Annotated in this window: 58 protein-coding genes, 1 rRNA gene and 1 riboswitch (1 of these 60 running past the window's edge); of the genes, 2 read left to right on the top strand and 57 right to left on the bottom strand. The window is 52.7% G+C overall.

Translation table 11 applies throughout. The features are described 5' to 3' along the window. From folK to RJP21_RS28885, 45 genes are all read right to left on the bottom strand, one after another. Window positions 1–172 carry the start of a 2-amino-4-hydroxy-6-hydroxymethyldihydropteridine diphosphokinase gene (folK, locus tag RJP21_RS29105; protein WP_310862319.1) on the bottom strand. 377 nt of this gene lie to the left of the window's left edge, so the window shows 172 of its 549 coding nt (coding positions 1–172); its start codon is at window positions 170–172; its stop codon lies off the left edge, out of view. Between the two features lie 67 nt (window positions 173–239). Then, window positions 240–602: a dihydroneopterin aldolase gene (gene folB / locus RJP21_RS29100; RefSeq protein WP_160045464.1), complete on the bottom strand. Its 363-nt coding sequence runs from the start codon at window positions 600–602 to the stop codon at window positions 240–242. 25 nt (window positions 603–627) lie between these two features. Further along, entirely contained in the window at window positions 628–1,488 is an 861-nt protein-coding gene (gene folP, locus RJP21_RS29095) for a dihydropteroate synthase (RefSeq protein ID WP_310862318.1), read from the bottom strand. Continuing rightward, complete coding sequence (locus RJP21_RS29090) at window positions 1,469–2,377, bottom strand: aminotransferase class IV (RefSeq protein ID WP_310862317.1); 909 nt, start codon at window positions 2,375–2,377, stop codon at window positions 1,469–1,471. Before RJP21_RS29090 ends, folP begins: the two co-directional genes overlap by 20 nt. Continuing rightward, window positions 2,374–2,955: an aminodeoxychorismate/anthranilate synthase component II gene (gene pabA / locus RJP21_RS29085; protein WP_310862316.1), complete on the bottom strand. Its 582-nt coding sequence runs from the start codon at window positions 2,953–2,955 to the stop codon at window positions 2,374–2,376. Before pabA ends, RJP21_RS29090 begins: the two co-directional genes overlap by 4 nt. Further along, window positions 2,952–4,541, bottom strand: coding sequence for an anthranilate synthase component I family protein (locus tag RJP21_RS29080; RefSeq protein ID WP_310862315.1), 1,590 nt, complete (start codon window positions 4,539–4,541; stop codon window positions 2,952–2,954). Before RJP21_RS29080 ends, pabA begins: the two co-directional genes overlap by 4 nt. Window positions 4,542–4,828: 287 nt before the next feature. After that, a complete protein-coding gene (gene cysK, locus RJP21_RS29075) occupies window positions 4,829–5,767 on the bottom strand; it encodes a cysteine synthase A (RefSeq protein WP_160045459.1) in 939 nt (312 codons plus the stop codon). Between the two features lie 275 nt (window positions 5,768–6,042). Continuing rightward, complete coding sequence (locus RJP21_RS29070) at window positions 6,043–7,005, bottom strand: peptidyl-prolyl cis-trans isomerase (RefSeq protein WP_310862314.1); 963 nt, start codon at window positions 7,003–7,005, stop codon at window positions 6,043–6,045. Window positions 7,006–7,021: 16 nt separating this feature from the next. Continuing rightward, window positions 7,022–7,906, bottom strand: coding sequence for an Hsp33 family molecular chaperone HslO (hslO, locus tag RJP21_RS29065; RefSeq protein WP_310862313.1), 885 nt, complete (start codon window positions 7,904–7,906; stop codon window positions 7,022–7,024). 143 nt (window positions 7,907–8,049) lie between these two features. Beyond that, a complete protein-coding gene (locus RJP21_RS29060; RefSeq protein WP_310862312.1) occupies window positions 8,050–8,817 on the bottom strand; it encodes a type III pantothenate kinase in 768 nt (255 codons plus the stop codon). Between the two features lie 16 nt (window positions 8,818–8,833). Then, window positions 8,834–9,694 (bottom strand): carboxylating nicotinate-nucleotide diphosphorylase, encoded by an 861-nt coding sequence (nadC, locus tag RJP21_RS29055; RefSeq protein WP_310862311.1) that lies wholly within the window; start codon window positions 9,692–9,694, stop codon window positions 8,834–8,836. Next, window positions 9,684–11,300, bottom strand: a complete 1,617-nt coding sequence (gene nadB / locus RJP21_RS29050) for an L-aspartate oxidase (protein ID WP_310862310.1) — start codon at window positions 11,298–11,300, stop codon at window positions 9,684–9,686. The genes nadC and nadB overlap by 11 nt, the downstream gene beginning before the upstream one ends. 39 nt (window positions 11,301–11,339) lie before the next feature. Then, window positions 11,340–12,278 (bottom strand): quinolinate synthase NadA, encoded by a 939-nt coding sequence (nadA, locus tag RJP21_RS29045; RefSeq protein WP_160045453.1) that lies wholly within the window; start codon window positions 12,276–12,278, stop codon window positions 11,340–11,342. 331 nt (window positions 12,279–12,609) lie between these two features. Continuing rightward, complete coding sequence (gene ftsH / locus RJP21_RS29040) at window positions 12,610–14,688, bottom strand: ATP-dependent zinc metalloprotease FtsH (RefSeq protein WP_310862309.1); 2,079 nt, start codon at window positions 14,686–14,688, stop codon at window positions 12,610–12,612. Window positions 14,689–14,806: 118 nt separating this feature from the next. Then, window positions 14,807–15,346, bottom strand: a complete 540-nt coding sequence (hpt, locus tag RJP21_RS29035; RefSeq protein WP_160045451.1) for a hypoxanthine phosphoribosyltransferase — start codon at window positions 15,344–15,346, stop codon at window positions 14,807–14,809. A gap of 47 nt (window positions 15,347–15,393) precedes the next feature. Beyond that, a complete protein-coding gene (tilS, locus tag RJP21_RS29030; protein ID WP_310862308.1) occupies window positions 15,394–16,845 on the bottom strand; it encodes a tRNA lysidine(34) synthetase TilS in 1,452 nt (483 codons plus the stop codon). A 42-nt stretch (window positions 16,846–16,887) separates the two neighbouring features. Then, complete coding sequence (locus RJP21_RS29025; RefSeq protein WP_310862307.1) at window positions 16,888–17,847, bottom strand: serine/threonine protein kinase; 960 nt, start codon at window positions 17,845–17,847, stop codon at window positions 16,888–16,890. Further along, window positions 17,831–18,571 (bottom strand): vWA domain-containing protein, encoded by a 741-nt coding sequence (locus RJP21_RS29020; protein WP_310862306.1) that lies wholly within the window; start codon window positions 18,569–18,571, stop codon window positions 17,831–17,833. The genes RJP21_RS29025 and RJP21_RS29020 overlap by 17 nt, the downstream gene beginning before the upstream one ends. A gap of 112 nt (window positions 18,572–18,683) precedes the next feature. After that, window positions 18,684–21,188 (bottom strand): stage II sporulation protein E, encoded by a 2,505-nt coding sequence (gene spoIIE / locus RJP21_RS29015; RefSeq protein WP_310862305.1) that lies wholly within the window; start codon window positions 21,186–21,188, stop codon window positions 18,684–18,686. A 417-nt stretch (window positions 21,189–21,605) separates the two neighbouring features. Further along, window positions 21,606–22,091 carry a S1 domain-containing RNA-binding protein gene (locus RJP21_RS29010; protein WP_036712758.1) on the bottom strand — a complete coding sequence of 162 codons (486 nt, stop codon included), beginning with the start codon at window positions 22,089–22,091 and terminating at the stop codon, window positions 21,606–21,608. Between the two features lie 126 nt (window positions 22,092–22,217). Beyond that, the gene (locus RJP21_RS29005; protein WP_160045446.1) at window positions 22,218–22,580 is read right to left on the bottom strand and encodes an FtsB family cell division protein; all 363 of its coding nucleotides are present in this window, start codon (window positions 22,578–22,580) and stop codon (window positions 22,218–22,220) included. A gap of 58 nt (window positions 22,581–22,638) precedes the next feature. Then, entirely contained in the window at window positions 22,639–23,223 is a 585-nt protein-coding gene (gene yabQ / locus RJP21_RS29000) for a spore cortex biosynthesis protein YabQ (protein WP_310862304.1), read from the bottom strand. Next, window positions 23,220–23,501, bottom strand: coding sequence for a sporulation protein YabP (yabP, locus tag RJP21_RS28995; RefSeq protein ID WP_160045444.1), 282 nt, complete (start codon window positions 23,499–23,501; stop codon window positions 23,220–23,222). The genes yabQ and yabP overlap by 4 nt, the downstream gene beginning before the upstream one ends. 158 nt (window positions 23,502–23,659) lie before the next feature. Next, the gene (locus RJP21_RS28990; protein ID WP_160045443.1) at window positions 23,660–23,938 is read right to left on the bottom strand and encodes an RNA-binding S4 domain-containing protein; all 279 of its coding nucleotides are present in this window, start codon (window positions 23,936–23,938) and stop codon (window positions 23,660–23,662) included. A gap of 1 nt (window position 23,939) precedes the next feature. After that, complete coding sequence (locus RJP21_RS28985) at window positions 23,940–24,212, bottom strand: HU family DNA-binding protein (protein ID WP_160045442.1); 273 nt, start codon at window positions 24,210–24,212, stop codon at window positions 23,940–23,942. Between the two features lie 277 nt (window positions 24,213–24,489). After that, complete coding sequence (gene yabN, locus RJP21_RS28980) at window positions 24,490–25,980, bottom strand: bifunctional methyltransferase/pyrophosphohydrolase YabN (protein WP_310862303.1); 1,491 nt, start codon at window positions 25,978–25,980, stop codon at window positions 24,490–24,492. Between the two features lie 96 nt (window positions 25,981–26,076). Further along, window positions 26,077–27,723 (bottom strand): putative polysaccharide biosynthesis protein, encoded by a 1,647-nt coding sequence (locus tag RJP21_RS28975; RefSeq protein ID WP_310862302.1) that lies wholly within the window; start codon window positions 27,721–27,723, stop codon window positions 26,077–26,079. A 136-nt stretch (window positions 27,724–27,859) separates the two neighbouring features. Further along, window positions 27,860–28,402 (bottom strand): stage V sporulation protein T, encoded by a 543-nt coding sequence (gene spoVT, locus RJP21_RS28970; RefSeq protein ID WP_310862301.1) that lies wholly within the window; start codon window positions 28,400–28,402, stop codon window positions 27,860–27,862. 237 nt (window positions 28,403–28,639) lie between these two features. Beyond that, window positions 28,640–29,749, bottom strand: a complete 1,110-nt coding sequence (locus RJP21_RS28965) for a peptidylprolyl isomerase (RefSeq protein WP_310862300.1) — start codon at window positions 29,747–29,749, stop codon at window positions 28,640–28,642. After that, window positions 29,736–33,260, bottom strand: coding sequence for a transcription-repair coupling factor (gene mfd, locus RJP21_RS28960; protein ID WP_310862299.1), 3,525 nt, complete (start codon window positions 33,258–33,260; stop codon window positions 29,736–29,738). The genes RJP21_RS28965 and mfd overlap by 14 nt, the downstream gene beginning before the upstream one ends. Window positions 33,261–33,430: 170 nt before the next feature. After that, on the bottom strand, window positions 33,431–33,661 hold the full coding sequence (fin, locus tag RJP21_RS28955) for an anti-sigma-F factor Fin (protein ID WP_160045436.1): 231 nt from the start codon (window positions 33,659–33,661) through the stop codon (window positions 33,431–33,433). An 88-nt stretch (window positions 33,662–33,749) separates the two neighbouring features. After that, the gene (gene pth, locus RJP21_RS28950) at window positions 33,750–34,310 is read right to left on the bottom strand and encodes an aminoacyl-tRNA hydrolase (RefSeq protein ID WP_160045435.1); all 561 of its coding nucleotides are present in this window, start codon (window positions 34,308–34,310) and stop codon (window positions 33,750–33,752) included. Between the two features lie 94 nt (window positions 34,311–34,404). Then, the gene (locus RJP21_RS28945; RefSeq protein WP_160045434.1) at window positions 34,405–35,358 is read right to left on the bottom strand and encodes a ribose-phosphate diphosphokinase; all 954 of its coding nucleotides are present in this window, start codon (window positions 35,356–35,358) and stop codon (window positions 34,405–34,407) included. A gap of 129 nt (window positions 35,359–35,487) precedes the next feature. Continuing rightward, a complete protein-coding gene (glmU, locus tag RJP21_RS28940; RefSeq protein WP_397386302.1) occupies window positions 35,488–36,870 on the bottom strand; it encodes a bifunctional UDP-N-acetylglucosamine diphosphorylase/glucosamine-1-phosphate N-acetyltransferase GlmU in 1,383 nt (460 codons plus the stop codon). A gap of 120 nt (window positions 36,871–36,990) precedes the next feature. Continuing rightward, complete coding sequence (gene spoVG, locus RJP21_RS28935) at window positions 36,991–37,275, bottom strand: septation regulator SpoVG (RefSeq protein WP_036712730.1); 285 nt, start codon at window positions 37,273–37,275, stop codon at window positions 36,991–36,993. Between the two features lie 192 nt (window positions 37,276–37,467). Beyond that, window positions 37,468–38,298 carry a pur operon repressor gene (purR, locus tag RJP21_RS28930; protein WP_310862297.1) on the bottom strand — a complete coding sequence of 277 codons (831 nt, stop codon included), beginning with the start codon at window positions 38,296–38,298 and terminating at the stop codon, window positions 37,468–37,470. Between the two features lie 206 nt (window positions 38,299–38,504). Continuing rightward, window positions 38,505–39,359, bottom strand: a complete 855-nt coding sequence (ispE, locus tag RJP21_RS28925) for a 4-(cytidine 5'-diphospho)-2-C-methyl-D-erythritol kinase (RefSeq protein WP_310862296.1) — start codon at window positions 39,357–39,359, stop codon at window positions 38,505–38,507. 149 nt (window positions 39,360–39,508) lie between these two features. Next, the gene (locus RJP21_RS28920) at window positions 39,509–39,688 is read right to left on the bottom strand and encodes a small, acid-soluble spore protein, alpha/beta type (RefSeq protein ID WP_160045430.1); all 180 of its coding nucleotides are present in this window, start codon (window positions 39,686–39,688) and stop codon (window positions 39,509–39,511) included. A gap of 201 nt (window positions 39,689–39,889) precedes the next feature. Further along, a complete protein-coding gene (gene veg, locus RJP21_RS28915) occupies window positions 39,890–40,150 on the bottom strand; it encodes a biofilm formation stimulator Veg (RefSeq protein WP_160045429.1) in 261 nt (86 codons plus the stop codon). A gap of 231 nt (window positions 40,151–40,381) precedes the next feature. Next, window positions 40,382–41,278 (bottom strand): sporulation peptidase YabG, encoded by an 897-nt coding sequence (yabG, locus tag RJP21_RS28910; RefSeq protein ID WP_310862295.1) that lies wholly within the window; start codon window positions 41,276–41,278, stop codon window positions 40,382–40,384. A 119-nt stretch (window positions 41,279–41,397) separates the two neighbouring features. Then, window positions 41,398–42,285, bottom strand: coding sequence for a 16S rRNA (adenine(1518)-N(6)/adenine(1519)-N(6))-dimethyltransferase RsmA (gene rsmA / locus RJP21_RS28905; RefSeq protein WP_160045427.1), 888 nt, complete (start codon window positions 42,283–42,285; stop codon window positions 41,398–41,400). Window position 42,286: 1 nt separating this feature from the next. Further along, window positions 42,287–42,835, bottom strand: coding sequence for a ribonuclease M5 (gene rnmV / locus RJP21_RS28900; protein ID WP_310862294.1), 549 nt, complete (start codon window positions 42,833–42,835; stop codon window positions 42,287–42,289). Window positions 42,836–42,990: 155 nt separating this feature from the next. Further along, window positions 42,991–44,184, bottom strand: a complete 1,194-nt coding sequence (locus RJP21_RS28895) for a resuscitation-promoting factor (protein ID WP_310862293.1) — start codon at window positions 44,182–44,184, stop codon at window positions 42,991–42,993. Between the two features lie 270 nt (window positions 44,185–44,454). Continuing rightward, a riboswitch (cyclic di-AMP (ydaO/yuaA leader) is annotated at window positions 44,455–44,677 on the bottom strand. Between the two features lie 214 nt (window positions 44,678–44,891). Next, complete coding sequence (locus RJP21_RS28890; protein ID WP_310862292.1) at window positions 44,892–45,662, bottom strand: TatD family hydrolase; 771 nt, start codon at window positions 45,660–45,662, stop codon at window positions 44,892–44,894. 68 nt (window positions 45,663–45,730) lie between these two features. Next, window positions 45,731–47,011, bottom strand: a complete 1,281-nt coding sequence (locus tag RJP21_RS28885) for an HD domain-containing protein (protein ID WP_310862291.1) — start codon at window positions 47,009–47,011, stop codon at window positions 45,731–45,733. A gap of 313 nt (window positions 47,012–47,324) precedes the next feature. Here RJP21_RS28885 and RJP21_RS28880 point away from each other — a divergent pair, with 313 nt between their 5' ends. Next, the gene (locus RJP21_RS28880; RefSeq protein ID WP_036712714.1) at window positions 47,325–47,579 is read left to right on the top strand and encodes an AbrB/MazE/SpoVT family DNA-binding domain-containing protein; all 255 of its coding nucleotides are present in this window, start codon (window positions 47,325–47,327) and stop codon (window positions 47,577–47,579) included. A 205-nt stretch (window positions 47,580–47,784) separates the two neighbouring features. On the opposite strand, the gene rsmI is transcribed toward RJP21_RS28880, so the two are convergent. From rsmI to RJP21_RS28830, 10 genes are all read right to left on the bottom strand, one after another. Continuing rightward, window positions 47,785–48,666, bottom strand: coding sequence for a 16S rRNA (cytidine(1402)-2'-O)-methyltransferase (rsmI, locus tag RJP21_RS28875; RefSeq protein WP_310862290.1), 882 nt, complete (start codon window positions 48,664–48,666; stop codon window positions 47,785–47,787). Continuing rightward, window positions 48,663–49,427 carry a tRNA1(Val) (adenine(37)-N6)-methyltransferase gene (locus tag RJP21_RS28870; protein ID WP_310862289.1) on the bottom strand — a complete coding sequence of 255 codons (765 nt, stop codon included), beginning with the start codon at window positions 49,425–49,427 and terminating at the stop codon, window positions 48,663–48,665. The genes rsmI and RJP21_RS28870 overlap by 4 nt, the downstream gene beginning before the upstream one ends. A 93-nt stretch (window positions 49,428–49,520) precedes the next feature. Beyond that, complete coding sequence (gene yabA / locus RJP21_RS28865; protein WP_160045420.1) at window positions 49,521–49,883, bottom strand: DNA replication initiation control protein YabA; 363 nt, start codon at window positions 49,881–49,883, stop codon at window positions 49,521–49,523. Between the two features lie 28 nt (window positions 49,884–49,911). Next, window positions 49,912–50,712: a PSP1 domain-containing protein gene (locus tag RJP21_RS28860; protein ID WP_160045419.1), complete on the bottom strand. Its 801-nt coding sequence runs from the start codon at window positions 50,710–50,712 to the stop codon at window positions 49,912–49,914. 47 nt (window positions 50,713–50,759) lie between these two features. Then, on the bottom strand, window positions 50,760–51,734 hold the full coding sequence (gene holB, locus RJP21_RS28855) for a DNA polymerase III subunit delta' (protein ID WP_160045418.1): 975 nt from the start codon (window positions 51,732–51,734) through the stop codon (window positions 50,760–50,762). 201 nt (window positions 51,735–51,935) lie between these two features. After that, on the bottom strand, window positions 51,936–52,379 hold the full coding sequence (locus RJP21_RS28850) for a YaaR family protein (protein WP_160045417.1): 444 nt from the start codon (window positions 52,377–52,379) through the stop codon (window positions 51,936–51,938). A gap of 255 nt (window positions 52,380–52,634) precedes the next feature. Continuing rightward, window positions 52,635–52,964, bottom strand: a complete 330-nt coding sequence (locus RJP21_RS28845) for a cyclic-di-AMP receptor (RefSeq protein ID WP_036712689.1) — start codon at window positions 52,962–52,964, stop codon at window positions 52,635–52,637. A gap of 105 nt (window positions 52,965–53,069) precedes the next feature. Then, entirely contained in the window at window positions 53,070–53,714 is a 645-nt protein-coding gene (tmk, locus tag RJP21_RS28840) for a dTMP kinase (RefSeq protein WP_160045416.1), read from the bottom strand. A 174-nt stretch (window positions 53,715–53,888) separates the two neighbouring features. After that, window positions 53,889–55,496, bottom strand: coding sequence for an aminotransferase class I/II-fold pyridoxal phosphate-dependent enzyme (locus tag RJP21_RS28835; protein WP_310862325.1), 1,608 nt, complete (start codon window positions 55,494–55,496; stop codon window positions 53,889–53,891). A 297-nt stretch (window positions 55,497–55,793) separates the two neighbouring features. Beyond that, window positions 55,794–55,982 (bottom strand): sigma factor G inhibitor Gin, encoded by a 189-nt coding sequence (locus tag RJP21_RS28830; RefSeq protein WP_310862288.1) that lies wholly within the window; start codon window positions 55,980–55,982, stop codon window positions 55,794–55,796. A 469-nt stretch (window positions 55,983–56,451) separates the two neighbouring features. Here RJP21_RS28830 and RJP21_RS28825 point away from each other — a divergent pair, with 469 nt between their 5' ends. Then, window positions 56,452–56,718 carry a hypothetical protein gene (locus RJP21_RS28825; RefSeq protein WP_310862287.1) on the top strand — a complete coding sequence of 89 codons (267 nt, stop codon included), beginning with the start codon at window positions 56,452–56,454 and terminating at the stop codon, window positions 56,716–56,718. A 99-nt stretch (window positions 56,719–56,817) separates the two neighbouring features. Here the strand turns inward: RJP21_RS28825 and RJP21_RS28820 are convergent, their stop codons facing one another. Further along, window positions 56,818–57,282, bottom strand: a complete 465-nt coding sequence (locus tag RJP21_RS28820) for a hypothetical protein (protein ID WP_310862286.1) — start codon at window positions 57,280–57,282, stop codon at window positions 56,818–56,820. Window positions 57,283–57,589: 307 nt separating this feature from the next. Continuing rightward, window positions 57,590–57,671, bottom strand: a 5S ribosomal RNA gene (rrf, locus tag RJP21_RS28815); the annotation flags it as partial.

The raw sequence follows: 57,671 nt of genomic DNA, 5'->3' as shown, positions 1-57,671 counted from the left end.
CCACATACCCGACAGGCTCGGTCTCATATAAATTGGAGCATTCGAGGACGGTTACGTCCGGCGATCGGTCGAGACGCCGCACCGCTTCCATTAACGTCTCTTCCCGGTCCCCTAAATTGGCCCCTAAAGCAATATAAGCCTCTGATGGCTCAGAGGTGGATTGTGCGTACATGGCGGATTCTCGCTTTCTTGTTTTGGGATATTAGCGGAAACGAAAGGTGTCAAACGTCCAACCTCCGCTAATTCCTCGTTCTGTAAAGCTCCACGGTGACGCCCTGAAAATGGATGTCAAAGGGAGGGTGCGGTTTGGTCACTTTAACCGTCAATGCATCGATACTAGTATAAGTGTCCAATAACAAGGATGCAACACGTTCGCCGAGCGCTTCAATGAGGCGGAAAGACTCGGTCTCAACGACTTTTTTCACGATTTCGTGCACTTCGGCATAATTTACCGTTTTGCTCAAATCGTCGTTTTTCCCTGCTTCCCGCAAATCGAGCTCCAGCTCCAAATCGATATAAAAACGTTGGCCCAGCTTGCGCTCTTCCTCGAACACGCCGTGGTACCCGTAATATTCCATCCGATGCAGCTTCATTTTATCCATAGATCGGTCGAACCTCCGTTTTATGTTATTTTACCCTTATCGTATCCGGCGAGGCATACAGCATCGCGTCGCACATATCTACGGTCCGCTTGATTGGTTTGATGTCGTGGACACGCACGATTTGGCAGCCTTGGGCGATGCCGAACGCGACTGTGGCGGCCGTGCCTTCCACGATATCGTCGACCGGGAGATCGAGCACCGTACGGATGAATTTTTTGCGGGAAGTAGCCAGCAGCACCGGATATCCGATCTTCACCAGTCTGTCGAGCTGCGTCATAATCCGCAAATTTTCCGGCAGGTTTTTCGCAAAACCGACACCCGGGTCCAAGATGATCCTCTCTCCCGCAACACCGGCTTTCAGCGCCAATTCGACGCTTTCCTCCAGATCCCGCACGACGTCGGCCGCAAAATCGCCGTAATTCATATCTTTCCTGTTATGCATCAATATCACCGGGCAGCCGAGTTCCGCCGCCGCTTGCAGCATGTCGGGATCCTTTTTGCCCCCCCAAATGTCGTTCATGATATGGGCTCCCGCCTTGATGGCCTCCCGAGCTACCTCTGCCTTATACGTGTCCACTGAAATCGGGATGTGGGGAGCGGCGCGGTGCAAGGCTTCAATGACCGGAATGATCCGGCGCAGCTCCTCTTCCGCAGGCACCGGCTCGTAACCCGGGCGCGTCGACTCGCCGCCGATGTCGATCAAATCCGCACCGTCCTCCACCATCTGAAGGGCGTGCCGAACCGCCTGCTCGGGATCGACATAGCGGCCTCCATCGGAAAAAGAATCGGGGGTCACGTTCAAAATGCCCATAATTTTCGTGGATGCACCAAGCTCAAGCACCGCTTCGCCCATCCGATATGTCCGTTCATAGATTGTCGTTTTCATGATAACCTCCCGTTCGCTGCCGGTACAACCGCAGCAGTGTATCCGTTACCGGTCCGATTCTGCCGCCGCTAATGACGAGGGCCGTGCCGGTATGATCGATCAGTGAAGTGACGGGCACCAGCTCCTGAATGGAGGTGGTCAGCCAAATTTCGTCCGCTTGCATCAACTCTTCCCAAGTATAAAAACCTTCCTCATAGCGGATCCCTGCAGCAGACGCAAGCTCCAGCACCAAACCGCGCGTAATGCCGGGCAGCAGGCCGCAGGCCGTATCGGGCGTGTAGAGAACGCTGCTTTTCACGAAAAAAAGATTGCTGACGATCCCCTCCGAAAGGTAACCGTCGGCGCTCAGCATCAAGCCTTCGGCATGCAGGCGAACCGCTTCGGGGTCGGAGGAAAGCTCCCTTTTCGCCAAAATGTTGTTCATGTAATGCAGCGATTTCAAACGGACCGGACCTTCCGGCGTATTGCGGCGGGTATTCAGCAGCTTAAGCGCCTTGCCATGGGTATACAGCCTCTCCGGCGGCTCAGGCAGCGGTTTGGCCATCAACACGGTATTCGGACGGCTATACATCCCCGCCGGCAGGCCGAGCACGTCTTCTCCCGCACTCACCGTATAACGGATATAAGCCTCCTTCAGACCGTTGGCCTGCATGAGTTCGCCGATCCAATCCCGCAGCTGCCGGGTATCCGGAAGGACGGAAACGTCAATGCCCAGCGTTTTGCAGCCCTCCGTCAGCCGGTCCAAATGCCTTTCCAATAAAAACGGCTTTCCGCTATAAGTCCGGAACGTTTCAAACAACCCCATGCCGTATAAAAAGCCGTGATCCATTACGGAGACCACGGCAGCAGAAGCATCCATACTTTGACCGTTTAGCAGAATCCGATTCATACGCCCGTCGTTGCCGTCCGCTTCAAGAAATTGCGGAGCATCTGATGTCCATGGTCGGTAATGATCGACTCGGGATGAAATTGGACGCCTTCGATCGGGTATTCCTTGTGGCGCAGCCCCATAATTTCTCCCTCTTCCGTCTCCGCCGTAATTTCCAGGCAGTCGGGCAGGGTGCTGCGTTCCACCAGCAGGGAATGATACCGCGTCGCCGTAAACGGGGACGGCAGTCCCTCGAAAACGGACGTTCCTTGATGCAAAATAGGAGACGTTTTGCCGTGCATCAGCCGCTCGGCGCGGACGACCCGGCCTCCAAACGCCTGTCCGATCGCCTGATGCCCGAGGCACACGCCGAAAATCGGAATCTTTCCTTTAAAATGCTCAATGGCCTCGAGGCTGATTCCCGCTTCGTTCGGAGTGCAAGGCCCCGGCGAAATCAAAATATGATCGGGAGCAAGCGCTTCGATTCCCGGGATGTCGATTTCGTCATTGCGGTATACTTTAACCTCTTCCCCCAGCTCCCCGAGATATTGAACCAGGTTGTACGTAAAAGAGTCATAATTGTCGATCACCAGAATCATGCTCTCATCTCCTTTTCACGCCGGGCCGGTCCCTCAGCCGCTTCCTTTTCGCTCAAAAGGACGGCCTTGACGACGGCTTTGGCTTTATTATGGCACTCGCGGTATTCGCGGTAAGGCTCGGAGTCGATCACGACGCCCGCACCGGTCTGGATCATGCCGATCCCGTCCGAAACGACCAGCGTTCTTATGATAATATTTAATTCCAAATTTCCATTATAGTCAATCCAGCCCATCGAACCTGTGTAAGGCCCTCGTCTAACCGGCTCCAGTTCTTCGATAATCTCCATCGTGCGCACCTTCGGCGCTCCGGTAATCGTTCCGCCCGGGAACAACGCGGCGATGACGTCGAAAGCATCCTTGTCCTGGGCTAGCCGCCCCTCTACCTGGGATACCAGATGCATGACGTGGGAGTAATGCTCGACGGTCAATAGTTCCGGTACTTGTACCGTACCGTAAGCAGCAACCTTGCCGATATCGTTGCGCTCAAGGTCGACCAGCATGACATGCTCCGCGCGCTCCTTTTCGCTGCCAAGCAGCTCCGCAGCCATTGCCTCGTCTTCGGCCTTCGTACGCCCGCGGCGGCGCGTGCCGGCAATCGGACGGGCGCTGATGGTGTCCCCCTGGCGCTTCACCAGCAGCTCCGGCGACGCGCTCGCAAGGCTGAATCCGGGAGAACGAAGCAGACCCATATACGGGGAGGGATTCAGCAGCCTCAACCATTCATAGATCCGCTCCGGTTCGGATTGCAGCTCCTGTTCCTGCCTAAGCGACAAGTTAACCTGAAACACGTCGCCCTGCCGGATATAATCTTGAATCGCCGATACCGCCTGTTCAAAAGCTTCCTGCGTAAAGGCGCTTTTCATCCCGGGCCATTCGCCGGAATCGAGCTCCGGGGGAGCCTCAGCCATCCGCCTTTGCCGATGCAGCTTCTCTTCCTCAAGTTCCGCCCGTGCCTGCGCCGTAAACCGATCCCAACGGTCAAACATCGCTTGGGCCTTTTCTTTGGCCGCTCCATAAGCCGCTTTCAGGTCGGTTTCTTTCGTTATCGTCATATGGACCGCGCAGGCCAGCTTTTGCTCCTCATGGTCGTAAATCCAAATTTCATCGAACAACATCCAAAGATAGTCCGGGATGTCCGGCTGATCCGCCGCGATTTGCGGCAGCGTTTCAATGAACCGGACGACATCGTAACCCAGAAAACCGACGCATCCTCCAAGGAACGGCGGCAAATCGGCCGCAATGCCCGCCCTTTCCGCCGGCGTCGGGGCTTGGTACGGCTCCATCCAGCGTTTGATGACTTCAAGCGGAGAACCTGCCGTATAAGCGGTGCCGCCTTTCAGAAGATCCGTTATTCGCGCCTGCCCGCCTTTTCCCTGCAAGACCGATACAGGCTTCAACCCCAAGTAAGTGTACCGTCCATCCTTGCCGCTTTCGAGGACGAAGGAATACGGAGATGCCTGCTTCCAGGCATGCGACCAGGAGGCGGGCAATCCGCCTTCGTTTGCCTGGAATGACGTTTCCAGTACAAATGGAAGGATCGTGCAGCCCTGTCCGGCCCACCTTTTCCAATGTTCGATTGTCATCATACTTTCCCCGTACATCGCTTCATCCCTTTCGCTGCAAAGCTTGCTATTGGTTGTCAGTATACTTGCCCGCTTCCTTTTTGAAAAGGCCTTTTCCCGTGTTTTTGTTGGAAAACGAGGCGTTTCTTAAGAAAAAAGTCTATCGACGTACTTTCATAGAAGACAGACCGCGCTTAAAGGTAGTTTTGGGGTTGCAATATCAGGAAGTAATAGCTCTGTAGTTTATACTTTCTGCTATCATCAAAAAACCCTGCCGCCGTTTGAACGGCAGCAGGGCTGATAGCTCCCAATTAACCTTCGAAATTGTAAAGCGGGGTGCTGAGGTAACGTTCGCCGTTGCTTGGAATGATCACGACGATCCGTTTTCCTTTACCGAGTTCCTTGGCAACCTTCAGAGCGGCAGAGACCGCGGCGCCGGAAGAAATGCCGGCAAGAACGCCTTCTTCTTTCGCCACGCGGCGCGCCGTTTCAAAGGCTTCTTCGTTCTCGACATGGATGATTTCATCATAGATTTCACGGTTCAAAATATCCGGAATGAAGTTCGCGCCAAGGCCTTGGATCTTGTGCGGACCCGGCTTGCCGCCGGCCAAAATTGGAGAAGCCGCAGGCTCGACCGCCACGATTTTGATGTCAGGGAAACGTTGCTTCAGCACTTCGCCGGCCCCGGAGATCGTTCCGCCCGTACCGATGCCCGCAACAAAAGCGTCCAGCGTGCCGCCGATCGATTCGATCGCTTCGACGATTTCCGGACCCGTCGTTTCGCGGTGGATTTTTACGTTGGCCGGGTTTTTGAACTGCTCAGCCATGAAATAACCGGGGTTTTCCCTTACGATTTCTTCGGCTTTTTTAACGGCGCCGTTCATGCCTTCCGCTCCCGGGGTCAACACCAGCTCGGCTCCGTATGCGCGAAGCAGGTTGCGGCGTTCCAAGCTCATCGTTTCCGGCATGACGATTACCGCTTTGTATCCTTTAGCCGCAGCGACCATGGCCAGGCCGATTCCGGTGTTGCCGCTTGTTGCTTCCACGATCGTGCCGCCCGGTTTCAGCGTGCCGTCTTTCTCGGCTTCCTCGACGATGCTGATGGCGATCCGGTCCTTCACGCTTGCGCCGGGGTTCTGGTACTCGAGTTTCAGGTAAATTTCCGCGCTGTCTTCCGGAACCAGACGGTTCAAACGAACAAGCGGGGTGCTGCCGATCAATTCAGTAACATTGTTCACGACTTTAGCCATAGTAAAAATCCTCCCTTTTGAACGGTAAAATTCATTTTAAAATGTATGCGGATTCAGTTCGTGCGTCTGGCTGTAAAAACCGATTTTATATCCGAGTAAATAAGTAGGTATTTAGTACCTTTATCTTAACAACCTTCCATTCGAATGTCAATATGAACCACGGGAAGCCGCCGTCATTCCCCTAAATAATCTTGAGGAAAAAACTTCGGCGCAAAAAAACAAACCCCGCTATATGGAATCCTCGGTCCATACGGCAAAGGTTTGAATAACATGCCTTATTTTCCCCCTTTTTCCGGGGTTTTATCCGTAACGACGTTTGCTCCGTATTTGTCGCGCAGCTGCGCCTCCAGCTGTGTCAACGGAACGGCCTCGTTCAGTGCAAGCTGCTTGCGGACGTTGGCGCGGATCTCCTCGTTCGTTTGCTTTTCGCCCTTTTGGATGTCAATGACTTGGATAACCGCATATCCTTCGTCCTCCAGCTGGATCGGACCGGCGATATCCCCAGCCTGAAGATCCTTGGCGGTGTCGAGCACCTCTGCCGAAACGAACGGATCGTCTTCTTGGATCCATCCGAGCCTCCCGCCCTGCTGACGGGTAAATTCGTCAAGGGTCAGTTCTTCCGCCAGCTTGCCGAAATCCTCGCCTTGTTCCAACCGGTCCAGCGTCCGATTAGCTTCTTTGCGGGTTTTGAGTTTGATCCAGGCGAGCTCGTATTGCTTTTTAGGCTCAAACTCCTCTTGGTGCTGATCGATATAACGGTCTACTTCCTCGTCGCTGATATCGATATTGACGATGGCGATTTTCTCAAGCTTCAGCTGGTAAGCCGCCTCCTCACGCACGTCGGCCGGGGACAATCCCAGCTGGGCGTACATCGACTGATAATAAGCATCCACCGACTCGTACCCGGCTGCGTCCGCTTTGACCCTTTCCGCGATCTCCTCCGGCGTGACCCGGATTTGCAGCCTGTCGGCTTCCGCATTTACCGCCTTCTCATTCAGCATCTGCAGCAGCATCTCGTGTCCATGCGTCCGCTTCAACTCTTCTATCCACTCGTCCTCCGTGATGAACTGCCCGTCGAATAGAGCAACGGCCTTCGCGCCGTTATGCTCTTCTTCCGGTTCGTGCGCCGCTTCGGCCGGCTTCAATCCGCGGATGACGATCAGGCTCCCCATAACCAACACGCCCGCTGCCAAAATGATGACTGCGGCCCATAGCGCCTTCTCTTGTCTGGTCATCATCCCATGGTCCCGCGCCTTAACGAATTGCTTGGTCCAAAATTTGCTGCAATTCTTCTTTATTAAAGCTGTATGCTTCGTTGCAGAAATGGCATACCACTTCCGCCTTGCCGTCTTCCTCGATCAACTGCTCCAGCTCGTCTTTCCCGAGGCTTACCAGCGTTTGTTCGACCCGTTCCCGCGAGCATTGGCATTGAAACCGGATATCCATATGTTCCATGACTTCAATGTCAGGCAGCAGCCAGCGAAGCATCTCCTCCAGCTCCAGGCCTTGATCCAGCAGAGCCGTGACCGGAGGCATCGCTCCGACGGCCTGCTCGATCGCCGTAATTTCGTCGTCGCTAAGCCCAGGCAGAAGCTGAACGATGAATCCGCCGGCCACGATGACGGAGTTGTCCGGAGCGACAAGCACGCCAAGCCCGACAGCCGACGGCGTTTGTTCCGATACGGCGAAATAATACGTAAAATCCTCACCAAGCTCTCCCGATATGATCGGTACGCTGCCGCGGTAAGGCTCCTTCAGGCCCAAATCTTTCGTTACGTGCAAAAAACCCTCGCGGCCGACCGCTCCGGCAACATCGAGTTTGCCCTTGCTGTTGCTCGGCAGATGGGTATGCGGTTCGTCCACGTAACCTCTGACTTCGCCTTTTGCGTTGGCATCGACGACGATTTGGCCGAGGGGGCCGTCGCCTTTTACCTGGATCGTCAGCCTCTCATCGCCTTTGAGCATCGCTCCCATCATGGCGCCTGCCGTCAGCGTCCGCCCCATTGCGGCCGTAGCCGTCGGCCATGCGTCGTGTCTCCGGCGCAGCTCCTCGACGAGCGCCGTCGTTCGAACGGCGAAAGCCCGAACGCGCCCGCCCATTGCGGTGCCTCGGATGAGGCCGTCTTGTTTATTTTCCATGTCGTTCATAAACTCCTTGCTTTGGATTTGAAAATGTTGCGATCCTGCGATTTGAACTTCAAACCGGCCAAAAAGCCGCTGCTTCGTTTATCGTTCCCAAAACACGATGTTCATCCCTAGATCCTAGATAGCGATGATGAACTTCATTTGTTGCGCTCGTAAATAATCCGCAGTCCTTCTAGCGTCAGCATCGGGTTGACCTCATCGATCGCTTCCGATTCGCTGGCAATCAGCTCCGCAAGTCCGCCGGTGGCGACGACTTTGAGCGATGGGGCCCGCATTTCCTCCTTCATCCGCTTGACGATTCCGTCCACCTGGCCGGCATAGCCGTAAATGATCCCGGCCTGCATCGCATGCACGGTGTTGCGGCCGATGACCTTTTTCGGCTTTTCCAGCTCGATGCGCGGAAGCTTGGACGCCCTTTCGACCAACGCTTCGGTCGATATGCCGATTCCCGGCACGATTGCGCCGCCGAGATAGTCGCCTTTTTGGTCCACGCAGTCAAACGTCGTCGCCGTGCCAAAATCGACCACGACGAGCGACCCTTTGTAAAGCTCGACCGCCGCCACCGCGTTGACGATCCGGTCCGCGCCGACCTCTCGCGGGTTCTCGTTGCGCAAATTCAGCCCGGTTTTAATGCCGGGGCCGACCATCAGCGGATGTTTATGAATATATTTGCGGCACATCTGGTCTATGGTATGAACCATCGGCGGAACGACCGAGGACATGATGACCCCTTCAATGTCCGAAACGGCGATGCCGGACATATGGAACAAATTGTGAAACCATACCCCATATTCGTCCGACGTGGATTGGCGGATCGTGCTTAAGCGAAAATGGTGAAGAAGCTCGCGTCCTTTGTAGATGCCGAGCACAATGTTGGTATTCCCGATGTCGATGACAAGGATCATAGGGACGATCCCTCCTTTATTTTACGGCATTGAGATCCAGACTGATGTCAAGACTCTCAAAGGAATAGGTTAACCGCCCCACGGATATGACGTCAACCCCGCACTCGGCAATTTCTTTGACGGTTTGCAGCGAAACGTTGCCGGAAGCTTCCACGCGGACATGCGGCGCCTTCGTTTTGATCCGTCTGACCGCTTCTTTCATCATCTCATGATCCATGTTGTCCAGCATGATGATGTCCGCGCCGGCTTCCAGCGCCTCCGCTACTTGTTCCAGAGACTCCGTTTCCACCTCGATGGTCATCGTATGAGGTATATGGGCGCGTGCCCGCTCGACCGCCCTGCGGATTCCGCCCGCTCCCTTAATGTGGTTGTCCTTAATCATGACGGCGTCGTATAACCCGAAACGGTGATTGGCACCGCCGCCGACCCGGACGGCGTATTTCTCAAGCATGCGGTGTCCCGGAGTCGTTTTGCGGGTATCGACGAGCCGGGCAGGCAAACCTTCCAGCCGATCCACGAACATGCGGGTCCGGGTAGCGATGCCCGACAATCGCTGCAAGAGGTTGAGGGCCAGCCGTTCCCCCGTCAAAATATGATGCGTGCTTCCTTCCACGACCGCCAGCACGGTTCCCTTCGTTACACGGTCTCCGTCTTTTACGTGAGGCGTGAACGCCAGACCGGGGTCCACGACTTGGAATACCAGTTCCGCAACGGGAATGCCCGCTACGACCCCATCCTCCTTTGCGTGAATGATGCCCTTCGATTCATGTCCCGACGGGATGGTTGTCATGGTCGTGATATCGCCTGAGCCGACATCCTCCTTCAGCCACAAGCGGATCGATTCCACCAAGCCCTCGTTATATCCATTAAACATCATCGCTGAATTCCTCCATCATTTCTTCTTCACGGTGCTGAAGCAGATGCTTGCGCCACTCCGCATCATCCCTTTGGGGATAATCCTCTCTATAATGGGCGCCGCGGCTTTCCTTCCGTTTTAGCGCGGCAAGGGTCACCAGCATGCAGCTCGTCAGCATGTTCGCAAATTCGAACTCTTCCTTCTTCGTCAGTTCCGACTCAAAAATCGGCAGCTGCCGCTGAAGCTCCTCCAGCCCTTTTCGAAGCATCGGTTCGCTGCGGCGCAGCCCGGCATATCGAACCATTACTTTCTGTAGTTTCAACCGCCGCTCGATAATCGCCTGCTTGGGGGCGCCTGTCCGGCCCTCCAACTGATGGGTCAGATCGACGGAACCTGCGAGAGGCGCCAACTCCCGGATCCGGTTTACAATCCGTCTGCCGAACACAATCGCCTCGGACAGCGAATTGCTTGCCAAACGATTCGCCCCATGCACGCCGGTCGAGGACACTTCGCCGCAGGCAAACAACCTTGCGACGCTGCTTTCCCCGTTCAGGTCCGTTTTCACTCCACCCATCATATAATGCGCAGCCGGAGCGACGGGAATCCAATCCGTTGCCATGTCCAGGCCGTAATTCAGGCAAGTTTCGTAAATGGTCGGAAAACGGTGCTGGATGACATCCTGCGGCTCATGCGTAATGTCCAGATACACAAACGTCGATTTCGTTTCTTCCATTTCGCTGACGATCGCCCGAGCCACGATATCCCGGGGCGCCAACTCGAGCAGCTGATGGTATTTGTCCATGAACCGATCGCCCTTGATATTCCGCAGCACGGCTCCTTCGCCCCGAACCGCTTCCGATATGAGGAAACGCGGAGCGCCGGGATAACACAACGCCGTCGGGTGGAACTGAATGAATTCCATGTCGCGGATTCGCGCCCCAGCCCGGTAAGCGATGGCAATGCCGTCTGCTGTTGCCACTTCCGGGTTCGTCGTATATCGGTAAAGCTGCCCGGCCCCTCCGGTACACAATATGGTCGCCGACGCCTTCACATACACCCTTTGCCCGTCGGGACGCTGTACGAGAGCCCCTACGCATTCGTTCCCAACCGTAATGACGTCGACCACAAAATGATGCTCCCACACTTGAACACGCTCATGAACGCATACCTGCGCGGCCAGCGCCCTGACGATCTCGAAGCCGGTCGCATCCCCGTTCGCGTGCAAAATGCGGCGCCGGCTGTGGGCGCCTTCCTGCGTCAAGGCAAGCTCCCCGTTTTCAACGTCAAAACTGGTGCCCAGGCGAATCAGCTCCTGAACGCCTTCGGGCCCTTCATTCACAAGCGCGTCGACCGCGGCGGAAGAGCATAATCCCGCCCCGGCCATCAGCGTATCTTCCCGGTGGTATGCCGGTGAGTCGTCCTCTGAAGTCACGGCGGCGATGCCGCCTTGGGCATAGCGGGTGTTGCTCTCCAGAAGCGCGTTTTTCGTAATCATGATGACGTTAAGGTCCTTTCCCGCCTCAATCGCCGTATAGAGACCCGCAATCCCGGACCCAATGACGATGACATCCGTTTCCAAGCAGGGCAACGACTGCAGGTCAAAATCAACCAAAAACTGAGGAATCATTGCATCATTCACCTGTCTTAAGAGAAAGAGTAGCGCATGCTACTGTACTTGTAACATGCGCTCTAAAGAAATTCGGGCCCGGTCTGCGACAGCCGGCGGCACGTAAATTTGCGGCTTCATGGTTTCCAGACACTTCACCAATTTTTTGAGATTGTTTACTTTCATGTTCGGGCATACCAAATATTTGGATGCGAAATGGAAGGTTTTATCCGGACTGTCCTTGCGGAGCTGATATCCCGTTCCGTCTTCCGTACCAACGATAAATTCCTGACAGTCCGACTTTTTGCAGTAATCGATGATGGCTGTCGTGCTGCCTACAAAATCGCCCATCGCCACGACTTCCGGGCGGCATTCCGGGTGTACGACAAACTGGGCGTTCGGATGTTTGGCTTTCATCTCCACAACATCCTTCACGGTCAACATATCATGCGTGTTGCAGTATCCTTCCCAAATGATCATCTTTTTGTCGGTATGCTGCTGCACGTAATGGCCGAGGTTTTTATCCGGCACCCAGATGATCTCGTCGCAATCCAGCGACTGAATGACTTTTACGGCATTGGATGAGGTACAACAAATGTCCGTTTCCGCTTTCACGTCGGCGGAGGAGTTGATATATGTAACGACTTTGGCATTCGGATGCTGCGCTTTCAGCTTGCGGAGTCCGTCCACGTTCACCATGTCGGCCATTGGGCAACCCGCGCGTTCGTCCGGAATCAAAACCGTCTTGTTCGGAGCCAAAATTTTGGCGCTTTCCCCCATAAAATGCACGCCGCAAAATACGATCGTCTCCGCATCGGTTTGCGCGGCTTTTTGGGCAAGCAAAAAGGAATCGCCTCGGAAGTCGGCTACCTCCTGAATTTCGTCTCTTTGATAATAATGGGCAAGAATGATTGCGTTTCTTTCCTTTTTGAGTTGCATCAGCTTCTCGGTCAATTCCCGTTTTTGCTCCTCTTTATGCTGCAGCGCAAGAGCTTCCACCAGAAACCCACTCCTTTAATAATGTCATCACATCATTATAATATTGTGAAAATTCTCTCAAAGTTAGGTGTCTAAGCCTCGAGGTTTTTCAGTTATCAACTAATGTACACAAGGTTTCACGGACTGTCAATTGGGCGGCATGTTCGCAACGGGCAGGGCCATATTCGAAAAAATTCCTTATGCGGTGCATGTTTGATGCGCCCCTTCACCGTAAAAAAGCTTGTTTAGTCCATTAAAAAATTTTTAAGTGCCGCAAAAAACAAAAACCCGAAAGACGACGATCATCGTCTTTCGGGTTATTATTTTTGCGATAGTCGGTCAAACGTCCGGTTTATGCTTGGGTTCCGGGAGGCGTCCCCCCGTTGCCTGTATTCGGATCGTCCGCCGGAGGGTTGGTCGGATCGTTCGGAATGTCCGAAGGGCTCTCCGGAACATCGTTCGGAATCTCATTCGTCGGCAAGTTGGCGTTGTCCTCTTTGCCTTGGATGCGGACGCGAACGTCACCGATCGAGTCGATCACGGGTGCTCCGCCTTCGGAAGAACCTCCGTTTTCGTCTTCGCGCGGTCCGTCTTCGGACAGATATCCTTGTTCGATCAGTTCTTTGATTTGCTCAAGCTCCAGCGTTTCTTTCTCAAGCAGCGTATTCGCGATGAGATGAACCTCTTTGGAGTGCTTGATCAGCAGATCCTTACAACGCTGATAACATTCGTTGGTCATGCGCTGCATTTCCTGATCGATTTCGTAAGCGATGGAATCACTGTAATTTTGCTCATGGCCGAGATCACGGCCAAGGAATACCTGGCCTTGCGACGAGCCGAACTGGAGCGGCCCAAGCTTTTCGCTCATGCCGTATTCCATGATCATGCTGCGCACGATGCCTGTCGCTTGCTGGAAGTCGCTGTATGCGCCGGTTCCGATTTCTCCGATGAAGAGTTCCTCGGACACGCGGCCCCCGAGGAGACCCGTAACCTTATCCAGCAGTTCCTGTTTCGTGACGAGCATGCGATCTTCCTTCGGCATCATGATGACGTATCCGCCGGCACGGCCGCGAGGAATGATCGTTACTTTATGCACCATATCGGCATTCTCGAGGAAATAGCCGACGATCGTGTGACCCGCTTCGTGATAAGCGACGATCCGCTTCTCGCGGTCGCTGATCACGCGGCTGCGTTTCTCCGTGCCGACGATGACGCGGTCGATCGCTTCGTCCACCTCGCGCATGGAGATATCCTTCCGATTGCGGCGTGCCGCAAGCAGGGCAGCCTCGTTCATCAGGTTCTCCAGCTCGGCGCCGGTAAAGCCCGTGGTGCGTTTTGCTACAACATCAAGCTTAACGTCTTTCGTGAGCGGCTTGTTGCGCGCATGCACTTTCAGTACTGCTTCACGACCCTTCACATCCGGACGGTCTACCGTGATTTGACGGTCGAAACGTCCCGGACGCAGAAGCGCCGGGTCGAGAATATCGGCGCGGTTGGTTGCCGCAACGATGATGATGCCTTCATTGCCGCCGAAACCGTCCATCTCTACGAGCAATTGGTTCAGCGTCTGTTCGCGCTCGTCATGGCCACCGCCAAGACCGGCGCCGCGCTGGCGGCCAACCGCATCGATTTCGTCGATAAATATAATACATGGCGCATTTTTCTTCGCGTTCTCGAACAAATCGCGCACGCGGGATGCACCGACACCCACGAACATTTCCACGAAGTCGGAACCGGAAATGCTGAAGAACGGCACGCCTGCTTCGCCGGCTACCGCGCGGGCGAGGAGCGTTTTACCTGTACCCGGAGGACCTACGAGCAGCACCCCTTTCGGAATGCGCGCTCCGACGGCGGCAAATTTGCGCGGATCCTTCAGGAATTCCACAACTTCAACGAGTTCCTGTTTCTCTTCGTCGGCCCCGGCCACATCTTCGAACGTGACCCTCTTCTTCTCTTCATTATATAAGCGAGCACGGCTTTTGCCGAAGTTCATCACTTTGCCGCCGCCGCCCTGCGCCTGATTGAACAGGAAGAAGAAGAGAATGAACATGATAACCAAAGGAATCATGGAGGAGAGCAGCGTCAGCCAAATGCTTTCGCCTTCCATCTTCTTCTGGGTATATTGCATGCCGGTCTTGTCGCTGGCGTCAACCAGCTCTTGAATCGCGGCATCTGTAGCCGGAATGTAGGTCGAGAAGCTGTCGGATTTAGCCCCGTCCGGTCTATGATTATATTTACCGGTTACGAGATAGGCGTAACCGTCAAATTGAACCGTGATATCCTTCACATTGCCAGCCTTAATCTCTTGCCGAAATTCATCGTATCTAGGATTGTGAGCAGATTCACCGCTGCTGCTTACGAACTGGACAATGCCCACCACAACTAAAAAAAGAATCAAATAAAAACCAGAATTCCGGATGAACCGATTCATCCCCTACCTCCTCTCAAAACACTTTAATTATTTTACCATAGCCTGTCTGACCATCTCAACAGAGGTGGTATTCGCATGAACCGTCAGTAAAAAACGTCCATGGGCTGGAGTATCACCATTAGTGGGAATAGACTTCCGGTTTCAAGATCCCGATGTAGGGCAGGTTCCGGTAACGTTCGGCGTAATCCAAGCCGTATCCGACAACAAAGGCGTCCGGCAGTGAGAAGCCTGTATAATCAGCTTCCAGGTTTACGGTACGCCGCGCCGGCTTGTCAAACAGCGTGACAACGCACGTCGACTTGGCATTGCGGCTCTTGAGAAGCTCGATCAAATGGCTGAGTGTGAGACCGCTGTCGATAATATCTTCGACAATCAGGACGTCGCGTCCTTCCACCGACGCATCCAAATCTTTGATGATTTTGACGACGCCGGATGATTTGGTCTGTGTGCCGTAGCTGGATACGGCCATGAAGTCGAGCTCAAGAGGTACTGTCATATTTTTAACCAAATCGGCCATGAAAATAAACGCGCCTTTCAGTACGCAAATGACCAAAGGATTGCGCCCTTCATAAACCTTGCTGAGCTGTGCTCCGAGTTCCTTTATTTTCTTCTGGATTTCCTCTTCGGTGATCAGAACTTCTTGAATATCGTTTTGCAACTGAGCGAACCTCCTACGTTTATACTATGAAAGTCTTACTATGACCATTACAGTTGCTCCACTGCCTCTGCATCCTCCAGACGCATATGCAGGACGGACACCGTTTGCGCCCCGACCGCCGCGTGCGCGGACCGCCGGACTCCCGGTATCCAGATAATGTTGCCTGAACCATCGACCAATACAGGAATGCGGGAGCGAGCGGATGGAGGTATCTTCGCGTCAATGAAAATATCTTTTACCTTTTTGCTTCCGTTTAATCCCATGACCTTCATGGTATCTCCAGGCAGTCTTGAGCGGATTGTTAATGGATATTTCAATTGGCCGGCATCGAACACCGCTTCGGCGCAGGTTCCGGCCGCATTCGAAAAATAAGAGTCGTTCGGCGACTGAACCTTCATTTTCATCTTTTTGCCAATCTCAGGAATAAAAAGTTCCGGAACAGCAGTTTGAAGCTCGTATGTATAGCTCTTGGACTGCTCTTGCGGCCTGTGCATAAACCATATCATATCGTATTCGCGTATGCAGGCCAAACCGCCTCCAATGTCAAGGCTCCAGGTCGTGCTTTTATTCTGAACAATTGGCTCGCGAATCAATTCGATTTTGTGAAAATCGGTGATTTCAGAGCCTGCCGACAGATAATTTAATATTAGTTTAATCAACCTTCGTTGTAAAGCGACATGTAAGGCCAAAAAGGAAGGCGCTTCAAAATAGAGCCTTCCATTCTTATGCCGCACCATATTGCGATATGCATGATCGGCAGCCAGCTCCATGAAATCGTCTTCTCCGCCTGCGATCTCGGCAAGCTGAACCAGCGATTGCCTGATCTGACCATTATATTGCCCCAAAAACGGCAGTACATCCAGCCGGATCGCATTTCGCCGGTATACGTTCGAAAGATTGGAGCTGTCGACCGCATAGGCCAAGCCTTCCTGCTCACACACGCTGACGAGGTCCGTTTTGTATATACGTAAAAAAGGACGGATGAGTTCCACATTTTTTTCGCGCCTTTTTATTTTCATGCCCGTAAGGCCGGTAAGCCCGCTTCCCCGAAGCAAATGCATAAGCACCGTCTCGGCTTGATCGTCGGCGTGATGCCCCAGCGCGATGGATGCCGCGCCATAACGCCGCGCCGTTTCATGCAAAAAGGCGTACCTTTTTTCGCGCGCCGCCTCCTCGAATCCTTTTCCGCTTTCCTTCATATAGGAAGGAACGTCGATCCTCGCGGACTCGAAAGGGATGCCGAGGCCTTCAGCCATCCGGCGGACAAGCTCCTCCTCCCCGTCGGAGTCCGCCCTCAAACCGTGGTGCACGTGGGCGCAGACCAGCTGGAGCGGAACATGCAGCCGGGAAATCCGGTTCAGCACATGCAAAAGAGCCACAGAGTCCGGTCCGCCGGATACTGCGACTACGATCGTGTCATTGGATTTCCATAATCCATGCTCTCCCGCCATACGGAGGACATGTCCTGCCAGCGTATTCAAGTTCGTCCTGCTTTCCATCCAAGATCCCCTCTTCTGCGGCTCGCTTTATGTATATAACATTCAGGATAAAAAAGCCCATAAACAGGCCACGCATGCAATCGTAAAGGAAAGGGCGAACGCGTTGATAAGCCATCGCGGCGTTTTGCCCGGCTGCTTGCCGGCAAGCGCAGGCGTATAAACCGTCTCCTTCCACAGCTTCAGCGCCTCGTGCGAGCCTGCGAATTCCCCGCGAATCGCCCGCCCCAGCCAATCGGCATAGGATTTGAGCGCCGGGCTTCGCTGCACGAGCTGGAGCAGCTGGACAGGACTCCGGGTTTGCGGCAGATGCTGGGTGGCCACCGCCTTTAGTTCCTCTTGATTGAGAAGCTGAATGATCAAAACGGCAAAGGAAAACAGGTCATACCCTTCGTCGCTTGTTCGCGAACCGGCATTCCAGTATCCCCTGTCATACCATTCCGTAAATTGCTTGACGCTCCGGCCGATGGAGCTTACCCCGCCGTAATCGATCAGCTCCACGTGTCCGACGTCGGATACCATGACGTTTTCGGGCTTCAAATCGCCGAATATGAATCCGGAGCGATGCAGCCCGTTCAGCTTTTCGAGCAGGCGCAGCCCCGTGAGGCCGATCCATTCCTTCCCGCGCCTGCGAATGAAATGGTGAAGGGAACTGCCCCGGACATAACGCATGACATAAAACGGAATATCCCCGTCCCCGCTTTTAAAATCGTCCACCTCAAGCAAATAGGGCATGCGCGGGCCGCCTTTGGACGATCCCGATCCCAGTCCCGACGCTTTGCGCTTCGACTGCAAAGACATCAGCACGTTGATTTCGGACTGCAGGTCCATCGTGTCGAATCCCATTTTCAGGGCGTACGGATCGCGGGAGCCTTCTTTCTGCACAAGATAAACGATTCCGTTGGCTCCCTTCCCCAGCACGCGCCGGATGATAAAGCGGCCTCTGCGCCATTTTCCCGTAACGACCGTACCGGCCGGATACACCGGTCTAGACGACGTAGTCACCGAGCATCCCTTCTCCTTCATCGGCATTTCCCCGCCATGTTTGATGTTCATCTAGTGTACCATAACGGAAGAAATCAATCACCTTCATGATGGCCGGTCCCGTCGGCGTCGCTCCTTTCATCTGAATGCGCTGAAAAAGGGATCGCAGCGCGCTGGCGTCTTTCGTCCAGCCGCTGTCCATGACGGCGTCCTCGCCGCCCCGGCGCCCCGGGAAGTGGAACACCGCGAGTTCGCTTATGCCTTCGCGCGCTTGAAGGCTGAGCATCAAATCGCGGATCGCGTCTTCCACCGCTCCGAGTTTTGGTTTCATGCTGGCGCTGGCGTCGATCAGAAGCGCAACCTGCAGCGGCGCCGTCTCCGTCATTTCGTCCACGACCTGAACGACCTGCGAACGCTGCGACGGCGGCAAATCCTCCAAGGAGCCGTCTCCCAAGATTTGTTTCAACTCCTTATTGACGGCTTGCTGAATGGTCTGAACCACCGTTTTCCTTGTCATCATCTGCATCGTTTGGGCGAGTTGCCTCGTCCCTACGATCCGGCTAACCCCTCCTCCCGCTTTGGCGATTTCGGCGATTTCCAAACTTCCAAGCTCGCCGATCGTACCGTAATCCACCACCCCCGCAACGTTTACCGTAATGCCTTCCTGAAACGCATGGGCTGCCGCCAGCACCGGGCTTGTTCCTACATTCGAGCATCCGTCCGTAATCAAAAGAATCTGTTTCACGAGCATCTTCCTCCCAAAAATGGACTCTATCTGCTTTCTAGCATTTCCATTTTTGAGAGATTCCAAACGCGATAACGCCCCCTTCCCCCATTTCCCGGGCAATGCGTCCAACTCAGCTCACGGTCCGCGGCCGCTCCATCCGCGCAAGTCCGGGCACGTACAGCGTCGCCCACTCCGGTTGATAGTGCTCCACCCTGCCCACGACGACGGTCATGTCGTCATGAATGATGTTTTGCTGGTACCGGATCACTTTTTCGAGCAAAATGTCGGCGATCTGCTGTGGATCCTCGCTGTCGATCTCCTGGATCATCCGTTTCATCCAGAGCTCCTTGTTTACCGCATGTCCCGGAGCATCGAAGATGCCGTCCGTCATCATAATGACGATATCGCCTGCCTGCAGCTTCAAAGTGACGAGGTCCACCTCGATATCCTGAATGATGCCGATCGGCAAATTGCTGGCGGATACCGGGATGACTTCAAGCCCCCGTTTGATAAAGCTTGGGGTGGACGCGATTTTCATGAACGTCGTTTCGGCCGTATACTGATCGATCAAAGCCATATCGACGGTGGCATACACTTCGTCCGGGGAACGGAGCATGAGGATGGAGTTGACCGATTTAATGGCCAGCTTCTCGTCCATTCCGCTCTGCAGCAGCTGTTCCAATATCGACAGGGCGGTGCTGCTTTCCTGTTTCGCGCGTTCGCCGTTGCCCATGCCGTCGCTGAGCGCGACCGCAAACGTGCCGTTGCCAAGCTCCATCATGCTGAAGCTGTCTCCGGACAGCAGGTCTCCCCCCTTGGCCGCTCCGGCGACGCCCGTCGTGATCTCGAACGTTTTGGCGGAACCGAACAGCACTGTGGCGAGCCCGTCCTTCGGAGATACGGACGACTCGTGCAACACGGCGATATGCTCGTCCAAAATGTTCGAGAGCAGCGGCGCGACGATTTTGCGGCATTCGTCGTACCCGCGCGTAAATGCATGCACGATTTCGATCTCCACATGTCCGGGATCCAGGCTTATAATCTCGATGCCTTGGATAGAGAGCCCCAGCTGTTCGAGCGCTTCGCGGATTTGCTCCTCCTGCCGGTACATCGCTTGTCCCTCCCGCTGAATTTCGCGCGCAAGATCCTCCATAACCTGGGATACGCCCGACAACTGCTCGGCGACGAGTTGACGGCTGTCGTATATTTGCCGCTTCCACTGCATATCATGCTGATAAAGGCTGTATTGCTGCTTCATTTCTTGAAGCACGTCGCCCGTTCTGCCGCACATTCGCATCCATTCCTTCGGAATTTGCTGATCGGTGATCTCCGGATTTTCCTCAACGGCCGACATGACGTCGGTCATATATTTATAGGTTTGATAGAATTTGGCGTCCCAGCAGTGGCTGCGTTTGATGCAGGAGGAGCATACGCCCTCGGTCACCGCATCCATAAAATGGTCGACTTCGCCGGACCTTTTGCTGATCTCCTCCGTCCCGGCCACCTGGCCGAAGCTTTGGGAGAGCTGCCGGAAAACGCGGGAAAACTGCGTAACCCGCTCCGCGGTCAAGTCGCGCACCCTTTTGGCATATTCATGCTGCGATTTGCTGTGGTCGTTTGTCCCGGGCACATATTTGGAAATCATTGAGATGACTGACTTTGGCGTCAGCAAAAACAGTGCAATCGCCGCACACGACTCCCATGTCGATGTCATCACGTCCGCCGGCCCGCTGAAATAAATCGATAATATGGACGATCCCAAAAGCATGCCCAGCATCACGGCGCCTTTTTTGCCTTCCCGCAGCATGCCAGCCAGCATGCCGGAAAAAGCGAGCAGGCTCATCTGATAGATGGCCGATATGTCGGCCAAACTGAGAATCAACCCCGTTACGACGCCGACGGAGGCCCCAAGCGGCGCGCCGCCGACAAGCGCGAACACCAGTATTAAATACCTGGACAGCACATGCTCTACCGACAAGGAATAAACCGTCCACCCAACAGCCCCGGTCATAACAGAAGCAAGCAGTATGATCAGGCACAATATTTCTTCACTCTTGAGCTGATAATTCTTTTTACGGTATGTGAATATCGGAATCGCCTGGATGAATACGAGAGTAAGCACGAAGCTGAGGACCGCGTCCAGCGAGCACATCATAAAGGAATACCAAGTAAAGGACGAACCCATAACAATTGCAAACAGCTTCACGACAAAAGAAGAAACAAAAACCATGAGAGGCGCGTAAGATACCTCGGCATGTTCGAAAGCGTTCAAGCCCCGATAAATCAGATAAAAGATAAGGAGTTCAGCGGCGATCATGAGCGAAGCCGGGAACGGAGCGAACAGGCTGCCAGCAATGAGCGCCGCGCTAACCGGAAGCAAATAATCGCGCCGCATAAACAAAATGACGGCAAAAAAAGCGATTGCAAATGGCGATAGCTCGTCCAGAATCATGGCTTTCCCCAGCAAAAACGCCATCAGCGTCAGCAAAATCATCCACTTCTTGGCCGCAAGCCACTGAAACGGACGCTGCAGCACAGGCATATTGCGCACGCGGGCCATGTAGCTGTTGTCGTCCGAATCCGCTTCTTTCCGCAGCGTTTTAAAACCGGGCAGGTTCATGTTCAACTTTTCCATGTACTAAGCACCACCATTTCGTAGATTTGATGGTACCCATTATAAAAGCCTTCAAACATGAAAGTTTGTCATAACAGCGGACAAGCCCAAAAAAAGTTTCCGACAAAAAGGAACGCGGCGCGAAATGTCGGGAATCGCCCTTAATTTCACTCGCCCCAACCGTTTGCGCCTGCCCGGGACTCGTCCTTATGGCGATGGGATGCAAAGCTCCCGCCAATAATCCGCTATCGATTGCTATAGACAGAGCCGGAAATCAGTTGGATGCTGTCGTTAACTTTTTTTGGAAGCGACAAAAAAACCGCGGCAGGCTCGAACCTGCTGCGGTTTATTCTTTTTCCCGTATTGCAAAGGGAATTATCGGCCTCCGAACGGGGCCGTTTCATTTATAAAGTGTCGCCAAGTCGGCGTTTAGTTCATTTACATGCGTTTTGCGCCGCGTCCTCCGCGCTTGGATTCCGTATGTTTCTTGATCGAAGAAATGCGTTCTTCGCTGTCTTTCAGGAAACGTGACATTTTATCCTCAAACGAAGTTTTGCTGGCCGCAGGCTTGAATGGGCGTCCTCCACGTTCACGATTAAAGCCTCCACCGCCGCCAAACCGATCTCCATTTCCGCCGCCGGTGCGCTCCGGTCTTGGTCCTCTTGGAGGCCGAGCTTCCGATGCTGGCTTATCAACAGCTTGTTTGATGGAAAGTCCGATTTTGCCGTCCTTGTCGACATTGATCACCTTAACGGTAACAACATCGTTAATTTTCAGGTGATCGTTGACATCCTTGACGTAATTATCGGCGATTTCCGAGATGTGAACGAGACCCGTGACACCTCCTGACAGATCCACAAATGCTCCAAAATGCGTTATACCTGTCACCTTGCCTTCTAACTTGGTGCCCACTTCGATTGCCATAGAATAAAATGATCCTCCCTTAAAAATATACAACAAGATTTGAGTCAAACCTTCGCTGTGGTGATTTGATTATACATAAAGCATTAACCAAGGTCAACTGAGTAATAACCCAGTTCCGCGCCTATATTACGGGCCTGTTTCCTCGATATGGATAGGGGTTTCCCCGGGTTTGTACATTCCATAGTTTTTGCGTGCCAGCTGTCCGATATATTCCGGATCGTTGAGTCTTTTCACGTCGGTTTTCAGCTGTTCCTTATTTTGATCCACGCTTTGCTGCTCCAGCTTTTTCTTCGCCAGCTCGGCACTCTTGTCCGCAATTTGCGATTGCTGGGAAAAGATGGTGATAATGGCCCATCCCATAAATACGATCATAAAGGAAGCCCAGATCCATATCCGCCTCCGCGCGCCGGCGCTCTGGACGGTTTTGGTTTCCTGTTTCGTTTTGGCCGTTTGCGTGCGTGCTCGTTCATTGGCAGCATATTTTCCCATGGGTTCCTCCTTTGCGCGCATTTTTTACATATATTTCTAGAAGATGCTATCAAATCCTCTATTCCTTCTTCTCCGAAAACCATTTTTCCCAAAGAAGAACGAGCCGGTTCCATAGCTTGTCAAGCCACTTGGGCATCCGCAGCCTCGAGGTGATCGGCCTGAGCATCCATTTCGCAAGCTTCCAGAACGGCAGCAGCAGCTTCAGCACAACGCGAAAAACGAACATTGCAATTCCGCCGAGCATGAGGGCCAGTCCCTTCAGCAGCTTCAGCAGCATCCGGATCGGCGACCATACGAGCAGCCTGAAAAGCCGTTTCAGCACGTCGATGAAATAACGCACCGCCTTTATTAACATTACCACAAAACGCTGGGTTGTAACACTTAAGAATAAAAAATACAACCATACTCCCAAAAAGAGACCGACGAACACATAAAACCTGAGCTGCCCGTAATTGCTGACATACAGCATTCTGAACACAAAAAGAGCGGCGCCGCACCAATAGAGGAGGTCCAAAACATGAAGGGTCCACCTTGGAAAATGCAGCTGGCCCGACAGCACCCGGTAGCTGTCATAGGCCAGTCCCATCGCTGCTCCCGAAAAAAGCATCCAGAGCAGGGTAATCCATTGAATTTGCGGGCTCATTTAAACAGCTTGCCGAGCATTCCCTTATTTTTGCCGTGGGAACCGGGATCCAGGTAAATGAGGGAATGGACCATGCCTTCAATGGAGAGCAGGCCTTCTTCAAGGCTTAAATTTTTGATATGTAAATTCTGTCCTTTAATGTTCAGGTGCCCAAGTTCGGTGTGCAGCAGAAACTCTTCGCTGTCGAAGCTTTCCACGTTATGGACTCCCGTCAAATTCAGCTGCTTGCGGTTCAGCATATGCAGCTCATGCTGCTTGTTTTTGGCTGGCTCGATCATGGCATGTACCCCTCCTTCTTACCAATAGCTTATGGGCGGGGAATGCAGTTTAGAACCAGGACGCAGGCGCTTCTTTCTGATTCGCGGGAAAAAGCAAAGCACCCGCCGGAACGAATCCGGAGGGTGCTTTTTATATGCGGACTATAACGTGCTTCGGGTTACCAATTCAAACCGTTGTCTTTTGCGATCGGTTCTTCCTTGACCAAGGAGTACAGGCTTGCCGCCTCGTCCTTACGGGTGCTTTCGGCCAGGCGCTCCACCTTTACGGTGACGAGCTTCTGTCCGAACTGAACCGTAATTTCGTCGCCGACCTTCACCGTGCTGCTGGGCTTCGCTTCTCGGCCGTTAATGAGAACCCGCCCTTGATCCGAGACATCCTTGGCTACGGTACGCCGTTTGATCAGCCTGGATACCTTCAGGAATTTGTCGACGCGCATCTTATTTTACGGCTTCTTTAAGCTTGTTGCCTGCTTTGAACGCAGGTACGTTAGCTTCCGGAATTTCGATCGTTTTGCCGGTTTGAGGGTTGCGGCCGGTACGACCGGAACGTTTACGGGTTTCAAACGTGCCGAAACCGATCAGCTGCACTTTGTCGCCGCTTGCCAAAGCATCGGTGATTTCGCCCAGGAAGCCGTTCAGTACGGATTCCACGTCTTTTTTAGTCAAGCCGCTTTTAGTCGCGATGTTGTTGATCAGATCTGTCTTGTTCATAAATTATTATCCTCCCAATATACAAAAAAATAAGTATAGGCGCGTCCTCGACGCAGAACATGCGGCAATGCGGACGCCTCTTCATGTTAGGATTTTTGCAAAATCCTTCATGCGTATCATTATTCTTGGTGTAATGCCAAAATTCCTGCCTGATTCCGTCAAAAATTTAGATTCCCGAGGAAATCCTTGTAATAAAACGTCGATTCGGCGTACCTTTCTCAAATTGACGTTGATTTTTGCGGTGCAGCGCAGACCTTTTAGGCTGATCGAATCCTTATCATACCTGATTTTTCGCCTGTTGCCAAATGGCGTCCATTTCTTCGAGCGTGCTTTCCTGAATATGTTTGCCTTGGGCTCTAAGCCGTTCCTCGATATAACGGAACCTGCGGACGAATTTGCGGTTTGTTCTGGACAAAGCCTCCTCCGGATCGGCATCCAGGAAGCGTGCGGCATTGGCCGCGGCGAAGAGCAGGTCTCCAAGCTCGCTGATTTGTTCTTCCCGGGAAAACCCTTTGTCGACGGCTTCGCGAAGCTCGGCCAGTTCCTCCTCGATTTTGAGGAACACGTCGCTGATCCGCTCCCAGTCGAAACCGACCTTGGAGGCCTTTTTCTGGAGCTTGTATGCTTTCATGAGCGCCGGCAGATCCCTCGGAATGCCATCCAGCACGGAAGCCTCTTCCGGATCGATGCCTTTGCGCCGTTTTTCCTCGGCTTTCATCTGCTCCCAATTTTGCAGCGCCGCTTCGGCATCCTCCGCTTCTGTTTTGCCGAACACGTGCGGATGACGGAAAATGAGCTTGTCGTTCAGCCCTTGAATGACGTCAAAAACGCTGAAGGTGCCGATTTCCTCCTCCATCTGCGAATGCAGCATCACCTGAAGCAGCAAGTCGCCAAGCTCTTCCTGCATATGCTCGGGGTCGTCTTCGTCGATCGTTTCCAGTACTTCATACGTTTCCTCGATGAGGTTTTTGCGGATCGACTCGTGCGTCTGCTCCCGGTCCCAAGGGCATCCTTCGGGACTTCGCAAAATGCCGACGATTTCGTGCAGTCGGGCGAAGGTCCGCTGGCGCAGCATATCATCCTCGCTTTTTGGCACGTAGACGAGCGACAAATTGCCGTAGCCCTCGACGCGGTCCAGCTCGTACAACGGAACCCGCATGATCCGCTCCTGCCCTTCCACGCCAAGCTCGTGGCCGACAATGACCGTGTAGTCGTCCGGATACAGCTCCATCAGCGCAAGCTTGACGTCGGAAGCCGTAAAAGCGTCATATACTTGTCCGATCACGGTATGCAGCTGCGGCTGGAGAAAGCTTGCGTTCAGCCCGCTCGCGTCGAGCAGCTGAAAACCTTCGATCGGGTCGAAGCCAAGGCGGACGAACGCTTCGTCCAGGAAGGACTCTCCGCCGAGAATGCTCAGACCGATCCCTTCGCCGGCACAGCGGTCGCGGAGAAGCTGCACGGTGGATTCGGCCACCATCGGGTGCCCCGGCACGGCATAAACGATAACGCTGCCGTCCGAACCGGAAGCGGCCTTCTCTATCAAAGCCTCCGCGATTGCGGCGTATACTTCGGGAAACGAATCCTTCGCTTCATAAATATAGTCAAAAGACCGAACCGCAACCTTCAGCTCGTCCAGTACGGACATCATCGGGTGTTCCTTCGTCCGGACGTACACCTCGGACGCCTGCTGCAATTGTTTCACGATGCCGACCGTTAAGCGGTCCGGATTCCCCGAACCCAGGCCGACGATGGTTATGGATGCACTCATCCTTCATTCCCCCGCTCTATTTACCATTCTTCCGGTATTTGGTAGTAGCTATACTATATCATGGCTCTATAGCAGAAAAAATATCGGCTCCATGGCTTATGCCAAGAGACGCAGCTTGCGCAGCAGGTCGGCGAGCGGAGCGCCGACCTTGGGCACCATGCGCAGCTCCTGCTCGCTGAGCAGGCGGGTTTGGACGGCGCCGATGAGGAAGACGGCGCCCCCGGCCGCGGCCCCGGCAAGGCTGGCCGCGGCGGCCGTCAGGCGGGCGTGCAGCCCGAGCGCGGACAGCAAAGCGTCCGCGGCGAGCATGGCGGCGCCCGCCGCCAGCGCCAAGCCGGCGAGAATCGCCGCCGGCTTGGCGATTGCCCGGCCTGCCCGGATCCGCAGGCCGGCCGTGCGGGCGAGCAGCGCGATATTAAGCGCTGCGGCCAGGAAATGCGCGGCGACGCTGGCGATGGCCGCGCCGGCAATGCCCAGCTGCGGAACAAGCAGCAGGTTCAGCAGCGTCTTTGCCGCCGCCGCGGCCAGCAGGTGCAGCGCCGGCGCTTTTACGACGCCAAGGCCCTGCAGCAGGGCGGCGGAAATGATGCTCAGCGCGCTGCCCGCAGCGGTGAAGGCGATCCAGCGGATGACGCCGGTGCCTGTCCCGTCCTCGTACAGCGCGACGTTAATCGGCCCGGCCAGCACCGCGATCCCGATGGACGCGGCCATGCCGACAAGCCAGAACCAGCGCAGCGAAAGACGGCACCGTTCGGCGATCAGCCGCTTGTCGCCGGTCGCCTTCGCTTCCGCCAACGCCGGGATGAACAACACCGACAACGAGGTCGCCAGCATCGTCACCAGCTGCACCACCGGCATGCCGCGGTTGTATATGCCGAACTGAACCATCGCCCCCGCTTCGCCGGCCCCGCCGCTTTTCAGCAGTCGCGGCATGGTAAACGTGTCCGCCAGGTTCACGAGCGAAATGGCGAGCGCACCGAGGCACACCGGGAGGGCATATTTCAGCAGATCCATCAACAAACGGCCTCCGGACCGCCGGAGCCGCTCCTTCTTGGCATGGGTTTCCGCCTGTGCCCCTCCCGAATGCTTGCTTTTCCGGGCATACCCCCTCCAGTATCCACCCATGACAAGCAGGCCTGCGGCCCCGCCGGCAGCCGAACCCAAAAGCGCTCCTGCGGCAATCGTCTCTGCAGAAGCCCCCGCCGACGTCAAATAAACGAGCAGAACGATCATCACCGCGACACGCGCGCTTTGCTCCGCGATCTGCGATACCGCTGTAGGCATCATGTTCTGGTAGCCTTGAAAAAAGCCCCGGAGCCCGGTCATCAGCGGGACGAACAGCAGCGCAAGCGAGGAAGCCCGCAGCGCCGGAACGACGCTCTGGTTGCCGATGAGCATGCCGATGAAAGGCGCGCCGAAATAAACGGCGGCACCGAAAAACACGCCTGAACAGATCAACGCGGCGGAGGCGATGCGGATGACTTGCCTGCTCCGGGCGTGCCCGCCCAGCGCCGCGTCCTCCGCGACGAACTTGGCGATCGCCGACGGAAATCCGGCCAGCGCCACCGTGATGATCAACGTATACAACGGATAAACGGTATTGTATATACCAAAAACGGCGTCCCCGCCCATGTTTTGCAGCGGTATCTTTTGCAGCGTTCCGATCAGCTTCGAAAGCACCATGGCGATGCCGAGCACAAACGCCCCTTGCAGTATTTTCGAGGATGTCCCCGGTTCCTTCATGCCTGTTTCCCTACTTCTCCCAAGTTTATGCAGCCTTAAAGCTTCTCTTCATTATACCTGGGAATACGCGCACATAAAAACTCCCGCTTGTCCGGTGCGGCTGACGATGCAGCCCCGAAGCGGGAGTGTGCCGTTATTACTGCTCCATTTGTTTGCCAAGAAATGCAGCCGCGGTTTCAGCCATTTTGATTTCGAGCTGAGACATTTTGACCGAGTCGTCCTTGCTGAGCAGAATGACTGCTCCAATCGGGTCGCCGCCGGAAACGATCGGCGCGGCCACGAAAGATGACAGCGTTTCCTGATGGTCCTTCGTAATTTCGTAGCTGCCGCCGCCGGTCTCAAGCAGCGTTTTGCGATTATCCATACAGTTTTCGATCGGAGTGCCGATCGGTTTCTCCAGATACTCCTTTTTGGAGCCGCCCGCTACCGCAATATAGGTATCCCGGTCGGAAATAATGGTGGTATGCCCTGTGCCTTCGTAGAGGGATTCGGCATACTCCTTGGCAAAATCGCCAAGCTCTCCGATCGGGGAGTATTTTTTCAAAATCACTTCACCATCGCGGTCTACAAAAATTTCAAGCGGATCTCCTTCGCGGATACGCAGTGTTCGTCTAATTTCTTTTGGGATGACCACTCTGCCCAGGTCATCAATACGGCGGACTATTCCAGTAGCTTTCATTGACATGTTGCCCCGCTTTCTCGAGAAGATTTTTCAACTACTGTTCGGATGGGAAGATGTGTGTCCCAGTAATATAAGTGTGATATCTGACCATAGTATTCATCCTTTCCCATTTCCTTATACATGATCTTGGAATGAATAGTTGCGGTCCGATACAGATTGTACCGCCGGTTCCATCCCGGTTTTTCGGCACGAAAAAACGCGGATTTCTCCGCGTTTGATGCCGCTTAAGCCTTGTCATTTTCCGCTTGTGCCTTCAGCCTTCTCGACTTTCTCCGTGTAAGGCTGCGGAGATTTCCCGTCCTTTGCTTCCGAACCGGTCTTCTCCTTCTTCGCGCTGTCCTCCGGCTGCTTCGCATCCGTTTTTGGCAGATCGATTTTCTGAATAATGTCTTTGAGCTGGTTTTGAATGAAATTGTCGATCTTGGCGGCGCCCAAATTGTATTTGATGATTTCCTTCTGTTCCTTGGTCAGCTGGTCGAAGGTGGTCTCCTTACGGGAATCCACCTTCACGATGTGGTAGCCGAGCGTCGTTTCGAACGGATCGCTGATTTTGTTCAGCGGCAGCGTCAACACCTGCTCTTTGAATCCGTTGATGTTGTACTGGCCGACCGTAAAATTCTCGTACAACCCGCCGTTTTCCTTGGTCGCCGAATCGTCGGAATATGTTTTGGCGATTTCCGCAAAATCCGCTCCCTTGTCCAGCTGGGATTTGACGTCCTTGGCGATTCTGAGGGCTTCCTCCTTGGTGCGTTCCTTTTTGTCGCCGTACTGCAAACCGATCAGCACATGATGAAGGGTCGCGACGGTGTAATCCTGCTTGTTGGCCTCGAATTTATTTTTGATCTCGTCTTCCGTGACCTTGCTGTTCATGTCTTCCATCGCGGTCATCGTCTTGACCAAATAATTCCGCAGGTCTTCTTCCTTCAGGTTTTGGGCCGCCAGCTCTTTTTTGAACTGCTCGTCGCCCATATTTTTTTTATTTTGCTCAATCAGCTGGTCGGCTTGTTTTTCCCCTTCTTTTTTCGAGGAGTCCGCCGCCTTGCCGCTCAAATAGTCGAACGCAATCATCTGCTTGACCAAAAAGTCCTGAAAATAACCGAGATTCACGAGCTGGGCATTCTCCGGAGACGTGAAAGAAATGATCTTTTTCTGGGTTTCAAGCTGTTTCGCCGTGATTTTGCCGCCCTTGTAGGTTGCCACCACTTTGCTCGTATCGTTGTTTTCCGCCTTGTCTTTCGGACTCGCGGAATCGCTTTTTTCGCAGGCAGTCAGTACGGAAAGGATCATGGCCGAGATCACCGTGAACAGGATCGCTTTCCATGCCTTCCTGTTATTGAACGACATCCTGAAGTTCCTCCTTCGATTTAAACAGCTCGCTGATGGCAGCCAGAAAGTTCTCCAGCAAACCCAGCAGCTGCTTGTCGTCGAGTCCCTTGCCTTTGATGCGGATCAACAAATGAGACTCCTGCTCAAATTGTACACGTCTTTCGAACTGATTGCCAACCTGGGCCAGTTTTGCGTTGCTGATTTTTTTCTCCTGGCCTTCGTAAAACTTCAGCATCAGATCGTCGCCGCGCCGGGTAACCGAGTCGATGCCGCACATTTTGCCGTATATTTTCAAACGGGCCACCGCAAGCAGGTTGACCACCGCTTCGGGAAGTTCCCCGAACCGGTCAAGCAGCTCGTCTTCCAGCTCCTTTTCATCGGCGAAGGTGCCGACGGCCGCCACTTTTTTGTAAATTTCGATCTTTTGGATGCTGTCATAGATATAATCCGCGGGCAAATAAGCGTCGATCCCGATGTCGATGACGGTATTCCAGGATTTTGACGGCTCTTCCTTCTCGCCAAGCACGCTGATCTTCCGTTTTTTGATTTCCTCGGCCAGCATTTGCGAGTAGAGGTCGAAGCCGACCGACGCGATAAAACCGTGTTGCTCCGCCCCGAGCAGATTGCCCGCGCCGCGGATGGACAGGTCGCGCATGGCGATTTTGAAGCCGGAACCGAGCTCCGTGAACTCCTTGATCGACTGCAGGCGCTTCTCGGCCACTTCCGTCAGCACCTTGTCCCGCTGGTACGTAAAATAAGCATACGCAATCCGGTTGGACCGGCCGACGCGTCCGCGCAGCTGGTAAAGCTGGGACAAGCCCATCTTATCGGCATCATGCACGATCAGCGTGTTGACGTTCGGGATGTCGACGCCGGTTTCGATGATGCTTGTGCTGACAAGCACGTCGTATTCGCCGTCCAGGAAGTCGAGGATCGTTTTTTCCAGCTCCGATTCGGACATTTGGCCATGGCCTACGCCGACTCTGGCATCAGGCACCAGCGCGCTGATTTGGCTCGCCATCTCCTGAATGCCCTGTACCCGGTTATACAGATAATACACCTGGCCTCCGCGCCCGAGCTCCCGCTCGATCGCTTCGCGAACCAGCGTCTGGCTGTGCTCCACCACATAGGTTTGCACCGGGAACCGGTTTTCCGGCGGCGTTTCGATGACCGACAAATCGCGGACGCCAAGCATCGACATATGGAGCGTGCGCGGAATCGGCGTTGCCGTCAAGGTCAGCACATCCACGTTCGTTTTCAGCTTTTTCAGCTTTTCCTTGTGGGTCACGCCAAACCGCTGCTCCTCGTCCACGATCAACAGTCCCAAATCTTTGAACACGAGATCCTGGGACAGCAGGCGGTGCGTGCCGATGACGACGTCGACCGTGCCCTGGCGGATTCCTTTGATCGTTTCGTTCTGCTCCTTGCGGGAACGGAAACGGCTAAGCACTTGAATGTTGATCGGGTATCCGGAAAAACGTTCGCGAAACGTCTCGTAATGCTGCTGCGCCAAAATGGTCGTCGGAACGAGCACCGCTACCTGCTTGCCCTCCATCGCCGCCTTAAAGGCCGCACGAATCGCAACCTCGGTTTTGCCGTAGCCCACGTCGCCGCAAAGAAGCCGGTCCATCGGACGGTTTTTCTCCATGTCCTTTTTGATTTCTTCAATGGCCCGCAGCTGGTCCCGGGTTTCGTCATACGGGAACATTTCCTCGAATTCGCGCTGCTCCGCCGTATCCTTTTCGAACGCATATCCCGGCGTCGCCTGACGTTCCGCATACAGCTTGATCAGGTCATCCGCGATATCCTGTACCGACGAATGGACTTTGCTTTTGACTTTGTTCCACTCGTTGCCGCCCAGCTTGTATACTTTAGGCTCCTTGTCCTCGGAACCGACGTATTTCTGGATCAGATCGATCTGCTCGATCGGTACGGAAAGCTTGTCGCCGCCGGCATATAAAATGTGCATATAGTCTTTATGGATGCCGTTGATTTCCAGCGTGCCGATGCCCATGTACTTGCCGATCCCGTGGTTTTGGTGAACGACATAGTCGCCGACCTTCAGCTCGGTATAGCTTTTAATGCGTTCGGCATTGTCCATATTTTTGCCGTGCTTGCGGATTTTGCGCTGCTTTTGCGAGAACATTTCGCCTTCGGTGATAACCGCGAGATGGATCGAAGGCATTTCGAAGCCGGTCTGCAGGTTGCCCTGCATCATGACTGGCTCCTCGATGTTGTAATCCTGCAGCACGCGCCGCATCCGCTCCAGACGTTCCTCGCCGCTCGCCAGCATAATGACCTTGACGCCGGATTTATGCCACCGTTCCATCTCCGATTTGAGCACGTTCATCTGTCCATGGAAATCCTGCATGCCGCGGCTGATGAAGTTCAAAATGTTTTGCGGTTGGGTGTGCGGCACCTGGCGCAGGAATATGGACATAAAAATCGTCTGGAAAGGACGGTGATAGAGCACCGCTTCGTTTTCCACCGATAGATGCAGCTGCGGCAACGTTTTACCGTTCTGAAGCAAATGCAGATTCCATTCGGCCTCATCGCGCTCCAGTTGTCTTGCCGTTTCCAACAGGCGGGCGGGCTCATCCAGAATCAGTAAGGTGTCCTTCGGCATGTAATCGTACAATGTCTTGCGCTCGGGATAAAGAAGCGAAATATATTTATAGATTTCCGGAAAATAGACATGCTCGCGCAAAAGCTCCATCTCCCGGTTCATCTCTTCGGTCAGTCGAAGCTTGGCCTGACGGTCCGTCATTTTTCCGAGCTGCTCCTCGAGCAAATGTCCGGCGGCTTCCGCGGCTTGAACCAAACGTTGCCGGTCCGCAATAATCTCTTTGCAAGGCGTAATCGTTACTTCCTTCACTTTGTCGATGGAACGCTGGTCCGCCGGATCAAAGGTCCGGATCGAATCGACGTCTTCATCAAACAGCTCCACCCGGTAGGCCAGCTCTGATGTCATGGGGTAGAAATCGACGATGCCGCCGCGCAGGCTCATTTCGCCTTTGCTTTCGACGCGTTCCACGCGTTCATATCCCATTTCGATCATGCGCAGCATGAAGTCCTCGACGTTCAGCGTCCCGCCGTCCTCGATCCGGATTTGCGAGCCGCCCATCACTTCGGGAGCAGGCAAAAATCTCCGGACGCCGGAAAACGGCGCCACGACAATTCCGTTAAAACCTTGGGCGCATTTCATCAGCACGTCGATCCGCTGGGCCAGCGTTTCGGGGCTGGATACCGCGGATTCGGCAGCTACCAGCTCGTTGGCCGGATAAAGCAGCACGCGATCCAAAGAAAGCGCTTCCTGTAAATCCTCCGCGATTTTTTGCGCAGAAAACATATTGTGGGTGACGATCAGCATCGGCCGCTTGACTTCCTCGACCAATGCCGCCAGCATCATCTGCCGTGCGGAGCCGGACAGCCCTGACACCAGCTGTTCCTTCATGCCGGACTTCACGCCGGCGATAACGGATTGTAAATCCGGATCTTTGGAAAACGCTTCTATTAGTGCTTGTAACAAAAGGGGCACCTCTCTCATGCTAACATTTTACGGATTTCGCAAAAATCCTATCGATATTTAAAATCCGATTTACTGAAAAATTTGCCAATAGGCACGCTCAGGGAATACCGAAAAGAAGCCTCAGCAAAACTGCCGAGGCCCCGATACATCGGGTATCCCCTTTAGTATATTTATTGGAGCGGATTTGTGATTAGGCTCAGCTCCGGATTGTTCTCCAGCGCTTCCCTGCAATAATCGCAAATGACCTTGACGGTAACGTCTCCGCTTAAATCATACGCTATTATATCTCTCCGTTCCGCAGGGGTCAAGGAATGAAAACCGAGCTGCGCGTCGGTCACCAAAGACGAATCAAGACTCCCGAGCTGGGTTCGGCAGTGCCGGCAGATATAATTTATAGCCATCTATATGCCTCCTGAAGGTGTTTTATACCCTCATTATGCCCGCCCTGCGCTCGGTTTAGCCCTGTTTTAGGAAAGCATGCCCCGGGCTTTAGCCGTTAAACTTGGCCATTGTTTGCTCATAGGTATGGTCGAGGCTGAATTCCGCCGCATCGCAGGCGCGTTCGATCATGCTTTCGAGCAGATCCTTTTCTTTTTTCGGAAACGCGGACAGCACGTAATCCACGACGGCAAAACCGGGCTCCGGACGGGATATGCCCATGCGAATACGGTTGAACGTTTGCGTTCCGGTATGCTGGATAATCGACTTGATGCCGTTGTGGCCGCCGGCGCTGCCCTGGTACCGCAGCCTGATTTTGCCGATTTCCGTATCCAAATCGTCATACACGACGATCATGTCCTCGACTTTGGCTTTGTAATAGTCCATATAAGCACGAACGGCTTCGCCCGATAAATTCATATACGTCATCGGCTTGATCAGCACGACTTTTTCGGTGCCGATAAACCCTTCGCCGATCAAAGCCTTGCATTTGCTTGGTCCGAATTTGATTCCATGGCGCTTCGCCAAAGCGTCAAGCATCATGAAACCGACGTTATGACGCGTTTTTTCATAATTTGAACCGGGATTCCCCAATCCGACAATCCATTTCATTTCGTTTCCATTCCTCCATACGGGGGTATATGGCGAGAAGGGTTATATTTTCCTTCTCTCGCGGAAAACATAACCCTCTTTCGTCGCCATCCATTTATTCGATTTCAAACAGCTTGCTGATCGACAGTTCTTCATGAACCCGGATAATCGCTTCGCCCATAAGCGGAGCTACCGAAAGCACTTTGATTTTTTGGCTTGGGTCAGGGTGCGTGATCGGAATGGTATCCGTCACAATCACTTCACTCAGCGGAGAGTTTTCAAGGCGTTCCATCGCAGGGCCGGAGAATACCGGGTGCGTACAGCATGCGTATACTTCCTTGACCCCGCCTTCCATCAGCGCGTTGGCGCCGAGGACAATGGTGCCGGCAGTATCGATGATGTCGTCGATAAGGATCGCAGTCTTGCCCTCGATGTTACCGATGATGTTCATGACTTCGCTGACGTTCGGTTCCGGACGGCGTTTATCGATAATCGCCAGCGGCGCGTTCAGGAAATCCGCCAGCTTTCTCGCACGCACGACGCCGCCGTGGTCCGGAGATACGACAACGGGATTCTCGATCTGCTTCGACCGGAAATATTGGGCCAAAATCGGCACGCCGAGCAGGTGATCCACCGGGATATCGAAAAATCCCTGAATCTGCATCGCGTGCAAATCCATCGTGATGACGCGGTGCGCTCCCGCTTTTTCAATGAGGTTAGCGACCAGCTTCGCCGTAATCGGATCGCGGGAACGCGCTTTCCGGTCCTGACGCGCATAACCGTAGTAAGGAATCACGACGTTGATGCTTTTGGCGGAGGCGCGTTTCAGCGCATCGACCATGATCAGCAGCTCCATCAAATTGTCGTTGACCGGGCCGCAGGTCGATTGCACCACGTACACGTGGCAACCGCGGACGCTCTCGTTCAGCTTCACCTGGATTTCGCCGTCGCTGAAGCTTGTCGTGTGGGAGTCGCCCATCGGAATCCCGATATAATCGGCTATTTGCTGCGCGAGCTTCGGATTGGAGTTACAAGTAAAAATTTTGAGTTTCGAATCGCAATAAGTCATAAAATAAAAACCCTCCGTGCTGGTTCATTGAATTCATGCCTGTCTCCATTGCCGTTTGAACAATGATGCTGGTTTGGGAAAATAGAATTAATCCTCTATTACTATTTAATCATCCTTTTGGCGCGAATGCTACTGCTTGTCTTTTTTTGCCTTTGCGCGGGCACGGATTTTTTCAGCGTATCCAGGTTTGTTCTCCTGGCGCGTTCTGGCGATGGCCAGATCGTTTTCAGGGACCGAATGCGTAATGGTTGATCCCGCAACCACGTAAGCACCTTTTCCAACCTTCACAGGGGCGATTAAATTCACGTTGCTGCCGATAAAAGCATCGTCTTCGATTTCCGTTATGGATTTATTATACCCATCGTAGTTGACCGTTATCGCACCGCAGCCGACATTGACGTTTTTCCCTACGACCGCGTCGCCGATGTAGCTAAGATGCGAAACTTTCGAACCGTCGGCGATTTTCGCATTTTTAATCTCCACGAAATCGCCGATCTTGACGTCTTCGCCCAACTGAGCCTTCGGACGCAGATATGCAAAAGGACCGACGGTCGTACGGCTGCCGACTTCGGCCTGATCGAGCACGGAATGCTTAATAACGGCGCCGTCGCCGATGGCCGAATCATTGATGTCGCTTTGCGGACCGATTTCGCAGTCTTCGCCGATAACGGTATGCCCTTTGAGTACCGTACCTGGATGAACCACGGTATCGGAGCCGATCTTGACATCTGCGCCAATATAGGTCGACGTCGGATCGATAATCGTTACTCCGTTCAGCATATGGCGCTTGTTGATGCGTTCGCGCATCAAACGTTCGGCTTCGGAAAGAGCCAGACGGTCGTTCACGCCGATCGATTCGGCGTAATCCTCGGTCATGTATCCAAGAACCGTTTCGCCTGCGCCGACCATAATTCCGATCACATCGGTTAAATAGTATTCCTGCTGCGCGTTATTGTTCGTTACTTTATCAAGTGCCGCAAAAAGCTTGGCATTATCGAAACAATACGTGCCTGTATTAAACTCTCGTACAGCATCTTCCTCCGGCGAGCAATCCTTCTGCTCCACGATGCGCAGAACGCTTCCGTTCTCGCTGCGGATGACGCGTCCGTACCCTTTAGGATTTTCCGTATATGCCGTTAACACGGTTGCTGCCGCCTTGTTGCTTTCGTGAAGCTCGGTCAGCGCCTTCAGCGTTTCCGGAGTAACAAGCGGCGTATCTCCGCAAATGACGATCGTTGAGCCTTGTTCCGATCCTAGGAGATCCTTTGCCATTTTTACGGCATGGCCCGTTCCGAGCTGCTGCTCCTGCAGCACGTATTCAGCGGCCTCACCCAGATAAGATTGGACGGCTTCCGCACCATGGCCTACGATAACGACGCTGCGCTCGCAGTCGACTTCTTTTACAGTATCAAGCACATGCCCTACCATAGGTTTTCCACAGACGGGGTGCAGCACTTTGTACAGTTTTGATTTCATTCGTTTACCCTGCCCTGCGGCAAGAACAATCGCCATTCTTTTCAAGGATCTTGACCTCCCACTCTTAAACTCATTTAAGAATATATCGTATTCTCCGCAAAAAGAAAAGAGAGCCATAAGTCTGGCTCTCTTTTCCTTGAACCCCAATTGTGAACCTTAAGCGCCTTCCTCAATCACTTCTTCTTCATTGGCAGCGCGTTCATATTCCGCCAGCACGGCCGTTTGGATCTTCTCCCGTGTACCGGAAGAGATCGGATGGGCGATGTCGCGGAATTCCCCGTCAGGAGTGCGCTTGCTCGGCATAGCAACGAACATTCCATTGTTGCCATCGATTACCCGAATATCATGAACCACAAATTCGTTATCAATGGTAATGGACGCGATTGCCTTCATTCTCCCCTCAGAGTTGACTCGGCGGAGTCTGACATCCGTAATTTGCATGTGTGTTCACCACCTTTTTCCATCAGAGACTTGGTGTATAATTCCACACAGCAGTTCAAAATCCTCTTTTTTGGAGCAACAAAATGTCCTAATTTCAGGAATTTTTTTATAGAAATGAGATTGTCGACAGACTTCGGAACTATTCGTTTCCAAAATGTTCGAATCGACAAATTTCGTCAGGTCCTCGTCCGATCATTTTTTGGTAAAATAGTTGCCCGGTTTTACGTCGATTTCTTTCGTTTTGGCATCGACGTTGGTCAAGGTGGCCAACGAGACGTAGTCATGCAGAAGCCGTTCCTCGGTGTCCACCTCGCCGGATTCCACCAATACGCCCACGCCTGCGACTTCGGCATTAAATTCGGCCAGCAGATCCACCATGCCCTGGATGGTTCCGCCCGCTTTCATGAAATCGTCCACGATCAGAACTTTGGACTTTTCCTTCAGGGCACGCCGCGAAAGCGACATGGTATGGATGCTCTTATGCGAGCCTGACACGTAATTGATGCTCACGGCCGAGCCTTCCGTAACCTGATGGTCCCTGCGAACCAGGACGACCGGCAAATTCAGCTGGGCCCCGGTCGCATATGCGAGCGGAATCCCTTTGGTCTCTACCGTCATCACGACGTCGATCTCTTGATCGGCAAAGGCGGTGGCGAATATTTTGCCCGCCTCGTTCATTAAAGACGGTTCTCCGAGCAGATCCGACATGTACAGGTAACCTCCGGGAAGGATCCGGTCCTTTTGCTGCAGCTGGCTGCACAGCTCCTCCGCAAATACCAGCGCCTGGTCCTTCGGAATCTTCGGAATAAACTTCACGCCTCCTGCGGCTCCGGCCAGGGTCATCAGTTCTCCCATGCCTTCGTCCTCGAATACCTCCTTGATGATCACCAGATCTTCGCTGATCGAGGATTTGGCAGCCCCGTACCGGTCGGCAAACGTGGTGAGCGGGATTAAAGTATGAGGTCTGGACAGCAGATATTGGGTCATCTCGACCAGACGCGCGCTTCGTTTTAATTTTTTCACGAAAATTCCTCGCTATCACTTTATTCATGAACGATGGCCGGGCCGAAACGCCATTGTTTGGTCAAGCCATCCTTTTTTCGTTTCTCCATGTGCAAAATCCGAATAAACAGTATAAATATAGCATTTTTGTACGTGTTTGTACAAGGATATCCTGGCCCGAAATCATGGCCCGAACCCTTATGGACGGTTTGTTTCGGCAAGACGTATCAGGTCAAGATCCGCACCGCATAGACCTCCCGGCAAAACCCGCGAAGCCCGTTGTAAATGCGCGCAACCTTGGATTCCTTATAGACGAGTCCAAATACGGTCGGGCCGCTTCCCGACATGAGCGCTCCGTCGGCTCCAAGCTTCAGCATCGCTTCTTTCAGCTGACTGACCTGCGGATGAAGCTTCAACGTAACTTCCTCAAGCACGTTGCCGAGACGGCCGCATACGGCGCCGAAATCGCCGGCCTGAAGCGCCTCAACCATTTTTCCCGCGGATGGATGTTCCTTCACATCAGCCACCCTGAATTTGCCGTACACTTCCGCCGTTGAAACGTTGATCGGAGGTTTGGCCAAAATGACCCAGCAGCTTAACGGATTATCCACCTTAGTGAGCTTTTCGCCCCGACCCGTCGCCAGCGCGGTGCCTCCCGTCACGCAAAAAGGAACATCCGATCCCAGTTCGGCTCCAAGCTCCTGCAACTCATGTACGGGGATATTCAAGTTCCACAGCCGGTTTAAACCTCTTAAGGTCGCGGCCGCATCGCTGCTGCCTCCCGCGAGACCCGCGGCCACCGGAATTTTTTTGTCCAAGTGGATATGAACGCCGCTTTGAACATCATATCGGTCCTTGATCAGCCGCGCGGCCTGAAAAGCCAGGTTTTTCTCATCGAGCGGTATGTAGCCCGCTTGGCTTGTGATGATTATCGTGTTCCGGGGCAGTGCCGACATTTCCAGCCTGTCCGCCAAATCGACCATCGTCATGACCATTTCGACTTCATGGAAGCCGTCAGGCCGTTTATGTAATACATCCAGCATCAAATTGATTTTGGCCGGTGCTTTTTCGTAAATTTTCAAGGCGTTCACCCACCCTTAAGTTTCCCTCATATCAGCTTCAAATCATTATATCAAACTGTACCATACAAGTCATTTCGAACCTTCCTGCAGGTATAGAAAAACGGAGATTCCATGTAAGCGATGGAGATCTCCGTCCGGCATGTGTGAAGCTACGATTTGCGGGCTGCGGCCTGTTCGGCGAGTTGGATGGCCCGTTTCACCATGTTTCCTGCATCCTTGGCTTTGATGCCGCCCCAACCCTCCTGCTGGACCGTCTCATAAAAACCCAAATCCTTGGCAAGCTCCGTCTTCAGCTCTTCCGACATTACGCTGCGCCGTCTGCGGCTCATGGGCAGTCCTCCTTGTCCATCTTCGGTTGCATCCCACCATGAATCCCTGCGGCATGACATTTCACTCAAGAGATATAAGGAATTCCCTTATGTATTATTGCACAAGGGATGCGCCCTCATTCGGGAACTTCGCTGACAACAAAAAACAGCCTTCCCTGAAGGAAAGCTGTTCCCAAATAAAAAAGTTACGCTTGATCGAACTTATTCCGCGTCGTTCGCCTGATCCTCGCAGATGGTGACTTCAACGGATTCAGTAAGAATATCTGCATAGCTGTATGAAACGCGTTTAAAGGTTTGCTGTTCTTGGTCCAGCTTGACGATAAAAACAGAAGGGTACGTTCCCTCGAGCACGCCCGTACGTTCGATCGTCTTGCGTCGACCGCCGTTTGCACGCAGCGATATTTTCTGACCTACGTGAGCTTCGAGATTTCGTTTGATTTCCAACAGCGCATTTTTAGCCATTGTCGACGACCACCTCTTTCCTTGTCCATTATAACCCAGGAAGAGATTTTTGTCAAATAAAATTTAAATTATAGCAGCATCAAATTTATTTTGTCAATCGATTTTTTTGCGGCATTTTGTAAGATTTCCGAATACACGCCGTAAACGACAAAAAACCTTAATCAATGAACCATGATTAAGGTTTAATCAGCCGTTGTTTAAATTTTTTGCGAGGCTTCGGACCGGTTCGTTTTACATGACCGAAGGCGTTACTTTCAGCTGCGACAGGTCATTCAGGCGTGGCAGGCCGATCCGGTAGCTTCCGCGCGTTTCGATGCCGCCGACGCCCTGCGCTCCGCTGATCGTGTTGTGCAGCACATCCATCATGTTGATCGTGTCTCTTACCGACGTGAATGAGGCCTTGGCGGCCACGTACACGGGATCCAGCGCATGGATGAGTATGCGCCCCGGCGAGCTGGCGAAATTCGCTCCCGCTTGCAGCAGCGCCTCAAAGTGCGACTGGCAGGCCCCCGCAATGACAGTCAGCGTATCGTAATGCCGTTCGTATTGACGGGCGACCTGAATGGCCGAAACGAAGTTCTGGGAATTTTTATAACTGTTCAGGTTGTAAAGGTCTTTATTCGGCCGGTGCTTGAGCACGCCGTCATGACCGGTAATGACGACGATGTCCGGACGTACCCGCGGCAGCAGGCGGTACAGCGCATCCGACATGCCCGCTTCGTTGACGTAATGCCCTTCGACGGGCACACGCAGCTGCTGATAAAGACTAAGGCTCTTTTTTAAATAATTTAAATCCCCATCCAGATGGAGAACTTTACCCGGAACTTCAAAATACGAAGGCTGCTCCATCATCGGCCACTCTCCGCCGAGGTTGGCCTGCGTGCGTTCGGTAAGCTCCTCCCGATGGCGTTTCAGCCTGCTTAGCGACTCGTTTGCCCGAATATGGGCCTTTTGGGTTTTCTCAGTAACCGGCGCATATGGTACCCTCACAAGGTCATCCAGGGGCGAATCAGCCAACAGCCGAAACTCGGTCCCCTTGATCACAGCCAGATTGCTCCGCAGATCTTCCACACGAAAAGCGATATCACCGCCATAAGATTTGCGGACGACCAGGTCTCCTATATTCATCACAACATCACCCCTACCCCATGGTATGGGCGAATCCCCTTATTGGTTCTTCTCTTTTGCCAAAATAAGCTTGGAACCAGTCCTTCCCCCCGGCATGACAATGGTTGCGAATGAGGCTTTTAGCTTGTTACGCCGCCTTTCAACAGCACATTGCTGAGCGTGGCAAATTCCTGCAGGCTGAGGGTTTCACCGCGTCGCGACGGCTCAATGCCTGCAGCATGAAGCAAACTCTCCAGCTGCTCACGGCCCTCTTTGGGAAAAAATCGCGTTTTGAGATTGTTGGCGATCGTTTTCCGGCGTTGGGCAAACGAAGCATGCACGACCTGGAAAAAGAACTTCTCGTCGTCCACCTCAACCGGGGGCTGCTCACGCACTTTGAGACGGATGACGGCAGACTCCACGTTCGGCTGCGGGATAAACACCGTCTTCGGCACGATGCATACCAATTCCGGCTCGCTGTAATACTGTACGGCGATGCTGAGGCTTCCGTAGTCCTTCGTGCCCGGCGAAGCCGCCATCCGTTCGGCGACCTCCTTCTGGATCATGACCACGATATTTTCCAGCGGCAGCTTCTCTTCCAGCAGCTTCATTAAAATCGGCGTCGTGACGTAATAAGGCAAGTTTGCAACGACGCTCACCTTGGACACATTCGCAAAATCCTCCGCAAAAAGCGCATCAAGATCCGTCTTCAGGACGTCGCCATGATGAATGCGCACATGCGGATACGGCTCCAATACCTCCTGAAGAATCGGAATGAGCCTTTGGTCGATTTCGACCGCGGTAACCGCCCCGGCCTCTTGGGCCAGCTTCTCGGTTAGGGCCCCGATGCCCGGGCCGATTTCCAAAGCCCCTTTCGTGGAATCAAGCCCCGCCGCCTCCACGATTTTGCCCAAAATGTTTTGATCAATCAGAAAATTTTGCCCCAGGCTTTTTTTGAACGAAAACCCGTGACGCTGAATAATTTCTTTCGTTCGCCTTGGCGAAGCAATGTCGTCCATTCGATGCATGTCAACTTTCCCCTTCCTGTTCCAATTGGGCTAACGCATCGGCAAATTCCTCGCGCGTGATTTGAAATACGGCCAGCCGCTTATGGAACTGTTTGCCGTTGCAATATCCGATGCCAAGCAGGTTCCCCATTACCATGCGTCTGTGGGCCGCATCCGGGTGCACCAACAAGCCTGCCTCCATAAGGTCCTCCATGCCGATCAGGCTTTCGGCCCCTTCGTAAGACGTATGCACGCGCGACAGCGCCTTGCGGATCGCTTCGGGCGAAGCGTTCTCCACGCCGATGTCCCCTTTCCGCGTAGCGTCCTCCTCCGGAATGAAGGCATGCTTGCAGCCGGGCACCTTATTGGCGATAATTTTCCGAATCCGTTCCCCGGCGTGGTCCGGGTCGGTCAAGACGATGACTCCCCTGCGTTCCTGAGCCAAAGCGATCCGCTTCAGTATGCGGCTGTTGATCGCCGACCCTCCGGTTTCGATGGTGTCAGCCTCCACCGCCCGCTTTACGGCTACGGTATCGTCCCGGCCTTCCACGACTATGACTTCTTTGATCATGGCCTGCTTCTTCCTTTCCCAAAAGCTCGTCCGTTCATGCGTCAGGCGTTTTTCGGACATCCAAACAACAAAAAGAAGAGGAATGCTCCTCTTCTTTAGCATGACATTTTCATGATCATAATACTATAACATTAGAATGACATTGTAAAACGAAATTAATTCACTTGCGGCTTCACCGGACCGATCACGTACACTTTGAGCCCGGATTTCCGGCCGAAATTGTTGGCCCGCTTCACGGAGTCGTAATAAATGTCGATCTTGTTGCCTTTGATGGCCCCGCCCGTGTCTTCGGCACGGCGGAAGCCGATCCCCTCGATGTATACCCACCATCCGAGCGGAATCACGCTAGGATCCACGGCAATGGTGCGCCCTTCCGCCACGCGCGTTCCCGTCGCGGTACGCGTGCCGATTCCCGGCTCGCCTGCGGAATATGCCGTCATGGAAACATGAATTAATTTTTTATATGAGAAATCAACACCGGCTTTGCTTATGCGGTTATTGCTGCTGACTGTTTTTTTCGTTTTGGCGGCTGACGAAGCTTTGACGGTAGATGAAGACTTGACGGTAGATGAAGACTTGGCGGCCGCTGTCTGAACGGCTGGCGGAGCCGGTTTTTTCTTCGTTCCTACGGCGATGACTTTATCCAACGTTTTCGTCTGCACTTCTTTGCCGATCATGCGCATGGACACCATTTGGCCGTCATGGTAGACCTTTTCGATATGCTGCACCATCACGCCCGGCTTTCCCTGCTGAATGACGCGGTTATCGCCTACGGTCAGGCTGGGATCGGCCGTTTTGATGACGCGGAAAGGCAAGTTTTCATGGCGATCCACGACTTGCTTGTTGACGCGCACGATACGAATATCGGTCTGTTCCGTCACCTGCTCGGTCAGAGCCGGAGTGACTTTATCGTCCTCTTTGAGCGATACGCCGAACTCCTTCAGCACGTCGCCAACCGTGTCTTTTGTGGTGTACAACTTTTTCGTTGCCCCATCCACCGTCACCTGCACGGGAGCGGCGCGGTCGATCACCACTTTGTCTCCATCCTGAAGCGAACTGCTCAGCGGTATGGAAACCTGATCCTCCGGTTTAAGGCTGATTGCCTGCTCATCCAGCATTTCTTGTAAAACGGACTTGTTAGTCTCAATCTTCTTGACTTGACCGTCTACCACCAGGTATACCTGTTTGCGCGTGGATGAGTTGACCAGCAGCAAAATCATGATGGTAAGTGCGATTGTAACGATAGCTGCAGTAGAGATTTGGCGCAAATTCTCATGCTTCCATCGCAATGCGTAAGACATGCTGGAGATTTTTGAATCATGGGTCTCTTCTTGCCCTAAAACGCCCATTTTCTCGATCCTCCTTCATAGCCTCGCCATTAGAGTTACGCATGAATGATTTGACGCGGGCTATACTTGATTTTTTACAAGACCGCACAAGGAGCATGCGCTCTTGCACCATGAACCGATCGATTTTTCATGATTTGTCGCCTCCTGTTATACAACAGTATGACGACGCCTTCTCCATTATTCAAAAACAAAGGAAGCCTGCCAAGAGCTTATGAGGACTCTTTCGTGGCTTCCCTGGATGTCTGAATGACGGAAAAGTAAATGCACGAAACCCTCTCTTTATGACGCTTACGGAGTTAGCTGTCGGGTTTGGGCGAAAGAGAGCCGCCCGATCAACGCTTGCCCGCTCATGGCGGACTGCGCCGAATTCACCCCTGAGACCCTGTAAAGAAATCAAATACATCCTGAGATCGATGCGGCTGCGACCGCAACGCTCTCCATGTATCGGTTCCCCCGCTCTTTCGCAAAACGAAAGATTCAGCGTGATTGATTCACGGAAGCCGCCGCATAACCGAAAAAGGAAATGGCTTACAGCAGCTCAAGTTCACTGACAAGATGATATCCTGTTTTGATGCATGTTGTAAAGCGGGAATCAACAACGTTTATTTGAATATATGGTTAAAAAATTGTAATATTCTTCGTTTTTTTGGTTAAAAAACTTTAATGCTTCGCTTATGCTCGTTTTTTCAGCTGTTTTTCTCCCGTTTTCATTTAATCCCAAATCGTTCCAGCCCATTTTTGGTCGTAATTCGGGCAATTTCCTCCACTTCGACCCCCTTAATTTGGGCAGCAGCCTCGGCCACCAGACGAACGTGGGCAGATTCGTTTCGTTTTCCTCGGTAAGGGTGTGGCGTCAGGTAAGGAGAGTCGGTTTCGATCAGCAGCCGGTCCATCGGAACCTGCGCAAGCACTTCCTTGGGCTGTCTGGCATTTTTGAACGTGATGGGTCCCCCGAAGGACAGATGGAATCCCATGTTCAGGCATAGTTTGGCCGTCTCCCAGCTGCCGGAATAGGAGTGCATGACGCCCCCGACTTCGCTTGCCTTCTCTTCGCGCAAAATTTTTACGATATCCTCGTGCGCGTCCCGGTTATGGATCACGATCGGCATGTTCAATTCCCGGGCCAAACCGATTTGCTGGCGCAGCACGCGATGCTGAACGTCCTTCGGCGAAGTGTCCCAGTAATAATCAAGCCCGATTTCGCCGATGGCCACCACTTTCTCGTGACTGCATAAAGATGCAATCCACTCGAGGTCGCCTTCTTTCATCGTGATGGCATCCTGGGGATGCCAACCGACGGCGGCATATATAAAATCATGCGTTTCCGCAAGCTTCATCGTGGAGGGGATCGTTTCACGGTTAAACCCGACGTTAATCATCCGGGTAACGCCCGCCTCATAAGCGCGAACTATAGTCTCCTCCCGGTCTTCGTCGAACTGCGGCGCATCCAAATGCGTATGCGTGTCGAATAAATTCATATCTGGAACTCCCTTCGTGTCAGAAAGCATAGATTAATATGGGTCATCCTTCAAAGCAATCGCTGTCGTTATCGCTTGAAAATTTGGGAAACCGGGTCGGAAAGGGAAGAAATGACGTCTTTCATTTTCGACCCGGGATAATACAGATGGTATTTCCCGCGGTGAATCCCGCTGATGGAGCGGACAATATCCGACACCTCCGATATTTCCCGCAGGCGGTCCTCTCTATCAAGCAGCAGAATCTGCTTCTGGCTCGATTCGTCGCCGGGCCGAAATACATCGTACGGAAGATCGGTCGGAAAATCAACCTCGAGATCATATTCAGGGTTGAGTCCTACCCGCTTAAAATCACGGCGGATCTGATCGATCATCTCCAGGTCGACCGACTCCACTTCCACATATTTATACAATCTGCGATGCATAAAACGGCTGCAAAGCTCGCTCAGCACGGCATCCTTTTCGTTCGTCCACTGCGAAAACACGGTTTGGATCAACGCTTCGTCAAGTTTCAGATAATCCTGAACGGAAAGCTTGTCTTCGAAAAGCCCCGGAAGCGGATCAATCAGGAATCCAAAGGCATAGTGATCTCGGTACAACTCCTTGGCGCGGCGGAAGATTTGCCGCAAAATAATTTCAGAGCTGCGCGTCACCGGATGAAAATAAACCTGCCAGTACATTTGATACCGGGACATCAGGTAGTCTTCCACCGCATGCATTCCCGATTCCTTAACGACGATTCTTCCCTGATAGGGACGTAGCATCCGGAGAATCCGGTCGATATCGATCGTTCCGTAATTGACGCCCGTGTAATAGGCATCCCGGAGCAAATAGTCCATCCGGTCGGCATCGAGCGGGCTGGATACCAGATTAACCACGATCGGATGAACGTAATCCTTGGCGATTACCGAGGCGACTTTGGCAGGGAAATCATCGGCCACCTCCGCTAATATCGCGTTTACTTCGGTGTCCCCGAGGATGATCCGTCGGGTCCAATCCTCATGGTCCATTTCGAAAGCCTCTTCGATCGAATGGGAAAATGGACCGTGTCCCAAATCATGCAGCAGAGCGGCACAAAGGGTGAGCAGCTTCTCGCTGTGCGGCCAGTCGGCATACCCGTTTCGCTCAAATTGCGAGATGATGCGGCGCGTAATTTCGTAAACGCCGAGGGAGTGGGAAAACCGGCTGTGCTCCGCCCCGTGGAACGTCAAATAAGAGGTGCCGAGCTGGCGGATTCGCCGCAGCCTTTGAAATTCCGCCGTGTTAATTAGCCGCCAGATGGTGGAATGCTGAACATGGATATAATTATGTACGGGATCCTTGAACACTTTTTCTTCATTTAAGGTATGCATGCGATTCATCTCCTTCTGAAAAATTTAAAAATTAAACTATTTTTGAATTTTTTTCGACAATGTATGTCGAATGATGTCGTTTAAAGTAGAAAAAGCGATTTCCAAATCGACATTATCCTACCAAGGATATATAATGGGAAAAGAATCCTGATATTAGTGATTTCCCTACTACCAAGCAATCTGTGCTCGTTTTTGGGACGAATTTGACAGGTTGACTGTTTTGGGAATCGTTGGTATTATTGATATCATAAAAGAGAGAACGTTGTCGAATTATGGCACTATAAAACTATGGCGAGAGGAGCAATGATCAGTTATGATGAAATCAACTGGTATTGTAAGAAAAGTAGATGAACTGGGCCGGGTCGTTATTCCGATTGAATTGCGCCGCACACTGGGCATCGGGGAAAAAGACGCTTTGGAAATTTACGTGGACGGAGAGCGCATCATGCTCAAGAAATACGAGCCTGCCTGCATCTTTTGCGGCAATGCCGAGAACGTGACGTATTTCAAAGGAAAAATTGTTTGCCACGATTGCATCTCGGAAATCCCAACACCTGTGACAAATTAAGTTTTTTAGTATATAATAGTATTATTCTATTTGTTAATTCTAACCTTTTTCATATCTCCTTGGTGTCTCCTAGGCTTAGAACCCGGCCTTTGGAGACATTTTTTTGTCCTGCAGGCTGCGTGCCCGCGCGGGAATTTGGGCCCTAAGGCTCCCCTCCGCCGGGCTTATCGCTGCAGCCTGCCTGGCATAGTTTGTGCATCCATCGTTATATCAAAGCGTTATAAATATCGCGCTTCGAAACTCCGCGGTCACCGGCGGTTTTTTTCATCGCCTCCTTACGCGGCATTCCTTCCGCCTCATAATGCGCGACATGCTCCTCGATCGTCAGATCCTGCCACCAAGCAGACAGCCGCTCCCGCTCCTCTGTTAAACTCGTCCCTTCCACAACCAAGCAATATTCGCCTTGGGGCGGATGCTCCTGCAAATAGTCCAGACATTCCTGCACGTCTCCGCGAACAAATTCTTCGTAGCGTTTCGTCAGTTCGCGGGCCAATGCCACCTTGCGGTTCCCGAGGACGTTTTGGATCGCGGTCAACGTTTTGATCACCCGGTGCGGAGATTCGTATAACAGCAGCGTCCCTTGCGCTGAGTTGAAAGAATGAAGCGTCTCCTCGATGTCCTTTCGCTCGCGCGGAAGAAAGCCGATAAAGGTAAACCTGTCCGTCGGTAGGCCGGATGCGATCAAGGACGACAAAGCGGCATTCGCCCCCGGAATCGGAATGACGTTGATCCCTTCCTCCACCGCCAGTTTGACAAGATCGGCCCCAGGGTCGGAAATGGCCGGCAAACCGGCGTCGCTCACAAGCGCCAAATTTTTTCCTTCTATTATATAGCGTATCAATTCCGGCCCGCTCGCCGCTTTGTTATGCTCATGGTAGCTGAACAGCATTTGCGGGCTGATCTCGAAATGCGTCAGCAGCTTTCGCGTTTGGCGTGTGTCCTCTGCTGCAATGATATCGCATTCCTTTAACGTCCGAACCGCCCGGAAAGTCATATCCTCCAAATTTCCGATAGGCGTAGCGACAAGATACAGCGATCCCTTGCCGCCGGAATGGTCTTGAAAACTGCTTTGACGTGTCAGACTCATGCTTCTCCCTCTTTGGAACCGTAATAAATTTCCATGATTTCCGGACAATACTGATTATGTTCGTCATATACAATCAGCGGCGGAAGTAGCCTTACATCCGGTTTTCCCTCCCGAATACATTCAATGAGCACCATGTTCGCTTCCAAATGGGCGCGGGGGTGAACAAAACGCATCCGTTTCGGTTCCAGCCGGTACTGCCGCATCAATGTTACGATTTCGCCAAGTCGCTGCGGTTTATGCACCATGCTTACTTTTCCTCCCGGTTTTACGAGCCGGAAGCAGGCTTGAATAACATCCTCCAACGTACAGCCGATTTCATGCCGGGCAATCGCCTGATGCGGGTTCAATTTAATATCGCTCCCGTTCAGCGGCATATAAGGCGGATTCACCGTAATAGCGTCGTATGCTCCGTGGCCCGTTTCCTTATAAAGCTCCTTTAAGTCGCCTTCCCGAATGACGATTCGGTCCTTAAGCCCGTTCATCGCTACGCTGCGCTTGGCCATTCCCGCAAGTCTGGGCTGAATTTCAATGCCTTCGATCAGCGCTTTGGTGCGCGTGCTCAGTAGAAGCGGAATGACGCCATTGCCCGTGCAAAGGTCCAATATTTTTCCTCTTGGCGGAACGCCGGCAAAACGGGCCAGCAGTACGGCATCCATCGAAAAGCTGAACACCTCGTCGCTCTGAATAATATGCAGATCATGGGTCAGCAGATCGTCGATGCGCTCCGAGGGCTCCAAAAGCAGACTTTTGTCCATATTCATCGGTTCCATTTTCCTTTATCTATTGTTCTCTTTCATGAAAAGTTTACACTTTCGGATTGTTGAAAAAAAACCGTAGGAGTCGCTCCTACGGCTTCATTTATTCAAAAAAGACAGACAGAAAAGGCAATCGCCTTCCGTGCGCAAATGTCCATAATACACGTTGCAAATGTGAAAGCCTTCATGATAAAGCCGTGCCAGATTGTCATACCCTTCACCTACGACATCGCTTGGATGTTCAGGTTTGATCGGGACATGAGGCTGCGGCAAAGGAGCTCCCTCTTCGGCGGGCAAAGCTTCCTTCAATATTTTGCGGAGGTGTTCGTTTTCCAGCGTCAGCCGGTGATTCTCCTCCAGCAGCTCTTTCATAATCAGCTTCATTTCACCTAGATCACTATGGATCTGTCCCATTTGTGTTTCCATTTCCTGAATGTGTGCAAAAATACTTTTCTTTTCCAAGTCTCCACCCCGAAAGTAACCCTATGGTTTACTTAATGACAACGTCATCCATTTGCAGTTCCCTGACCTTGCCGATGTCAAACAGCTGGACATGAACGGAACGGCTGTCGGCGTTGATGCCGACCACTTTGCCTTCGCCCAAGGACGTGATGACGATTTTGCCTACCGATGGCAGTTCTTCCTTCACACTTTCATAATTATCATGCTCATATTTCAAGCAGCACATAAGTCTTCCGCATAAACCGGAAATTTTGGTCGGATTCAGCGATAAGCTTTGGTCCTTGGCCATTTTGATCGATACCGGCTCGAAGTCGCCAAGCCAGGAGGAGCAGCAAAGAATGCGACCGCATGGGCCGATTCCGCCCAGCATCTTCGCTTCGTCCCGGACCCCGATTTGTCTGAGCTCGATCCGCGTCCGGAAGATCCCGGCCAAATCCTTCACCAGCTCCCGGAAATCCACTCTTCCCTCGGCCGTAAAATAAAAAATGATTTTGTTACGGTCAAACGTAAATTCCACGTCCACCAGCTTCATTTTGAGACCATGATCGCGGATTTTATTTAAACAGGTCGTAAAAGCCTCTTTGGCAGCCTGCTTATTCTCTTCTACCACGCGTGCGTCGGCTTCGCCGGCAATGCGTATCACCTTTTTCAAGGGCAGGACCACGTCGGCTTCCCCTACCTCTTTTTTTCCGACAACCACTTTGCCATATTCGATGCCGCGCGCCGTTTCAACGATAACGCTGTGATCCTTTTCAATCGGAAAATCAAGCGGATCGAAGTAATAAATTTTGCCCGCTTTCTTAAAACGGACGCCCACTACACTGTACAAAAACTAACCCCCTTGTATGCCAGAGAAAAAATTGGCTGGCCATGAAGCTACCCTTCCAAACCGATCAAAAATTGTTCGATACAAAGTTGGCCATTCACATTGTAGCGCAATTTCTTCCGGCACTCTGCGGCCAAATCCATATAGGAGACCCATTGTGCTGTGCTGCGGGATGATGCATGTGTGGATAAGAACTCCAACTGATCTATAAAAACGATACTTTCGTGCTTTCCGTACTGGACGTGAAGCATATCTTTGAACCACAAATGAAACAAACTTAACAGTACATCCAGATGATCGGAGAGTCCGGCCTTAAACACCTTCTGCGCTGCGGTCACCAGAGCGGAGCTGCCTCGTCCGAGAGCCTCCTTCCCTAATTGTAACACTACGCTTCTAATTTCTGCAAACCAATTCTGCTCGATCATTTCGCGGCATCCGTCGAGTCCGGACGATAAATGAACCGCGCAGCGGGCAAGCGCCGAAGGGTATCCTTCGTCGACCAGCTGCTGAAGCATCAGCCCCGGATTTAACGGGAAAAAGGGGATCGTCTGTGCCCGCGATTGAATCGTCGGCAGCAGCGCTTGTCCATTTTCCGTAATCAGAACGGCCACGGCCGGAACCGGAGGCTCCTCCAAAAATTTAAGCAAGCTGTTGGCCGCCTGCACCGTCATCGAATCAGCGTGATCTATAATATACACCTTCGGATTTGCCGATTCCGAACGATAGGAAAAGACCCGCTGCAGTTCGCGGATCTGGTCAATTTTGATGGACGATCCGTCGGGAGCGAGAAGATGAAGATCGGGATGGTTCCCGTGCTGGACTTTGCGGCATTCCAGGCACTGCCCGCATGCATCATCCACGCGTTCGGTACAAAACAGCGCCTGAGCAAAGGCTATCGCCGTCTTCATCTGCCCACAGCCGGCCGGCCCGCTAAAAATGTATGCATGGCTCACGGAATCGCTGCGAAGCGCATTCTGCAGCAGCTTTTTCGCCGCATCCTGTCCCATAATATCCTGAAAAGACATAGTTCCTCTCTTCCTTTAAGATTTTACAAAAACCGGTTCCGATTGCAGCCTTTTATTACGCATATTAAAAGATTCTTCATCCTTGGTGGGCTTGTAATCGTCCTATTGCGGCCTTGCAAAATCTCCCTTGAATCTGCCTATGATGATCGGCTTATATCTCTAGTTTATCATGACAAGGCAACCTTGTTCATTCCTATTTCTTCAAAAAACGAGATTGATCAGCATGCCGCGGATTTCGCCTATTCGCTGCAGCAGTTCAATTTTTCCCTGCTCGCTTTCCAGCATCTCGTCAGCCAAGCCAAGCAGCGCCGCATCAATCTCATCGATTAATTTATATCGTTTTCCCCGACCGCGTCGGTCCCATCCTCTAGCTTCCTTCATGGTAACGCCGCGTCTCACCGTATCCTCCAAAAACCGCTTCACCAGAAGGCGATATGCTTTCAGCTCGCGGATGGTCATGGAACGGGCCAAGCGTTCCCCCTGCATCTGAATTTCCTTGAACCGGCGCCCGAGCTCCTCCTGGGAGGCGGTTTCTTTCTGCTGCTGCATGACGTCCAGGAAAGATTTTTGCTGAACGGGTTTCGTCAAACCGTCGGTTACCGGGAGTTCGCTTTTGATGGGTCTAAACCCCGGGTTGATTTTCAAGAATATCTCCTGCCTTTAGCTGCCAAGAATAATGCGAAATAAGGCTTCATTCGCCTTATGCTGCGATCCTCCCGGCTGCATTTTATTCGGATGGTCAGAACGCTGCAAGGATTCCGCCCGCTTTGCGGCACCGAAGGTTCGTAATTGCCTTTTTTCCGGTCCCTGAAGCCGTGGCGGGATGTTGCAGCATCCCTTGAATTAGTCAGGCTTTTGCAAACATTTGATTCTGAAATCAAATTTTTTGCAAAATCCTACTTAGAAATGTTCAAAACGGTCTACCGGCAGCACGAATACGGTGGCTCCGCCCACTTGAACTTCAACGGGGAGAGGCAAATAAGAATCTGTCGTACCGCTCATCGGCGTAACCGGAGTAACAAGCTGTTCCCTGACTTTACAACTGCTGCGGATGACGTTCATTACGGCCTCGACCTGACTGTCGTCCACCCCGATCATAAATGTGGTGTTCCCCGCCCGAAGAAACCCGCCGGTACTTGCCAGTTTTGTCGCCCGAAAATTCGCTTTCACCAGCCCCGCAGACAAACGGTTGCTGTCTTTATCCTGTACAATCGCAACGATCAGTTTCATCCTGCATTCCCTCCTCTTTGAATTTTGGCTTGATACGGAAACAAGTCCTTGATTTAGCGGCCCGTTTTCCTTCAAAGCCATCTTTAACTTATTTGACAAAGGTCCTCAAAAATCCTTTAAAATCCGCTCTTCCAAGCTCCGGATGATGTCCCGCTCGACATTTTCCAACGTTTGCGATGCATCGATTACGACAATCCGATCGGAAAAACGTTCGACAAGCTGCAAATACCCTTCTCTTACTTTATGATGAAACGATAAGTCCTCCAGATCCAAACGATTGACTTCCCGGTTCCGGTTGGCGGCAATACGCGCCAATCCCACCTCGGGTTCGATATCCAAATAAAACGTCAGCTGCGGCATCCGGTCATGAATCGCAAATTGGTTGATGCTCCACACTTCGTCCATGCCGATTCCGCGGGCATATCCCTGATACACGAGGCTGCTGTCGACAAACCGGTCGCACAACACCAGCTTGCCTTCCGCCAGCGCGGGCTCCACCTTCTCCGCCAGATGCTGGCTGCGCGAAGCGGCATACAGCAAAGCCTCCGTACGTGGGTCCATCGCCGTGTGGCTCGGGTTTAAAATGACCTCGCGTATTTTTTCGGCGATTTCGATGCCTCCCGGCTCGCGCGTCACGATATGAGGGACGGAGCGGTTTTCCAGGTAGTCCTTGAGTTTGCCTATAACGGTCGTTTTTCCGGTTCCTTCCCCTCCCTCCAGCGTAACGAATATTCCCCTGCCATGACTCATTCAACATTCTCCTGCTCTTTTGTTATTTTTAAGTTAGGTATTTTGCAACAATATCGGAAGCGCAGTCTGGTAATCCTCCCCCGTTTAACTGCGGCCCGAAGTTTAAAGCCCGATTCATCGGCGATTCTTATACATTTGGGGTATGTCGATTCGCCACTGGTCGCCCGCATGAGCTCAAAAAAGTTTTCCGCGATCCAGAGACGAGTCTCCATCTTTGTAAACAAGGATCATCCTCAGCTTCGGATCCTGGGCGCCCTGGCATTTGGCACCGGCTTGCGCCAAGGCTTGCAGCTTGCGGATCGTCGCTTCGGTTACCCGTTCTCCCGGGTACAAAACGGGAATGCCCGGCGGGTACGGTATAACCATCTCTGCCGCCATCCTCCCCGAACCATCTTCCAGTGGAATGGCCTCCACTTCGTCGGGATCGGTCGGGGTCAGGCTGAACGGGACCGGCTCCGAAAAAGCGGTTGGTTCAAAAATGTTCCACGTGGAAAATTCGACAGCAAGGTTCTCTTTGGCCTTGTCGACATGCGTGGAAGCCTGCGGTTGCAGAACTCGTGATGGAGAATGCAGCGGCTGGGCGTCCGCCTTCTCTACAGTTATATGCGATAGGGCCATCAAAAGGTGACGGGTGTCCTCTTCCGTCGACCCCAAACTATAGAGCAGGACCACGTACCGGTCATCACTCATCTCGGGCACGCAGCCCCAGGCTTCAAGCCGGCGCTGCAGCTCGTAGCCGCTCAGGACCCCGGTGCGGTCATAAATGACCACCTTGAACGGGTCCTGCGTGGCATAGGCCGCCGCTGCATCGCCGGCGGCGCCCTGCTGCTGCGCCTGCGGCTGCAGCAGCCCGAAGCGCGACAGCTCCTTGAGGCCGCGCTTCAGTCCCTCCACGGCGGCAAGACCCGCCGTGAAGGCTGCGGCGCCCTGCACGTGCAGCTGGCGCCGCGCCAGGTCGAGAGAGCCCATCACCGGGTACGATGGGCTCGAGCTTTGCACCATGGCGAGCCGCTGGCGGAGTAGTCCGCGGTTCACCCGCGGACCTTGGACGTGCAGCATGGCTCCCATGGTGAGCGCGGCCAGCATCTTGTGCGTCGATTGAACGACGACGTCTGCGCCGCTGGCCAACGCGCTTACGGGCAGTTCCGGATGCTGCCCGTAATGGGCGCCGTGCGCCTCGTCCACAAGCAGCGGCACGCCGTGCCGATGACAGGCCTCCGCGAGCGGCGCCAAGTCGGTTCCCATGCCGTAATAGTTCGGCATGGTGACAAGCACGCCTTTGGCCTCCGGATATACGGCCAGTGCGGCGGTGACCGTCTCGGCTGCGGGCGCCGTGGCAAGCCCGCTGGGCTCGTCTACCTGCGGCTGCAGAAACACCGCCCTTGCCCCCGCCAGCATCAAGCCGTTCAGTACCGATTTATGCACGTTCCGTTGGACCAGCAATATATCTCCGGGACGCGTACACACGGTCAAAATCATCGCCAAATTGCCGGACGTGCTTCCGCCAACAAGGAAAAAGCTTTCCTCCGCCCCGAAACAATCCGCAGCCAGCATCTGTGCATCGCGGATAACACCCTCGGGATGGTGAAGATCGTCGGTCCCCGAAATTTCCGTGACATCCGCCTCCATCACTTGGTCCAGAAAACCTGCTCCCCCTAGAGCGGCATAAGCCCGTCCTTTTTTATGGCCGGGTACATGAAAGGAGGCTTGCCTGCCGTTTTTGTATTGACATAGTGCCTCGAATAGAGGCGCTTTTTCTTTTTCCAACTGTTTTTTGCCCATTTCGACTTCGATTCCTTCCGGTTTCACTCTATACCCTATTTTACCGTATATTGAACCATCCAGCTAACGAAACGGCAAAACAAAGCCGAAATCAAGCTCCTTGTTATTAAAGAGCTGGTGCCGGCTCAAAACGAAACTTGTGAAGAAAAAGCTCTGCCAAGTCCAATTGCAGGCTTTACCACTGATCTTAAAAAAAGGGCAAGCATTCCGCCAGCCCTTCCTTCATTCGCAATATTGCGAAGCCACGATATGTCCAATGTATTTTAGCTGCTTTCCAAGCATATTGCCGAATTTGCCTCAAACATGGGTCTGCATGCTGATTTGTCTCATCTGATGGATAAAAAAATGATATTTTGCATCCCCGGCATCGGTGCGCACCATTTCGCTTTCGCAATCCTCGCAAATAAACTGGGACACGATCGTGATCCCTTCTTCTTTCGTTTGCCCGCAAATGATACAGACGTGTTCGGTATGATTATCTTCCATCAACCATCCCACCTTGTTTCTTTGATTACTATGAAGTATGGCTCATTTTCTATTATTTTAAACCCTTTCATAGTTGTTTCATATCCCTTATGACCTACACCATTCATATTCATCTGCGACTAAACGCGTGTTTGTACACGAAAACTTAATGAATTCCCGAGAAACAGCCGATATATGAAATAAAGACATAAGGGAGGAACGCTATTTTTCTATGACTGAGGAGAACAATATCAACGCTACCTTTTATCATTATAAGTTAATCAAAAGGATACCGGTAAAGCGGATTTTCGTCCGCTGTTATCTCCTTCTTCCTTATATCGCGCTGATTGCGGAGACGCTGTTGATATCCTGGATGAGCATATTTTATTTTGTGATCGCAGCGCCGCTCGTTTTCTGGATTCATTATGTTATTTCCCGCTCGGTGTTGCTCCTGTCCGGCTCTGCATATCATAAGCGGTGGAAGTTCTCTATGCAGATTCCCTGGGTCGGATACGTTACGGATCAGCATATCAGCTTCCGCATGTTCAGAAAAGTTTATACGTACATTACAAGCATCGGGCTGGTGCTCTTTCTAGCGTTTCTGTTTTTGTCTCCCCTTTCGTTTGTCGTTTCCTTGCTGTTCTGGCACCTGTGGCTTTTGCTTCCGCGCTTCTATGTCTACGCCCGTCTATCCAGGCTGCCCAAAGACGGAATGATCAAATTCAACCGTCAGGATATTTCTTATTACCAGCAGTAAACGCTATGGATTCAAACCGGAATTTCAATCCATGTGATTAATGATTAAGAATCAATCTCTAATATTAAAAAAAGACCTGCATCTTAAGATGCGGGTCTTTTATGGTTTGGTGGAGTCCGTGCTTTTTACAGCCGCCTTGCCTTTCGCTAGTACGGTGACCGTGAAATAATTATCGTGTATGGTCAAATGGACAACCCGGTTCTGCTTCTCGAATACTTTGGAAGCCCCTTCGGATTCATCCGTGTTTTCGCGCCAACCCCACTCTTTTATTTTCTCTAAATATTCCTCGGGAAAACTGTCCTTTTCCTTGAGGCCGCTCATTGAATAACGGACATAATCTATTTTAGTATTTCCTACATTACGATCGGTTCGGTTTGCTTCTTTCGGAACGGGAAAGGTCTTTTCGTTTGCGGCCCCTTCAAAAGACGACCACGATGGTTGAGACTTTCCGCATCCTGCAAGCAGCAGCATAACGATACTAAACAAAAGAAGAGCATGCAGCCAAGAACGTCTGTGCATGTATGTCCTCCTTCTTCCAAGATCGGTTCCCTTAATAACCTCCAATACACCTCCTGACATGTACACTTCATATTATACTGACAACTTTTGGCGCGTCGGTAACAAAAATGTTACTTTAGTTTAGTGAGCAGTAAAAGCTCACCGATATAAACACTCCATTTTCGTGGGATATCCTGCCGATTCACATTTATCCCTGGCATGGCCATCCCTGCAACGATAGTAACAAAGATTATATCGACAATAACCGCTTTAAATTGAAATGCCACCCATAAAAAAGTATCAAACGATAAATAATGCCCTGCGCCATAAAATAAAAAAACCACCGTCGATTATACATCAACAGTGGTCCTTCGCTTGGCGGCGTCCTACTCTCCCAGGACCCTTCGGTCCAAGTACCATCGGCGCTGGAGGGCTTAACGGTCGTGTTCGGGATG

Origin of the sequence: Paenibacillus sp. VCA1 (genome assembly GCF_031583795.1) — a bacterium.
GTDB classification, from domain to species: domain Bacteria; phylum Bacillota; class Bacilli; order Paenibacillales; family Paenibacillaceae; genus Paenibacillus_AQ; species Paenibacillus_AQ albilobatus.
Note: the sequence above shows the minus strand (reverse complement) of the source record. Positions and strands in the feature narration are given on the sequence as shown.

Coding starts and splice junctions, on each gene's coding strand:
- folB (WP_160045464.1), bottom strand. CDS start 602: ATGGATAAAATGAAGCTGCATCGGATGGAATATTACGGGTACCACGGC.
- folP (WP_310862318.1), bottom strand. CDS start 1,488: ATGAAAACGACAATCTATGAACGGACATATCGGATGGGCGAAGCGGTG.
- RJP21_RS29090 (WP_310862317.1), bottom strand. CDS start 2,377: ATGAATCGGATTCTGCTAAACGGTCAAAGTATGGATGCTTCTGCTGCC.
- pabA (WP_310862316.1), bottom strand. CDS start 2,955: ATGATTCTGGTGATCGACAATTATGACTCTTTTACGTACAACCTGGTT.
- RJP21_RS29080 (WP_310862315.1), bottom strand. CDS start 4,541: ATGATGACAATCGAACATTGGAAAAGGTGGGCCGGACAGGGCTGCACG.
- cysK (WP_160045459.1), bottom strand. CDS start 5,767: ATGGCTAAAGTCGTGAACAATGTTACTGAATTGATCGGCAGCACCCCG.
- RJP21_RS29070 (WP_310862314.1), bottom strand. CDS start 7,005: ATGATGACCAGACAAGAGAAGGCGCTATGGGCCGCAGTCATCATTTTG.
- hslO (WP_310862313.1), bottom strand. CDS start 7,906: ATGGAAAATAAACAAGACGGCCTCATCCGAGGCACCGCAATGGGCGGG.
- RJP21_RS29060 (WP_310862312.1), bottom strand. CDS start 8,817: ATGATCCTTGTCATCGACATCGGGAATACCAACATTGTGCTCGGCATC.
- nadC (WP_310862311.1), bottom strand. CDS start 9,694: ATGATGTTTAATGGATATAACGAGGGCTTGGTGGAATCGATCCGCTTG.
- nadB (WP_310862310.1), bottom strand. CDS start 11,300: ATGATTCCTCAGTTTTTGGTTGATTTTGACCTGCAGTCGTTGCCCTGC.
- ftsH (WP_310862309.1), bottom strand. CDS start 14,688: ATGAATCGGTTCATCCGGAATTCTGGTTTTTATTTGATTCTTTTTTTA.
- tilS (WP_310862308.1), bottom strand. CDS start 16,845: ATGGAAAGCAGGACGAACTTGAATACGCTGGCAGGACATGTCCTCCGT.
- spoIIE (WP_310862305.1), bottom strand. CDS start 21,188: ATGGAAAAGTTGAACATGAACCTGCCCGGTTTTAAAACGCTGCGGAAA.
- RJP21_RS29010 (WP_036712758.1), bottom strand. CDS start 22,091: ATGGCAATCGAAGTGGGCACCAAGTTAGAAGGCAAGGTGACAGGTATA.
- RJP21_RS29005 (WP_160045446.1), bottom strand. CDS start 22,580: ATGGGAAAATATGCTGCCAATGAACGAGCACGCACGCAAACGGCCAAA.
- yabQ (WP_310862304.1), bottom strand. CDS start 23,223: ATGAGCCCGCAAATTCAATGGATTACCCTGCTCTGGATGCTTTTTTCG.
- yabP (WP_160045444.1), bottom strand. CDS start 23,501: ATGATCGAGCCAGCCAAAAACAAGCAGCATGAGCTGCATATGCTGAAC.
- RJP21_RS28990 (WP_160045443.1), bottom strand. CDS start 23,938: ATGCGCGTCGACAAATTCCTGAAGGTATCCAGGCTGATCAAACGGCGT.
- RJP21_RS28985 (WP_160045442.1), bottom strand. CDS start 24,212: ATGAACAAGACAGATCTGATCAACAACATCGCGACTAAAAGCGGCTTG.
- yabN (WP_310862303.1), bottom strand. CDS start 25,980: ATGAGTGCATCCATAACCATCGTCGGCCTGGGTTCGGGGAATCCGGAC.
- RJP21_RS28975 (WP_310862302.1), bottom strand. CDS start 27,723: ATGAAGGAACCGGGGACATCCTCGAAAATACTGCAAGGGGCGTTTGTG.
- spoVT (WP_310862301.1), bottom strand. CDS start 28,402: ATGAAAGCTACTGGAATAGTCCGCCGTATTGATGACCTGGGCAGAGTG.
- RJP21_RS28965 (WP_310862300.1), bottom strand. CDS start 29,749: ATGTCGTTCAATAACAGGAAGGCATGGAAAGCGATCCTGTTCACGGTG.
- fin (WP_160045436.1), bottom strand. CDS start 33,661: ATGGCTATAAATTATATCTGCCGGCACTGCCGAACCCAGCTCGGGAGT.
- pth (WP_160045435.1), bottom strand. CDS start 34,310: ATGAAATGGATTGTCGGATTGGGGAATCCCGGTTCAAATTATGAAAAA.
- RJP21_RS28945 (WP_160045434.1), bottom strand. CDS start 35,358: ATGACTTATTGCGATTCGAAACTCAAAATTTTTACTTGTAACTCCAAT.
- glmU (WP_397386302.1), bottom strand. CDS start 36,870: ATGGCGATTGTTCTTGCCGCAGGGCAGGGTAAACGAATGAAATCAAAA.
- spoVG (WP_036712730.1), bottom strand. CDS start 37,275: ATGCAAATTACGGATGTCAGACTCCGCCGAGTCAACTCTGAGGGGAGA.
- RJP21_RS28920 (WP_160045430.1), bottom strand. CDS start 39,688: ATGAGCCGCAGACGGCGCAGCGTAATGTCGGAAGAGCTGAAGACGGAG.
- veg (WP_160045429.1), bottom strand. CDS start 40,150: ATGGCTAAAAATGCGCTGTTGGAAATCAAACGAAATCTCGAAGCTCAC.
- yabG (WP_310862295.1), bottom strand. CDS start 41,278: ATGAATATAGGAGACCTGGTCGTCCGCAAATCTTATGGCGGTGATATC.
- rsmA (WP_160045427.1), bottom strand. CDS start 42,285: ATGCATCGAATGGACGACATTGCTTCGCCAAGGCGAACGAAAGAAATT.
- rnmV (WP_310862294.1), bottom strand. CDS start 42,835: ATGATCAAAGAAGTCATAGTCGTGGAAGGCCGGGACGATACCGTAGCC.
- RJP21_RS28895 (WP_310862293.1), bottom strand. CDS start 44,184: ATGGGCGTTTTAGGGCAAGAAGAGACCCATGATTCAAAAATCTCCAGC.
- RJP21_RS28890 (WP_310862292.1), bottom strand. CDS start 45,662: ATGAATTTATTCGACACGCATACGCATTTGGATGCGCCGCAGTTCGAC.
- RJP21_RS28885 (WP_310862291.1), bottom strand. CDS start 47,011: ATGCATACCTTAAATGAAGAAAAAGTGTTCAAGGATCCCGTACATAAT.
- RJP21_RS28880 (WP_036712714.1), top strand. CDS start 47,325: ATGATGAAATCAACTGGTATTGTAAGAAAAGTAGATGAACTGGGCCGG.
- rsmI (WP_310862290.1), bottom strand. CDS start 48,666: ATGAGTCTGACACGTCAAAGCAGTTTTCAAGACCATTCCGGCGGCAAG.
- RJP21_RS28870 (WP_310862289.1), bottom strand. CDS start 49,427: ATGAATATGGACAAAAGTCTGCTTTTGGAGCCCTCGGAGCGCATCGAC.
- holB (WP_160045418.1), bottom strand. CDS start 51,734: ATGTCTTTTCAGGATATTATGGGACAGGATGCGGCGAAAAAGCTGCTG.
- RJP21_RS28845 (WP_036712689.1), bottom strand. CDS start 52,964: ATGAAACTGATCGTTGCGATTGTACAGGATAAAGACAGCAACCGTTTG.
- tmk (WP_160045416.1), bottom strand. CDS start 53,714: ATGAGTCATGGCAGGGGAATATTCGTTACGCTGGAGGGAGGGGAAGGA.
- RJP21_RS28835 (WP_310862325.1), bottom strand. CDS start 55,496: ATGGGCAAAAAACAGTTGGAAAAAGAAAAAGCGCCTCTATTCGAGGCA.
- RJP21_RS28830 (WP_310862288.1), bottom strand. CDS start 55,982: ATGGAAGATAATCATACCGAACACGTCTGTATCATTTGCGGGCAAACG.
- RJP21_RS28825 (WP_310862287.1), top strand. CDS start 56,452: ATGCAGATTCCCTGGGTCGGATACGTTACGGATCAGCATATCAGCTTC.